The 54,300-nt window shown below is 70.3% G+C and carries 56 protein-coding genes (1 of these 56 cut by a window edge); 28 read left to right on the forward strand and 28 right to left on the reverse strand.

The window, feature by feature from the left end; all coding sequences use genetic code 11:
• Positions 1-1,285 carry the 3' portion of a peroxidase family protein gene (locus LG391_RS29690; RefSeq protein ID WP_225771871.1) on the forward strand. The gene continues 491 nt to the left of window position 1, outside the view, so only the last 1,285 of its 1,776 coding nucleotides appear in the window; its start codon lies beyond the left edge, outside the window; it ends in the stop codon at positions 1,283-1,285.
• 141 nt (positions 1,286-1,426) lie between these two features.
• Positions 1,427-1,846: a hypothetical protein gene (locus tag LG391_RS29695; protein WP_225771873.1), complete on the forward strand. Its 420-nt coding sequence runs from the start codon at positions 1,427-1,429 to the stop codon at positions 1,844-1,846.
• Here the strand turns inward: LG391_RS29695 and LG391_RS29700 are convergent.
• Together LG391_RS29700 and LG391_RS29705 are read right to left on the reverse strand one after the other, a co-directional pair.
• Positions 1,834-3,816, reverse strand: a complete 1,983-nt coding sequence (locus tag LG391_RS29700) for a BTAD domain-containing putative transcriptional regulator (protein WP_225771875.1) — start codon at positions 3,814-3,816, stop codon at positions 1,834-1,836. The genes LG391_RS29695 and LG391_RS29700 overlap by 13 nt on opposite strands.
• A 134-nt stretch (positions 3,817-3,950) precedes the next feature.
• Complete coding sequence (locus LG391_RS29705) at positions 3,951-5,273, reverse strand: YcaO-like family protein (protein WP_225771877.1); 1,323 nt, start codon at positions 5,271-5,273, stop codon at positions 3,951-3,953.
• Between the two features lie 75 nt (positions 5,274-5,348).
• Here LG391_RS29705 and LG391_RS29710 point away from each other — a divergent pair, with 75 nt between their 5' ends.
• From LG391_RS29710 to LG391_RS29745, 8 genes are all read left to right on the forward strand, one after another.
• Positions 5,349-6,218 (forward strand): fructosamine kinase family protein, encoded by an 870-nt coding sequence (locus LG391_RS29710; RefSeq protein WP_225771878.1) that lies wholly within the window; start codon positions 5,349-5,351, stop codon positions 6,216-6,218.
• Positions 6,219-6,406: 188 nt separating this feature from the next.
• Positions 6,407-7,327, forward strand: coding sequence for a branched-chain amino acid ABC transporter permease LivH (locus LG391_RS29715; protein WP_225771880.1), 921 nt, complete (start codon positions 6,407-6,409; stop codon positions 7,325-7,327).
• A 4-nt stretch (positions 7,328-7,331) separates the two neighbouring features.
• Complete coding sequence (livM, locus tag LG391_RS29720) at positions 7,332-8,852, forward strand: high-affinity branched-chain amino acid ABC transporter permease LivM (RefSeq protein ID WP_225771882.1); 1,521 nt, start codon at positions 7,332-7,334, stop codon at positions 8,850-8,852.
• A 29-nt stretch (positions 8,853-8,881) separates the two neighbouring features.
• A complete protein-coding gene (locus tag LG391_RS29725) occupies positions 8,882-9,703 on the forward strand; it encodes an ABC transporter ATP-binding protein (RefSeq protein WP_225772070.1) in 822 nt (273 codons plus the stop codon).
• Positions 9,703-10,413 carry an ABC transporter ATP-binding protein gene (locus LG391_RS29730; protein ID WP_225772071.1) on the forward strand — a complete coding sequence of 237 codons (711 nt, stop codon included), beginning with the start codon at positions 9,703-9,705 and terminating at the stop codon, positions 10,411-10,413. Before LG391_RS29725 ends, LG391_RS29730 begins: the two co-directional genes overlap by 1 nt.
• 10 nt (positions 10,414-10,423) lie before the next feature.
• Positions 10,424-10,777: a DUF6867 family protein gene (locus LG391_RS29735; protein WP_225771884.1), complete on the forward strand. Its 354-nt coding sequence runs from the start codon at positions 10,424-10,426 to the stop codon at positions 10,775-10,777.
• Positions 10,778-10,860: 83 nt separating this feature from the next.
• Positions 10,861-11,997 carry a branched-chain amino acid ABC transporter substrate-binding protein gene (locus tag LG391_RS29740; protein WP_225771885.1) on the forward strand — a complete coding sequence of 379 codons (1,137 nt, stop codon included), beginning with the start codon at positions 10,861-10,863 and terminating at the stop codon, positions 11,995-11,997.
• 154 nt (positions 11,998-12,151) lie between these two features.
• Entirely contained in the window at positions 12,152-14,632 is a 2,481-nt protein-coding gene (locus LG391_RS29745; protein WP_225771888.1) for a glycogen/starch/alpha-glucan phosphorylase, read from the forward strand.
• Between the two features lie 236 nt (positions 14,633-14,868).
• Here the strand turns inward: LG391_RS29745 and LG391_RS29750 are convergent, their stop codons facing one another.
• Genes LG391_RS29750 through LG391_RS29760 form a run of 3 tightly spaced genes read right to left on the reverse strand, consistent with a single transcriptional unit; the run spans position 14,869 to position 18,414 of the window.
• Positions 14,869-15,771, reverse strand: coding sequence for a carbohydrate ABC transporter permease (locus LG391_RS29750; RefSeq protein ID WP_225771890.1), 903 nt, complete (start codon positions 15,769-15,771; stop codon positions 14,869-14,871).
• Positions 15,758-16,705 carry a carbohydrate ABC transporter permease gene (locus tag LG391_RS29755; RefSeq protein ID WP_225771892.1) on the reverse strand — a complete coding sequence of 316 codons (948 nt, stop codon included), beginning with the start codon at positions 16,703-16,705 and terminating at the stop codon, positions 15,758-15,760. Before LG391_RS29755 ends, LG391_RS29750 begins: the two co-directional genes overlap by 14 nt.
• A gap of 53 nt (positions 16,706-16,758) precedes the next feature.
• Entirely contained in the window at positions 16,759-18,414 is a 1,656-nt protein-coding gene (locus tag LG391_RS29760) for an extracellular solute-binding protein (RefSeq protein ID WP_225771894.1), read from the reverse strand.
• Between the two features lie 212 nt (positions 18,415-18,626).
• Here LG391_RS29760 and LG391_RS29765 point away from each other — a divergent pair, with 212 nt between their 5' ends.
• Positions 18,627-20,450, forward strand: coding sequence for an extracellular solute-binding protein (locus LG391_RS29765; protein ID WP_225771896.1), 1,824 nt, complete (start codon positions 18,627-18,629; stop codon positions 20,448-20,450).
• 134 nt (positions 20,451-20,584) lie between these two features.
• A complete protein-coding gene (locus LG391_RS29770; protein WP_225771898.1) occupies positions 20,585-20,896 on the forward strand; it encodes a hypothetical protein in 312 nt (103 codons plus the stop codon).
• A gap of 54 nt (positions 20,897-20,950) precedes the next feature.
• Here LG391_RS29770 and LG391_RS29775 read toward each other — a convergent pair whose 3' ends face one another.
• Both LG391_RS29775 and fumC read right to left on the reverse strand, forming a co-directional pair.
• On the reverse strand, positions 20,951-21,172 hold the full coding sequence (locus LG391_RS29775; RefSeq protein WP_225771899.1) for a ribbon-helix-helix domain-containing protein: 222 nt from the start codon (positions 21,170-21,172) through the stop codon (positions 20,951-20,953).
• Between the two features lie 10 nt (positions 21,173-21,182).
• Positions 21,183-22,586 carry a class II fumarate hydratase gene (gene fumC / locus LG391_RS29780; protein ID WP_225771901.1) on the reverse strand — a complete coding sequence of 468 codons (1,404 nt, stop codon included), beginning with the start codon at positions 22,584-22,586 and terminating at the stop codon, positions 21,183-21,185.
• Positions 22,587-22,698: 112 nt separating this feature from the next.
• Here fumC and nthA point away from each other — a divergent pair, with 112 nt between their 5' ends.
• From nthA to LG391_RS29795, 3 genes are read left to right on the forward strand one after another with little or no spacing between them, the layout of a single operon-like run.
• Positions 22,699-23,334, forward strand: coding sequence for a nitrile hydratase subunit alpha (gene nthA / locus LG391_RS29785; protein ID WP_225771903.1), 636 nt, complete (start codon positions 22,699-22,701; stop codon positions 23,332-23,334).
• A complete protein-coding gene (gene nthB, locus LG391_RS29790) occupies positions 23,331-23,990 on the forward strand; it encodes a nitrile hydratase subunit beta (protein WP_225771906.1) in 660 nt (219 codons plus the stop codon). Before nthA ends, nthB begins: the two co-directional genes overlap by 4 nt.
• Entirely contained in the window at positions 23,977-24,363 is a 387-nt protein-coding gene (locus LG391_RS29795) for a nitrile hydratase accessory protein (RefSeq protein WP_225771908.1), read from the forward strand. The genes nthB and LG391_RS29795 overlap by 14 nt, the downstream gene beginning before the upstream one ends.
• Positions 24,364-24,388: 25 nt before the next feature.
• Here the strand turns inward: LG391_RS29795 and LG391_RS29800 are convergent, their stop codons facing one another.
• On the reverse strand, positions 24,389-24,697 hold the full coding sequence (locus LG391_RS29800; RefSeq protein ID WP_225771910.1) for a hypothetical protein: 309 nt from the start codon (positions 24,695-24,697) through the stop codon (positions 24,389-24,391).
• Positions 24,698-24,718: 21 nt separating this feature from the next.
• On the opposite strand from LG391_RS29800, the gene LG391_RS29805 reads away from it, so the two are divergent.
• Positions 24,719-25,105 carry a RidA family protein gene (locus LG391_RS29805; RefSeq protein WP_225771912.1) on the forward strand — a complete coding sequence of 129 codons (387 nt, stop codon included), beginning with the start codon at positions 24,719-24,721 and terminating at the stop codon, positions 25,103-25,105.
• Positions 25,106-25,115: 10 nt separating this feature from the next.
• Here the strand turns inward: LG391_RS29805 and LG391_RS29810 are convergent, their stop codons facing one another.
• Genes LG391_RS29810 through LG391_RS29820 form a run of 3 tightly spaced genes read right to left on the reverse strand, consistent with a single transcriptional unit; the run spans position 25,116 to position 26,937 of the window.
• Entirely contained in the window at positions 25,116-26,204 is a 1,089-nt protein-coding gene (locus LG391_RS29810) for a 5-(carboxyamino)imidazole ribonucleotide synthase (RefSeq protein WP_225771914.1), read from the reverse strand.
• Positions 26,201-26,701 carry a 5-(carboxyamino)imidazole ribonucleotide mutase gene (gene purE / locus LG391_RS29815; RefSeq protein ID WP_225771916.1) on the reverse strand — a complete coding sequence of 167 codons (501 nt, stop codon included), beginning with the start codon at positions 26,699-26,701 and terminating at the stop codon, positions 26,201-26,203. Before purE ends, LG391_RS29810 begins: the two co-directional genes overlap by 4 nt.
• A gap of 35 nt (positions 26,702-26,736) precedes the next feature.
• Positions 26,737-26,937 carry a YdcH family protein gene (locus LG391_RS29820; RefSeq protein ID WP_225771918.1) on the reverse strand — a complete coding sequence of 67 codons (201 nt, stop codon included), beginning with the start codon at positions 26,935-26,937 and terminating at the stop codon, positions 26,737-26,739.
• Positions 26,938-27,111: 174 nt separating this feature from the next.
• Between LG391_RS29820 and LG391_RS29825 the strand changes: the two genes are divergently transcribed.
• Positions 27,112-28,194 (forward strand): ATP-dependent 6-phosphofructokinase, encoded by a 1,083-nt coding sequence (locus tag LG391_RS29825; protein WP_225771920.1) that lies wholly within the window; start codon positions 27,112-27,114, stop codon positions 28,192-28,194.
• 405 nt (positions 28,195-28,599) lie between these two features.
• On the opposite strand, the gene LG391_RS29830 is transcribed toward LG391_RS29825, so the two are convergent.
• From LG391_RS29830 to LG391_RS29840, 3 genes are all read right to left on the reverse strand, one after another.
• Positions 28,600-29,322 (reverse strand): MOSC domain-containing protein, encoded by a 723-nt coding sequence (locus LG391_RS29830; RefSeq protein WP_225771922.1) that lies wholly within the window; start codon positions 29,320-29,322, stop codon positions 28,600-28,602.
• A 69-nt stretch (positions 29,323-29,391) separates the two neighbouring features.
• The gene (locus LG391_RS29835; protein WP_225771924.1) at positions 29,392-30,573 is read right to left on the reverse strand and encodes a patatin-like phospholipase family protein; all 1,182 of its coding nucleotides are present in this window, start codon (positions 30,571-30,573) and stop codon (positions 29,392-29,394) included.
• A 22-nt stretch (positions 30,574-30,595) separates the two neighbouring features.
• Positions 30,596-31,333 (reverse strand): acetoacetate decarboxylase, encoded by a 738-nt coding sequence (locus LG391_RS29840; protein ID WP_225771926.1) that lies wholly within the window; start codon positions 31,331-31,333, stop codon positions 30,596-30,598.
• A 245-nt stretch (positions 31,334-31,578) separates the two neighbouring features.
• Here LG391_RS29840 and LG391_RS29845 point away from each other — a divergent pair, with 245 nt between their 5' ends.
• On the forward strand, positions 31,579-31,746 hold the full coding sequence (locus LG391_RS29845) for a YdcH family protein (protein WP_225771928.1): 168 nt from the start codon (positions 31,579-31,581) through the stop codon (positions 31,744-31,746).
• Positions 31,747-31,827: 81 nt separating this feature from the next.
• Here the strand turns inward: LG391_RS29845 and LG391_RS29850 are convergent, their stop codons facing one another.
• Together LG391_RS29850 and LG391_RS29855 are read right to left on the reverse strand one after the other, a co-directional pair.
• On the reverse strand, positions 31,828-32,421 hold the full coding sequence (locus tag LG391_RS29850) for a DUF1013 domain-containing protein (RefSeq protein WP_225771930.1): 594 nt from the start codon (positions 32,419-32,421) through the stop codon (positions 31,828-31,830).
• A gap of 147 nt (positions 32,422-32,568) precedes the next feature.
• The gene (locus LG391_RS29855) at positions 32,569-33,570 is read right to left on the reverse strand and encodes an NAD(P)H-quinone oxidoreductase (RefSeq protein WP_225771932.1); all 1,002 of its coding nucleotides are present in this window, start codon (positions 33,568-33,570) and stop codon (positions 32,569-32,571) included.
• Between the two features lie 164 nt (positions 33,571-33,734).
• Here LG391_RS29855 and LG391_RS29860 point away from each other — a divergent pair, with 164 nt between their 5' ends.
• The 3 genes from LG391_RS29860 to LG391_RS29870 all read left to right on the forward strand — a co-directional run bounded on the left by LG391_RS29860 (position 33,735) and on the right by LG391_RS29870 (position 35,380).
• Positions 33,735-33,917 (forward strand): DUF1192 domain-containing protein, encoded by a 183-nt coding sequence (locus tag LG391_RS29860; RefSeq protein WP_225771934.1) that lies wholly within the window; start codon positions 33,735-33,737, stop codon positions 33,915-33,917.
• 55 nt (positions 33,918-33,972) lie between these two features.
• Entirely contained in the window at positions 33,973-34,755 is a 783-nt protein-coding gene (locus tag LG391_RS29865; RefSeq protein WP_225771936.1) for a 3-hydroxybutyrate dehydrogenase, read from the forward strand.
• 163 nt (positions 34,756-34,918) lie between these two features.
• Entirely contained in the window at positions 34,919-35,380 is a 462-nt protein-coding gene (locus LG391_RS29870; protein WP_225771938.1) for an Hsp20 family protein, read from the forward strand.
• Between the two features lie 320 nt (positions 35,381-35,700).
• Here LG391_RS29870 and LG391_RS29875 read toward each other — a convergent pair whose 3' ends face one another.
• Positions 35,701-37,596: a propionyl-CoA synthetase gene (locus tag LG391_RS29875; protein WP_225771940.1), complete on the reverse strand. Its 1,896-nt coding sequence runs from the start codon at positions 37,594-37,596 to the stop codon at positions 35,701-35,703.
• 169 nt (positions 37,597-37,765) lie between these two features.
• On the opposite strand from LG391_RS29875, the gene LG391_RS29880 reads away from it, so the two are divergent.
• Together LG391_RS29880 and LG391_RS29885 are read left to right on the forward strand one after the other, a co-directional pair.
• Entirely contained in the window at positions 37,766-39,385 is a 1,620-nt protein-coding gene (locus tag LG391_RS29880) for an acyl-CoA synthetase (protein WP_225771942.1), read from the forward strand.
• Positions 39,385-39,783: a hypothetical protein gene (locus LG391_RS29885; RefSeq protein WP_225771944.1), complete on the forward strand. Its 399-nt coding sequence runs from the start codon at positions 39,385-39,387 to the stop codon at positions 39,781-39,783. Before LG391_RS29880 ends, LG391_RS29885 begins: the two co-directional genes overlap by 1 nt.
• A 16-nt stretch (positions 39,784-39,799) precedes the next feature.
• Here the strand turns inward: LG391_RS29885 and LG391_RS29890 are convergent, their stop codons facing one another.
• Positions 39,800-41,155 carry an MFS transporter gene (locus tag LG391_RS29890; protein ID WP_225771946.1) on the reverse strand — a complete coding sequence of 452 codons (1,356 nt, stop codon included), beginning with the start codon at positions 41,153-41,155 and terminating at the stop codon, positions 39,800-39,802.
• Positions 41,156-41,343: 188 nt separating this feature from the next.
• Between LG391_RS29890 and LG391_RS29895 the strand changes: the two genes are divergently transcribed.
• On the forward strand, positions 41,344-41,835 hold the full coding sequence (locus LG391_RS29895; RefSeq protein ID WP_225771947.1) for a MarR family winged helix-turn-helix transcriptional regulator: 492 nt from the start codon (positions 41,344-41,346) through the stop codon (positions 41,833-41,835).
• Between the two features lie 6 nt (positions 41,836-41,841).
• Here the strand turns inward: LG391_RS29895 and LG391_RS29900 are convergent, their stop codons facing one another.
• The gene (locus LG391_RS29900; RefSeq protein ID WP_225771950.1) at positions 41,842-42,252 is read right to left on the reverse strand and encodes a DUF2000 domain-containing protein; all 411 of its coding nucleotides are present in this window, start codon (positions 42,250-42,252) and stop codon (positions 41,842-41,844) included.
• Between the two features lie 102 nt (positions 42,253-42,354).
• Here LG391_RS29900 and LG391_RS29905 point away from each other — a divergent pair, with 102 nt between their 5' ends.
• Entirely contained in the window at positions 42,355-43,182 is an 828-nt protein-coding gene (locus tag LG391_RS29905) for an AraC family transcriptional regulator (RefSeq protein WP_225771952.1), read from the forward strand.
• Between the two features lie 138 nt (positions 43,183-43,320).
• Here LG391_RS29905 and LG391_RS29910 read toward each other — a convergent pair whose 3' ends face one another.
• Genes LG391_RS29910 through alkB form a run of 4 tightly spaced genes read right to left on the reverse strand, consistent with a single transcriptional unit; the run spans position 43,321 to position 47,122 of the window.
• A complete protein-coding gene (locus tag LG391_RS29910) occupies positions 43,321-44,454 on the reverse strand; it encodes an NAD(P)/FAD-dependent oxidoreductase (protein WP_225771954.1) in 1,134 nt (377 codons plus the stop codon).
• Positions 44,451-45,638: a mannonate dehydratase gene (gene uxuA, locus LG391_RS29915; RefSeq protein ID WP_225771955.1), complete on the reverse strand. Its 1,188-nt coding sequence runs from the start codon at positions 45,636-45,638 to the stop codon at positions 44,451-44,453. The genes LG391_RS29910 and uxuA overlap by 4 nt, the downstream gene beginning before the upstream one ends.
• Before the next feature lie 13 nt (positions 45,639-45,651).
• Positions 45,652-46,422: an SDR family oxidoreductase gene (locus LG391_RS29920; RefSeq protein ID WP_225771957.1), complete on the reverse strand. Its 771-nt coding sequence runs from the start codon at positions 46,420-46,422 to the stop codon at positions 45,652-45,654.
• Between the two features lie 46 nt (positions 46,423-46,468).
• Positions 46,469-47,122, reverse strand: a complete 654-nt coding sequence (gene alkB / locus LG391_RS29925) for a DNA oxidative demethylase AlkB (protein ID WP_225771959.1) — start codon at positions 47,120-47,122, stop codon at positions 46,469-46,471.
• A gap of 150 nt (positions 47,123-47,272) precedes the next feature.
• On the opposite strand from alkB, the gene LG391_RS29930 reads away from it, so the two are divergent.
• Positions 47,273-47,950 (forward strand): glutathione S-transferase family protein, encoded by a 678-nt coding sequence (locus tag LG391_RS29930; RefSeq protein ID WP_225771961.1) that lies wholly within the window; start codon positions 47,273-47,275, stop codon positions 47,948-47,950.
• Positions 47,951-48,064: 114 nt separating this feature from the next.
• Here the strand turns inward: LG391_RS29930 and LG391_RS29935 are convergent, their stop codons facing one another.
• Positions 48,065-49,903, reverse strand: coding sequence for a chloride channel protein (locus LG391_RS29935; RefSeq protein ID WP_225771962.1), 1,839 nt, complete (start codon positions 49,901-49,903; stop codon positions 48,065-48,067).
• 130 nt (positions 49,904-50,033) lie between these two features.
• Between LG391_RS29935 and LG391_RS29940 the strand changes: the two genes are divergently transcribed.
• Both LG391_RS29940 and LG391_RS29945 read left to right on the forward strand, forming a co-directional pair.
• Positions 50,034-50,207, forward strand: a complete 174-nt coding sequence (locus LG391_RS29940; RefSeq protein WP_225771964.1) for a hypothetical protein — start codon at positions 50,034-50,036, stop codon at positions 50,205-50,207.
• A 75-nt stretch (positions 50,208-50,282) separates the two neighbouring features.
• Entirely contained in the window at positions 50,283-50,441 is a 159-nt protein-coding gene (locus LG391_RS29945; RefSeq protein WP_225771967.1) for a DUF3309 family protein, read from the forward strand.
• On the opposite strand, the gene LG391_RS29950 is transcribed toward LG391_RS29945, so the two are convergent.
• The 4 genes from LG391_RS29950 to LG391_RS29965 form a co-directional block, all read right to left on the reverse strand.
• A complete protein-coding gene (locus LG391_RS29950; RefSeq protein ID WP_225771969.1) occupies positions 50,401-51,042 on the reverse strand; it encodes a demethoxyubiquinone hydroxylase family protein in 642 nt (213 codons plus the stop codon). The genes LG391_RS29945 and LG391_RS29950 overlap by 41 nt on opposite strands.
• 5 nt (positions 51,043-51,047) lie before the next feature.
• Positions 51,048-53,498, reverse strand: a complete 2,451-nt coding sequence (gene hrpB, locus LG391_RS29955; RefSeq protein WP_225771971.1) for an ATP-dependent helicase HrpB — start codon at positions 53,496-53,498, stop codon at positions 51,048-51,050.
• 62 nt (positions 53,499-53,560) lie between these two features.
• Positions 53,561-53,896, reverse strand: coding sequence for a hypothetical protein (locus LG391_RS29960; protein ID WP_225771973.1), 336 nt, complete (start codon positions 53,894-53,896; stop codon positions 53,561-53,563).
• Positions 53,893-54,267, reverse strand: a complete 375-nt coding sequence (locus LG391_RS29965; RefSeq protein ID WP_225771975.1) for a hypothetical protein — start codon at positions 54,265-54,267, stop codon at positions 53,893-53,895. Before LG391_RS29965 ends, LG391_RS29960 begins: the two co-directional genes overlap by 4 nt.
• Positions 54,268-54,300: the final 33 nt, after the last annotated feature.

Genomic DNA, 54,300 nt, shown 5'->3' on the forward strand with positions numbered 1-54,300 from the left:
CAAGGAGGCGCCGGAGGTGCCCGGCGACCCGGTGACGGCCAAGGCGCCGCAGCCCCAGGACCTGGCGATGATCGCCTGCGTCGACGCCGCCACGAACGCGACCGACCTCCGCTCCCTGTCCCCATCGGCGCAGGACCTGCCGCGGCAATGCCCGGTCGAACCGCTGGTCGGCGACATCCGCAACGACAACAACCTGATCCTGTCGCAGATCACGGTCCTGTTCCATCGCTTCCACAACCGCATCGTCGACGCCATCCTGGCCTCGCCGCACCGCCCGTCGGACTACGAGATCTTCGAGATCGCCCGGGCCCTGGTGATCACGGCCTACCGGTCGGTGGTGCGCAACGACTATCTCGGCCATGTGCTCGACCCCGAGGTCTGGGGGAGCCTCGCTCAGCGCGACCGGCTGCAGGCCCTGGGCGGCTTCGGCCGGCGGCTCGCCGACGACGCGGACACGCCCCTGCCGGCCGAGTTCATCATGGCCGCCTTCCGCTTCGGCCACGCCATGGTGCGGCCGTCCTACACGCTGAACCGGGCCCTGGCGCTGACCGAGACCAGCCTCAAGGGGCTGATGACCTTCCGGCGCGGCATGCTGGCCGGGGACGGCGGCATCCCGGGCAGCCCGATCCCGAACGACTGGATCCTGGAATGGGATCTGTTCTTCCCAGAGAGGACGGGCGGCGACGAGAACCAGTCGCACCTGATCGGCCCCTGGGTCACCGCCCAGTTCTACACGATGTCGGCCATGGCGCATGACGACATGCGCCGCATGGTCGGCGGCGACCCGATCTACGACGGCTATGGCGGGCTGCCGTTCCGGGATCTGGCGCGGGCCTATCTGTCCAGCCTGCCGAACGGCCAGTATCTCGCCGACCGGCTCGGGGTCCGGAAGCTGACGCGGGAGGAGCTGCTGGGCGACGGCCATGGCGGCCTGGCCGGCATGAATGCGCGCACCCAGCGCAACCCGCTCGCCGAGGCGCCGGAAGGGGCGATCGAGGCCCTGGCCGAGGACACGCCGCTGTTCTACTACCTGATGCGCGAGGCCGAGGTCCGCCACCAGGGCCGGCGCCTCGGGCCGCTGGGGTCGGCGATCGTCGCCCAGGTCGTCCTGGCCGCGTCCATGGTCGATTCCACGACCGTCGAGGCCGGCGTGATCCGGCGCTGGAGCCGTGCCCTGTTCAAGGGCGGCGCGGTCCCGACCAGCATGCGGGAGATCATCAGCTTCGTCGAATCGCCGCCGGCGCCCGGAGCGGGGTCGCGGCCGATCACACAGGCCAGCGTCTGACGACGCCGGCTTCAGCCTGGTGGGGGGCCTCCGCCTCCGTCGCCCTTCGGGGCGCCGGGGGCGGAGGATTTAAGCGGCGGCCGGTCGGCCGGCGCCGTACAGGAAGGGCAACATCGCTTTGCGAACACGGAGGAGAGAGCCATGACGGACCACAACAAGCACGATCCGAAGCAGGTGCCGAAGCACGCGCCGGTCGAGATGACCATGTACGACCGCGAGGCCGCGGGGCGGCTGATCGTCGGCATGGCGATCGGCGAGATCCCGAGGCCGAAGACGACGGAAGAGGCGCTGCAGCTGCTCAAGGACCACGGCATCACCCTGTCGAACTTCGCCGAGTCCGGGAAGGAGATCCGGGTGGTCAGCCGCGACGAGGCGCTCTACGTCGTGCTGCCGCCGGCCGACCTGATGCGGCAGCGGATCGAGGAGTACTCGAAGTATCCCGGCCCCTACCCGCTGCCGGACGAATACGCCCTGCAGGTGCGGCGCGACAAGGACGCGCTCGACGCCCTCGACATGTTCTATTTCCGGGTCGGCGACTACAGCTTCGGTCAGTGCCGGTGAGGCCAGTAGAGCTGCTCCTCGCCGACATCGGCCGCGGGAAGGCCGGCCTGGATCAGGCCTTCCCGCAGCTCGCGCCAGCGCACGGCGTTGCGGATCGGGAAGCTGCTTAGGAACCACTCGACGATGGCGGCGTCCGTGCATTCCAGCTCGGCATGCCAGGACTCGCGGGCGTTGCGCAGGAAGAGGCGCGCCTCCTCCTGCGCCCGGCGGACGTCGCCGAGCCGGGCGAGGGCAGCCGCCTTCCAGGCGGGAATGTTGAAGATCGACTGGCCGGCCCGGTCGGCGGCCTCGACGCAGCCTGCGATGTCGCCGTGCAGGAAGCGGATGCCGGCGAGATAGGCCCAGTGATGGGGCGGGATCATCGGGTTGAGCTCGAAGGCATTGGCCACGAGGTCGAGCGCGACGTCGGTCCGGTCGACGAAGGCGAAGCCCTGCGCCGCCGACATCAGCACCGATGGGTTGCTCGGGTTCAGGTCGCGCGCCAGCTCCAGATGCAGGTCGGCCTGCGGATAGCGGGTGGTCATCATGTAGGACCAGGCGAGGGTCAGATGCCCGCGCGCGTCCAGCGGGTCCAGCTCCGCCGCCCGCCGCGCCAGCGTCAGCGCCTCCTCGGCCATGGCGCGGTCGCGGCGCACCCCCGGCAGGATGATGTGGCGGGAGTTGTAGATGTTGGCGAGGCCGCTATAGGCCGGGGCGAAGCTGGGCCACTCCCGGATCACCTCCTTGAACAGGGCCTCGGCCTCGAACTCCGCCTGGGGTTCCCAGAAGTTCAGGAGGTACTGGCCGCGCAGCCAGCGGACATAGGGCCCGTGCGCGAAATCGCGATCGCCGATCTGCCGCGACAGGGCGTTCGCCGAGATATGGATGTCGAGCGTCGCCGCCACGCGGCGGGCGATCTGGCGCTGCTGGTCCATCCAGGACGGCAGCGCCAGGGAGAAGGTCTCCGACCAGAGCGATCGGTTGCGGGTCAGCTCGATCAGCGAGACGACGATCAGCAGATCGTCGTCCTTGTGCCGGAACGCGGTGGACAGCCGGTAGTCGACCTGCTGCGGGGCCCCGGCCTCGGGCTGCGCGTCCGGCGGCTCGACCACGATCCATTCCCGGAACCGCACGAGATTGGCGATCAGCTCGCTGCGGAAGCCGTGGACGACGTAGTCGTCGATGCCTTCCGGGAGGCCGGGGGTCAGGCGGTCCACCTCGATGATGGGCAGCCGGGATTGCTCCGCGACCGGCGTCGCGGAAGGCTGCGCCGTGCTGTCGACCGATCCCTTCTTGATGTCGACGATCAGGCGCTGCGTCTCCTCCGACGGCTCCATGTCGTAGTCGTTCTGCAGCAGGTCCCACAACGTGCCGTACAGCTTCAGCGCCGCCGCGATGTTGCCGCGCAGCGCCTGCTGCAGGATCAGGACGCGGTATGCCTCCTCATGCGTCGGGTCGATGTCGAGCAGCGCATGGGCCGCCTCGGCGGCGATCTTCTCGCCCGAGGCCGGATCGCGCAGGATCCGTTCCAGGCCGCCGATGAAGGTCTTGCGCCATTGCTGCCGGCAGACCGTGAGCCAGGAGGCGAATTCCCGGTCGAGGTCCTCGAACCCCGCCATGATCCGGTCCGGATTGGCCAGGCCGAGCGCCAGGATCGACGACAGGACGCCCTTCGCCAGGTCGGCGGCGACCAGCTCGAGGTCGATCTCGATGGATTCGCGCCGGATGCGGATGTCCTGACGCCCGATCTCGACGATGCCCGGGCGGACGGTGTCGAGATTGTCGCGCAGCTGCTTTAGGCATTGCCGCAGCGAGCCGCGGGCATGATCGCCGTCACTTTCGCTCCAGAACACCCCGGCGACGCGCTCGCGGCTCTCGATCGCCGTGCCGCTCAGCGCGACGAAGGCGAAGATCGCCTGGGACTTGCGGCTGCCCAGCTCGATCCGTTCCCCGTTTTCCAGGCGGAGATCGAAACCATTGCCCAGAGACAACCGCAGACGCTCTACACCAGCTGTCTCCGGCGCGGGTATGTCTTCCCGATCCGGAGTCCTCGCGCTCCGTAGTGCCGGAACCGCCATCCGCGGTCTCCCTTCCCCCAACCAATTGAAACCGCAGCGGACTGGGCTCACAAACTATTAAATATCGCCGGGCGTTCGATCAAATCATTCAGCGGGCGCCCGAACTGTGAGGCCGTCTGGCGCAGACCCTCCGTCATCGCGGCGGCAGAGGAGGGCTGCAGGTCCGGCGATAGCAGCTTCACGACGGGAATCCCAGCCCTCCCGGTCAGATCGACCCGGAAAATCGCGATGCCCCGCCGGACGATGCCGGCCAGGAGGCCGGGCAGGGAGTCCGGCGCGCCGGTGCTGCCCTCCGCCGCGTCGTCCTGCGCCGTGGCCAGCAGCGTCTCGGGCCGGAGCCGGCGCTTCGCGGCCAACCGTGCCTGGTCCGCGGGCGCCGGCGCTGGCCCGGCCCGGCGCAGCCGGAGGAACAGGAGGTCGTTGGCGATCTCGGACTGGACCATCTCCAGGACCGCGGCCTCCAGCGCGGCGGCCCGGCCGGGACGCGCGGCGAAGCCCAGGGCGACCAGGCCATGGACGGGGCTGACGGAGGCCGCGGCGACGACGGCGAGCGGCAGGCCGTCGGCATCGAGCTCCAGGGCGAAGCCCTGGCGCGGCCAGGGCGTGCCGACCCCCGGGCGCAGCCGGCCGATCGCGGCGGCCATCAGCGCCTGCGGCAGCCGGCGGGCGGGACGGCCGCCATGCCACCAATGGGCCACCACATGCCGCTCCACCAGCTCGAACACGGCCGATCGGGTGGCGTCCTCCAGCGTCGGGCCCGCGGCGCAGCCCTCGCTGACCGGGACGGCGGCCCGCAATCCGTCCGACGGGCCGAAGACGAGCGGCCGCGGCACCAGGACGGGGCGGCCGGTCGCCAGCTCCGTGCCGCCCACGACCGGGGCGGCGTCAAGGGCTGCGGCCGAATCCATGCCGGTCCGCGCCTCGACCTGGCCGGCGAAGCGGGGGCCGATGGTCTCGATCCCGCCGTCGCGGGCGGCGTCGCCGATCCCGGGCGCGGCCAGCGCCATCGTCTCCGCGGCCTCGCCGATGCACTTCTGGAAGGCGCGCCACGGGCTCGGGTCGCATCCGATCACGCCGTCCGCGGCGATGGCTGCGCCGCCGCCGGCGGGCCGGCGCAGCCGGGCGCCGAGGACGGTCAGGCCGGGATAGTCCGTCGCCGGCACCGCGAAGCTGGCCTCGAGCGTCGCGGCCAGGCGGAACAGCCGGGCGGTGCGGCCGTCCTCGTCGCTGCCGTCCGGCGTCACCCCGAAGGCGGCCAGAAGCCGCCGGGCCTCTTCCGCCGCCCGGCCGGCTGCGTCAGAGTCGGCGGCGCCGGAGGCTCGCTCGAACAGCAGGGCACAGGCGTCGTAGACGGAGGGCGTTGCGAGCATGATGCTCCGGATGACGGGCGGGATCTCCGCCCATTTCACCATGGGAGCCGCGAAACGCGTGGTGCTTTTTCACGAATGCCGTCTCTGACCGCCCTCGATCCTGATCTCGCCGACCGCATCGCCGCGGCGCTCGGCGTGCGGCCGGCGGCGGCCGAGCCGCTGCCGGGCGGGTCGACCGTCGCGGTGCTGCGGGTCGACCTCGCCGATGGCGGCCGGGTGGTGGCCAAGGCCGGGCCGGGCCCGCTGCTGCTGGAGGCGTGGATGCTGGGCGAGCTGGCGCGGCATTCCGGCCTGCCGCTGCCGGCGGTGCTGCACGCGACCGAAGACCTGCTGCTGCTGGAGCATGTCGAGCACGAGCCCGGGCCGCCGCCGCCGGCGGCGCAGCTGCACGCCGCGGAGCTGTTGGCGGCGCTGCATGCGCCGGCCTGGCCGCGCTTCGGCTACGGCCGCGACACCACCATCGGCAAGCTGCCGCAGCCGAATCCACCCGCCGACCGCTGGGTCCCGTTCTTCCGCGACCACCGCCTGCTGCACATGGCCCGCGCCGGCCATGCCGAGGGCACGGTCGACGCGGCGCTCCTGCGCCGGCTGGAGGCGCTGGCCGGGCGGCTCGAGGGGCTGCTGTCGGAGCCGCGGCATCCCGCGCTGCTGCACGGCGACATCTGGACCGGCAACCTGCTGCACCGGGGCGGGCGAATCGCCGCCTTCATCGACCCCGCCATCTCCTGCGGCCATCCGGAGATGGAACTGACCTATCCGACGCTGTTCGGCACCTTCGACGAGATTTTTTTTCGCCGTTATGCCGAGCTGGCGCCGCTCGATTCCGGCTTCTGGAACGACCGCCGGCCGATCTATCTGCTGTATCCGCTGCTGGTCCACGTCCGGTACTGGGACCCGGCCTATGCCCAGCCGATCCGCCGGATTCTCGACCGCTACGGCGTCTGATCCATGGCCTAAGCCCCCGAAACGTCTTATGATTCATTGAGATTGTAACGGTGCATTTTCTTCGCCATAGTCGCGCCAATCCGACGATGACGCGGAGCTTGAACAGAGAAACGCCCTCGGTCTAAACGGCGAGCGAACAGAGAGGTCGACCATCCGCGGATGGTCTGTGGAGGCAATTCGGCGCGAGCATGGAATATTTCCTGCAGCAGCTCATCAATGGGCTGACGCTGGGCGCGATCTACGGTCTGATCGCGATCGGCTATACGATGGTGTACGGCATCATCGGCATGATCAATTTCGCCCATGGCGAGATCTATATGATCGGCGCGTTCATCGCGGTGATCGGCTTCGTCGTGCTCGGCGCCTTCGGCGTGCCCGGCGTGTCGGTGGCCCTGGCGCTGGCGATCGTGCTGATCGTCTCGGTGGTGGTGACCGCGGCCTATGGCTGGACGGTCGAGCGGCTGGCCTACAGGCCCCTGCGCAACTCCACCCGGCTGGCGCCGCTGATCTCCGCGATCGGCATGTCGATCTTCCTGCAGAACTACATCCAGCTGCTGCAGGGCGCCCGGCGCAAGCCGGTGCCGCCGCAGATCCCGGGCGGCTTTCAGCTGACCTCCGGCGGCGGCTTCGACGTCAACCTGTCGTATCTGCAGATCATCATCGTGCTGCTCACCATCACTCTGATGATCGGCCTGACCTGGGTGATCAACCGCACCTCTCTGGGGCGGCAGCAGCGCGCCTGCGCGCAGGACCGCACGATGGCGGCGCTGATCGGCGTCGATGTCGGCCGCACCATCTCGATGACCTTCGTCATCGGCGCGGCGCTGGCCGCCGTGGCCGGCGTGATGGTGACCCTCTACTACGGCGTGATCGACTTCTACATCGGCTTCCTGGCCGGCATCAAAGCCTTCACCGCCGCGGTGCTGGGCGGCATCGGCTCGCTGCCCGGGGCGATGCTCGGCGGCATCCTGATCGGGCTGATCGAGGCCTTCTGGTCCGGCTACTTCTCGTCGGAATACAAGGACGTCGCCGCCTTCACCATCCTGGTGCTGGTGCTGATCTTCCGCCCGTCCGGCCTGCTCGGCCGCCCCGACATCGAGAAGGTCTGACGCCATGGCGACGATCGCGCAATCCGACGCGGCCGCCGGGCGCCGCCTCGACCTCGCGGCCATGGCGAAGGAGGCGGGGGTCACCGCCCTCATCGCCCTGGTCCTCACCGCCCCGCTGGTCGGCATCCGCACCATCGAGCAGAGCGGCGCGCTCCACTACCAGACCGACTTCACCGCCGTCGCCATCGCGGGGGCGCTGGTCTTCCTCGGCCGCATCGGCATCATCCTGAACCGCGAGGGCGTGCCGCGGCCGGTGTTCTGGGCCAGCCTGCTGTTCCTCGTCGTCTTCGCCCTGCCGCCGGTCTACGAATACCTGCGGCCGGCGATCTCCGACGCGCTGCCGGCCCTGCCGGTGCAGGAGCTGCATTCCGTGCCGCTGCTGCTGGTCGGGGCGCTCGGCGCCGCCTGGCTGCTGATCCAGTCGGTCCTGGTGCAGCGCCGCAGCCGCGCCAGCCTGTCGCGGCAGGAGCGGGACCGGGCGATGGACCGCATCGGCGCCCGGGTGCAGCGCCTCAGCATCTATGTCGGCCCGATCCTGGTGGTGCTGGCGGTCGTCTTCCCCTTCACCGACCTCGCCAGCCGCAGCACGCTGGGCGTCGCCACCATCGTGCTGATCTACATCATGCTCGGCTGGGGGCTGAACATCATCGTCGGCCTCGCCGGGCTCTTGGACCTCGGCTACGTCGCCTTCTACGCCGTCGGCGCCTACTCCTACGCCCTGCTGGCGACCACCTTCGGCTTCAGCTTCTGGCTCTGCCTGCCGCTGGCCGGCGTGCTGGCCGCCGGCTTCGGCCTGATCCTCGGCTATCCGGTGCTGCGGCTGCGCGGCGACTACTTCGCCATCGTCACCCTCGGCTTCGGCGAGATCATCCGCATCATCCTGATCAACTGGGCGCCGGTGACCGGCGGGCCGAACGGCATCAACAACATCCCGCGGCCCAGCTTCTTCGGCTTCCCCTTCGACCGCAGCCCGCCCGAAGGCACGACCGCCTTCCACCAGCTGTTCGGCCTGGAATACGACCCGACGCACCGGATCATCTTCCTCTACCTGCTGATCCTGGCCCTGGCCCTCCTGGTCAACCTGATCAGCACCCGGCTGCGCCGGCTGCCGGTCGGCCGCGGCTGGGAAGCGCTGCGCGAGGACGACATCGCCTGCCAGTCGCTCGGCATCAACCGCACCAACCTGAAGCTGGCGGCCTTCGCCACCTCGGCCATGTGCGGCGGCTTCGCCGGCAGCTTCTTCGCCACGTATCAGGGCTTCATCAGCCCGGAGAGCTTCTCCTTCATTGAATCCGCGATCGTGCTGGCGATCGTCGTGCTCGGCGGCATGGGCAGCCAGCTCGGCATCGTCGTCGCGGCCTGCCTGATCATCGGCCTGCCGGAGGCGTTCCGCGGCCTCGACCTCTACCGCATGCTGGTGTTCGGCCTGTGCATGGTCGGCATCATGGTGTGGCGCCCGCGCGGCCTGCTGGCCCATCGCGACCCCACCATCCTGCTGCACGGCAAGAAGGGAGCCTCGTCTTGACCGCCCTTCTGACCATCGAGCACGTCTCGATGCGCTTCGGCGGCCTCGTCGCCATCGACGACGTCTCCTTCGACATCCGGGCCGGCGACATCACCGCCGTGATCGGCCCGAACGGCGCCGGCAAGACCACGCTGTTCAACTGCATCACCGGCTTCTACCGGCCGACCTCCGGCCGCATGACGCTGCGGGCCGAGACCGGCGAGTTCCTGCTGGAGCAGATCCCGGGTTACCGCATCGCCCAGGAGGCGCGGGTCGCCCGCACCTTCCAGAACATCCGGCTGTTCGCCGGGATGAGCGTGCTGGAGAACCTGATGGTGGCCCAGCACAACAAGCTGATGAAGGCGTCGGGCTTCTCGATCGCCGGGCTGCTGGGCCTGCCCGGCTACCGGCGGGCGGAGCGCGAGGCGGTGGAGAAGGCGAAGTTCTGGCTCGACCGGGTCGGGCTGACCGCCCAGGCCGACGATTCCGCCGGCAGCCTGCCCTATGGCGGCCAGCGCCGGCTGGAGATCGCGCGGGCGATGTGCATCGACCCCGTCATCCTGTGCCTGGACGAACCGGCCGCCGGCCTGAACCCCCGCGAATCGCAGGAGCTGAACCAGCTGCTGCGCGCCATCCGCGACGAGCACCGGACCAGCGTCCTCCTGATCGAGCACGACATGAGCGTCGTCATGCAGATTTCCGACCATGTCGTGGTGCTCGACCACGGCAAGAAGATCGCCGACGGCACGCCGGAGCAGATCCGCAGCGACGAGGCGGTGATCCGCGCCTATCTCGGCGAGCCCGAGGAGGAGGACCTGCCGCCGGAGATCGCGGCCGATGTCGCCGCCGTGACCGGGGAGGCCCGTCCGTGATGCTGTCGCTGCAGGGCGTGCACACCTTCTACGGCGCCATCGAGGCGCTGCGCGGCGTCGATGTCGAGGTCAAGGAAGGCGAGATCGTCACCCTGATCGGCGCCAACGGCGCCGGCAAGTCGACCCTCCTGATGACGATCTGCGGCAACCCGCAGGCGCGCAAGGGGGCGGTGGTGTTCGACGGCAAGGAGATCACCCGGCAGCCGACCTTCGAGATCGTGCGCCGCGGCGTCGCCATCTCGCCGGAAGGCCGCCGCATCTTCCCGCGCATGACGGTGATGGAGAACCTGCAGATGGGGGCGCTGACCGCCGATCCGGCGGCGTTCGGGCGCGACCTCGAGCAGATCTTCACCCTGTTTCCGCGGCTGAAGGAGCGGCAGGCCCAGCGCGGCGGCACCCTGTCGGGCGGCGAGCAGCAGATGCTGGCGATCGGCCGGGCGCTGATGAGCCGGCCGCGCCTCCTGCTGCTGGACGAGCCGTCGCTCGGCCTGGCGCCCCTGGTGGTGAAGCAGATCTTCGAGGCGATCAAGGTGATCAACCGGGAGCAGCGGATGACCGTGTTCCTGGTCGAGCAGAACGCCTTCCACGCGCTGAAGCTGGCGCATCGCGGCTACGTCCTGGTCAACGGCCGGGTGACGATGAGCGGCAGCGGGCGGGAGCTCCTGGCGAATCCGGAGGTCCGGGCCGCCTATCTCGAAGGCGGGCATTGAGGGGCGGGCGATGGAACAGATCCTCGGAACCTCGGTCGGCGACTTCATCTTCGTCAGCCTGATCCTGGGCGGCGGCGCCGGCCTCTTGACCGGCCAGGGCCAAGCCCAGGGCTGGGCGCCGATGCGCAAGGTGGCGCCCTTCGTGGTGCTGCTGGCCTGTGCGACGCGATTCCTGCATTACGCGCTGTTCGGCGGTACGCTCTTGTCGCCGACCGGCTTCGTCATCGATCTTATCTGGATCGGCCTGTGCGCCACGGTCGCCTACCGGATGACGCGGGCGGCGAAGATGGTGCGGCAGTATCCGTGGCTGTACGAGCGCGCCGGCCTGTTCGGCTGGCGCGACCGGCGGCCGGCCGCACGGTAAGACGCCGGTCCTTCCGGGCCGGCGGAAAGCAAGCAGAGCCGGCGGGGTCGTCCCGCCGGTCGATGAACTGGGAGAGCGATCTGATGACGAGATTCAACCGAGTGCTCCTGGCCGGCGTGGCCCTGGCCGCGATGGCGTCGGCCCCGGCCTGGGCCGATGTGAAGATCGGCCTCGGCGCGCCGCTGACTGGCCCGAACGCCGCCTTCGGCGAGCAGATGAAGCGCGGCACCGACGCCGCGGTGAAGGCGCTGAACGACGCCGGCGGCGTCAACGGCGAGAAGATCGTCGTGGTCTACGGCGACGACGCCTCGGACCCGCGCCAGGGCGTCGCGGCCGCGAACGAGCTGGTCGGCGAGGGTGTCGTGGCGGTGATCGGCCACTTCAACTCCTCGGTCTCGATCCCGGCCTCCGCCGTCTATGCCGAGGAGGGCGTCGTCCAGATCACCCCGGCCTCGACCAACCCGCAGCTGACCGAGCAGGGTCAGAAGACCGTCTTCCGCACCTGCGGCCGCGACGACCAGCAGGGCGACGTCGCCGGGGCCTTCATCGCCGAGAAGTTCAAGGGCCGCAACGTCGCCGTCATCCACGACCAGACCACCTACGGCAAGGGCCTGGCCGACGCCACCAAGGCGGCGATGAACAAGGCCGGCCTGACCGAGAAGATGTACGAGGGCATCACCGTCGGCGAGCGCGACTTCTCGGCCGTCGTGTCGAAGATGAAGCAGGCCGGCATCGACGTGATCTATTTCGGCGGCCTGCACAACGAGGCCGGGCTGATCCTGCGCCAGGCGCGCGAGCAGGGGATGAACGCCCAGTTCATCTCCGGCGACGGCATCGTCACCCAGGAGTTCTGGGGCATCACCGGCGACGCCGGCCAGGGCGTGCTGATGACCTTCGGCGCCGACCAGCGCAACAGCGACGCGGCCAAGGACGTGGTGGCCAAGTTCAAGGCCGAGAACTACGACCCCGAGGGCTACACGCTGTACAGCTACGCCGCGGTCCAGGCCTGGGCCCAGGCGGCGACCAAGGCGAAGAGCTTCGACGGCCCGAAGGTGGCCGAGGCGCTGCATGACGGCAGCGAGTACAAGACCGTGATGGGCCCCCTGGCCTTCGACGCCAAGGGCGACCGGAAGACGACGGACTACGTCTTCTACATCTGGAACAGCGGCAAGTTCGCCGAGGCGACCCAGGGCGAGCTGGCCAAGGTCGGCGCCAAGTAGCACCAAAGGCCAGTGGCGGGCGCCGCCCGGCCACGGACATTGTCGACCCGGCGGGGGAACCTCCGCCGGGTCTTTTTTGTCGCATGATTGATCGCAGGGCCGATCCGTGGTGTAACGGGCGGTCTATATCGCAGTGCAGCATGGGGGTCAGCCGATGGAGCTGCCAGCCTCCCCGATCACCATCGAGCCGCGTGCGCTCGACCGGGAGACGCTCAAGCGCGACATCCTGGAATGGCTGGTCTATGCCGTCGGGCGCGAGGTCCATCGCGCCACCCGGCACGACTGGTTCGCCGCCACCGCGCTGGCCGTGCGCGACCGCCTGGTCGACCGCTGGATGGCCTCGCAGCACCGCGAGGAGGCGACGGACGGCAAGCGGGTCTACTATCTCAGCCTGGAGTTCCTGGTCGGCCGGCTGATGTCGAACGCGTTGACCAATCTCGGCATCTACGACACCTGCCGCGAGGCGCTGGCCGATTTCGGCGTCGACCTCGGCGCCGTGCTGGAGGTCGAGCCCGACGCGGCGCTCGGCAATGGCGGCCTCGGCCGCCTCGCCGCCTGCTTCCTCGACAGCATGGCCACGCTCGGCATCGCCGGCACCGGCTACGGCATCCGCTACGAATACGGGCTGTTCGAGCAGCAGTTCGACCGCGGCTGGCAGGTCGAGTATCCCGAGGACTGGCTGAAATTCGGCAACCCCTGGGAATTCGAGCGGCCGGAGGTGGCCTATCCGATCGACTTCTACGGCAAGGTCGAGCCGGGCGAGCCCGGGCCGGACGGCCGGCCGAAGCCGGTCTGGCGCGGCAGCCAGCGGGTGCTGGCCGTCGCCTACGACACGCCGGTGGTCGGCTGGGGCGGCGCCACGGTCAACACGCTGCGCCTGTGGTCGGCCAAGCCGGTGCGGGAGTTCGACCTCGCCCCCTTCAACTCCGGCGACTATATGAAGTCGGTCGAGGACAAGATCCTGTCCGAGACTTTGTCGCGCGTGCTGTACCCGAACGACAACACCCCGGCGGGGCAGGAGCTGCGGCTCAAGCAGGAATATTTCTTCACCTCGGCCTCGCTGCAGGACGTGCTGCGCCGGCACCGGATGCATCACGACGGCTATGACGACCTGCCGGCCAAGGCGGCGCTGCAGCTGAACGACACCCATCCGGCGATCGCGGTGCCGGAGCTGATGCGCCTCCTGATCGACCGGCACCGGCTGGACTGGGACCGCGCCTGGACCATCACCCGGGGCTGCATCAGCTACACCAACCACACGCTGATGCCCGAGGCGCTGGAGCCCTGGCCGGTGGCCCTGCTCGAGCGGGTGCTGCCGCGCCATCTGCAGATCGTCTACGAGATCAACGACCGCTTCCTGAAGTCGTCGCGCGTGGTGGCGAAGGACCCCAGCCGCCTCTCCACCCTGTCGCTGATCCAGGAGGGCTGGGACCGGCGGGTGCGCATGGGGCCGCTGGCCTTCCTCGGCAGCCACCGGGTCAACGGCGTCTCGGCGCTGCACACCCAGCTGATGCGCGAGACGGTGTTCCGCGACCTGAACGAGGAGTTCCCGGACCGGATCACCAACAAGACCAACGGCATCACCCCGCGCCGCTGGCTGGTGCAGGCCAACCCGAACCTGGCGCAGCTGATCCACAACATGATCGGCACCGGCTGGGAGGACGATCTGGAGCGGCTGTCGGTCCTGGCCGGCAAGACCGAGGACAGCGCCTTCCGCGAGGCGTTCTGGGCGGTGAAGCGCCGCAACAAGGCCCTGCTGGCGCATCATATCGGCGAGATCGCGGACCTCCGCGTCTCCGGCGACGCGCTGTTCGACGTCCAGGTCAAGCGCATCCACGAATACAAGCGCCAGCTGCTGAACATCCTGCATGCCGTGGCGCTGTGGCAGGAGATGCGGGACCAGCCGGACGCGGCCTGGACGCCGCGGGTCAAGATCTTCGCCGGCAAGGCCGCCCCGGGCTATGCCATGGCCAAGCTGATCATCAAGCTGGCCAACGACGTGGCCAAGGTGATCAACGCCGACGCAGAGATCCGCGACCAGCTGAAGATGGTGTTCCTGCCGAACTACAACGTCACGCTGGCGGAGCGCATCATCCCGGCCGCCGACCTGTCGGAGCAGATCTCGACCGCCGGCATGGAGGCCTCGGGCACCGGCAACATGAAGTTCGCGCTGAACGGCGCGATCACCATCGGTACGCTGGACGGCGCCAATGTCGAGATCGCCGAGCGGGTCGGCGCGGACAACATCCTGATCTTCGGCCTGACCGCGGCCGAGGTGGCGGCGAAGCGGGCCCAGGGCTACGACCCGGCGGCGGTGATCGCGGCCGACCCGCGCCTGGCCCGCGCCGTCGCGGCGATCGAGGACGGCACCTTCTCGCCCGACGATCCGGGCCGGTTCCGCCCGATCACCGATGCGCTGCGGCACAGCGACTGGTTCCTGGTGGCGGCCGATTTCGCCGCCTACTGGAACGCCCAGGCCCGCGCCGCCGCGCTCTACCGCGACCGCGCCGCCTGGACCCGGATGGCGATCCGGAACACGGCGCATGTCGGCTGGTTCTCCTCCGACCGCACCGTGCGCGACTATGCCGAGGAGATCTGGGATGTCTGGCCGCCCCTGGCCCGTGCGGCGGAGTAGCCCGGTTCGTGGCACATGGGAATTGCATCACCGCGCTCGGACCGGTTCCATAGGGCGCCGAGCATTCTCGCGTCGCCTCTCCCGCCGGACGCGGGAGAGGTCGACAGCGCGCAGCGCTGGCGGGTGAGGGCTGGTCCCGGCCTCGACGAAATCCCCTCACCCGTAGCCGCTTCGCGTCTCCGACCTCTCCCGCAAGCGGGAGAGGCAACAACACACCGGCTCCACCGGCGACGGCTTTACCCCTTCACGGCGCCCAGCGTCAGGCCGCGCACGATGTAGCGCTGGGCGAACAGGGCCAGCAGCACCGGCGGGATCATCGCGATCAGCGCCCGGGTGGCCATGAACCAGAACTGCACGCCGCGGGTGTCGACCGCGCCGGCCATGTGGGCGGGCATCATCTTGGTCTCGGTGATGCCGAGCGAGGACGAGAACAGGAACTCGTTCCAGGCGAAGGCGAAGATGATCATGGCGGTAGCGGCCACCGCCGGCGCCGCCAGCGGCAGGGCCACGCGCAGGAAGGCGCCCCAATGCGATGCCCCGTCGACCAGCGCCGCCTCCTCCAGCTCCACCGGCAGGTCGAGGAAGGTCTGGCGCAGGATGACGACGACGAAAGGCAGGATGAAGGTGGCGTTGCACAGGATCAGCGCCGTCTTGCTGTCCAGCATGTCGAGCGACCGGAACACGATGTAGAAGGGCAGCAGCGTCGCCACCGGCGGCAGCACGCGCTGCGACAGGAACCAGATGGTGATGTCGCTGTTGCTCCAGAACCGGAATCGCGCCAGGGCGTAGGCCGCCGGCAGGCCGAGGGCGAGGGCCAGGGCGACGGCGCTGAGCGACACGATCAGGCTGGTCTGCAGCGCGCGCCAGCCCTCCGGCGTGCTCAGCTCCACCGCGAAGTTGTTCAGGGTCGGCTGGAAGTCGAGCCAGGGGATGCCGAGCCCGGCCACGGTGAAGGTGTCGGCCGGGTTGCGCAGCGCCGTCGAGATCGCCCAGTACAGCGGGAAGAAGAACAGGACCGCGGCGGCGATCGCGACCAGCGACCACAGCGAATCGGCCATGCTGCTGCGCCGGCCCAGCGGCTTCACCCGGTCGACGGGGGCCTCGTGGATCGGCGGCGCGGTGACCTCAGGCGTAGACATTGCGCACCCGCTTGAAGAACAGGGTGACGATCGCCATCACCACGGCCAGCAGGGTCAGCGCCAGGGCCGAGGCGTAGCCGACGTCGAAGAAGCGCAGGCCGGTGCGGAAGGCGAGGTAGGAGACCGACTGGGTGGCGTTGCCGGGCCCGCCCACGGTCAGCGAGGCGACGACGTCGAACACCTTGATCGCCTCGGCCAGGCGCAGCAGCAGCACGACGACGATCACCGGCGCCATCAGCGGCAGCACCACCCCGGTCCAGATCCGGAAGCTGGAGCTGGTGTCCAGCCGCGCCGCCTCGATCAGGTCGTCCGGGATGCCCTGCAGCCCGGCCAGCAGGACCAGGAAGCAGAAGGGCGTCCATTGCCAGATATCGACGATCATGACGGAGACCAGGGCCCAGCCCGGGTTGGACAGCCAGGGGATCCCGGTCCAGCCCAGGGGCCCGCCGGCCTCGTAGAAGATGGTGAAGAACAGGTAGCCGGCCGCGACCGGGGTGGCGAAGATCGGCAGGATCATGATCGTGCGCAGCACGCCGCGGCCCGGGATGCTGCGGTTGAACAGGAAGGCCAGCAGAAGGCCGAGCCCCATCTCGATGCCGACCGAGACGACGACGAAGATCGCCGTCACCTGCGCGGCCTCGCGCACCTGGGGGTCGGTGAAGACGCGGCCGAAATTGGCGAGGCCGGCGAAGGTCCAGCTGTTGACGGTCTCGCGCTTCACCTCGGTCCGGGTGCGCGGGGTGCCGTCCGGCTTCAGCACCGGGTTGCCGCTGGCGTCCAGCCGCGGCACCTCGGCCCGGGTCATCACCGTCTCGGTCTTCACCGTGTGAAAGGCGGCATAGACGGTGTAGAGCGTCGGGAAGATGGTGAACACCAGCACCCAGGCCACCGCCGGGGTCAGGAACAGCAGGCGGATCCGTCCGGTCCAGCGCATCGTGCCGCCTCGGCCCCCTTCCCGTTACGCCTCCGTCACCCCGTCCGTGCCCGCTATTCGCCCTTCCAGCCGATCGCGGCCTGGTAGTTCTTCAGCTGCTGGTCGCGGCCGAGGCGGTCGGTGATCTGCTCCCAGGCCGCCGCGGTGTCGTCCAGCGCCTGCTGCGGCGTCTTCGACCCGCTCATCGCCGCCGACAGGTTGCTGTCCAGGGCGTCGTAATACTCCTGTGTTCCCGTGATCCGCAGATACGGCAGCGTGGTCTTGGCGTTGTAGGTGTCGTAATAGGCCTGCAGGTACTCCTTCACGTCCTGCTCGTCCCATTTCAGGCTGGATTCGGTGTAGTCGGTCAGCTTCGCCTCGCCGGTCGGCTCCAGCCATTGGTAGCTGTAGCCGGGGTCGACGCCGTCCCAGCCGATCGTGGCCAGGAACTTCTGCGACGGCTTGATCGCCATCAGCGCCAAGAGGCTGTAGGCCGCCTCGGGATGCTGGCCCAGCGACGACACCACGCCGTGCCACGACCCGCCGGTGTTGTTGCCGACCTGCCGCGGCCCCTCGGCCTTGACGAAGTCCTTCTTCTCCATGTCCCAGTAGGTGTCGGACGCCGGCAGGACGGTGGAGCCGAGCTTGCCGCGGAGCTTCGACCGCTCCGGGTCCTGCGCCAGCGCGCCGACGTCGCCGTAGGAGAAGTTGAACACCGCCTTGCCGCGCAGGAAATAGTCCCAGGCCTCGCCCAGGCTCCAGCTCACCTGGGCCGACGGGCCGTAGGAGGCCAGCTCCTTCAGGAACTCCAGCGCCCTGACATGGCCCGGGCTGTTGATCAGCGGCTTCATGTCGACCGGGTCGAACCAATAGACGTTGTGGGTCCGGTCCAGCGTCTCGCCCGGCGTCATGGCGAAGGAGGTGGCGAGGGTGGTGAAGTGGTACAGTCCCTGCTCGCGCACCTTCAGGTGCAGCACGATGCCCGAATCCGGGTCGGGGTCGTTGCTGTCGAAGCTCTTGCCGTTGAAGTATTTGGCGATGTCGCGCACCTGCTGCGCCGTCTGCGGCGGCGCCGGCAGGTCGTAGCCGTACTCCGCCTTGAACGCCGCCTGGTGCTGCGGGTCGGTCAAGAGGTCGCGGCGGTAGTACAGGATCTGGCCGTCGACATCGCTGGGCACGCCGTAGCCGGTGCCTTCCCAGGTGTAGATGGCATGCACCGACGGCGGCATCACGCCGTAATCCCATTTCGGATACTCGCCGCTCTTGTTCCACTCGTCGACCGGCAGGATGTATTTGCCGGCGATCAGGTCGCCGTAGAAGAAGGCGCCGACGATCATGGCGTCGTATTCGCCGGTGCCGTTGCGCAGGTCGAGGAAGGTCTTGGTGTAGAGCTCCGAGATCGGGGTCAGCGCGATGTTCAGCTTGGCGCCGGTCAGCTCCTCCCAGATCGGGCGGAACATGTAGAGCGGGCCGGAGATGCCGCCCTTGGGCCCGGAATCGAGGGTGAGGATCGTCACCGTCTCGCCCTCGAAGGGCTTCTGGCCGGGACCGAAGAGCGTGCCCAGCTCCTCCTTCGTCGTCTTGATCTCCATCCCGTATTCGGGATCGGATTTCAGGGTCACCGTGCCGTCGTCGTGCCAGGTGACGTGCGGCGTGTTCTGCGCGACGGCGGCGGCACCGCCCAGGACGATCAGCGCCGCCGACAGCAGCAGAGCCCTGCTGATGGCCATGGCTTTCCTCCCCCTGTGACATCGCCGGACTAGGTCCGGTCAGCTTCGATCCTTGGATTCGCGCTCGACGCAATTCGCGTTCGTTATGTCGGGCGAAATCGTGCGATGCTTGCGCAAGGCTTGTCAAGGGAGCCCTCCGGCGTATCGGCCTTGCGTCGTCGCCCATCGGCGGGAAGACTGCGCCCCATCGATTCCCCCGCCCGGACAACCTCATGCGCGCCGCCCGCCTCCTGCTCCGACTCGCCCTCGCCGTCCTGCTGCCCGGCGCCCTGCCGGCGGTTGCCCAGACGCAGGTGCCGGCAGCAGCGGGAGGCGGCATCGCCATGCACGGCGAACCGAAATACCCGGCGGATTTCGACCATTTCGCCTATGCCGATCCGGCCGCGCCGAAAGGGGGCGAGCTGCGCCAGGCGGTGATCGGCAGCTTCGACACGCTGAACCCCTTCATCATCGGCGGGCAGACCGACCAGGTCCGGCTGATCGTGCCGCCCTATGTCTTCGCCAGCCTGATGACGCGGGGTTGGGACGAGCCGTTCACGCTCTACCCCTATGTGGCCGACCGGGCGGAGATGTCGGAGAACCGGCGCCAGATCACCTTCCACCTCAATCCCAAGGCGGTGTTCCATGACGGCACGCCGATCACCGCGGACGACGTGATCTTCACCTGGCAGGCCCAGGGCACCAAGGGCCTGCCCAACACTCGCGCGATCTACGGGACGATGGAGGGGATCGACCGCATCGACGACCGCACGGTGCGCTTCCGCTTCAAGGCCGAAGCGGCGCGCGAGAACCCGCTCGTCGTCGCGATGCAGCCGATCCTGAGCAAGGCCTGGTACTCCGGCCATCCGTTCGACCAGCCGAGCCTGGACCCGCCGCTGGGGGCCGGCCCCTACAGGATCGGCGCGGTCGATCCGGGGCGCAGCATCACGCTGGCGCGGGTCAAGGACTGGTGGGCGGCGGACCTGCCGGCGATGCGCGGGCTCTACAATTTCGACACGCTGCGGTTCGACTTCTATCTCGACGCCGATACGGCGCTGGAGGCGTTCAAGGCCGGGGCCTACAACCTGCGGCGCGAACGCGACGCCGAGAAATGGGTCGGCGGCGCCTACGATTTCCCGGCGGTCCAGGACGGCCGCGTCACCATGCTGACCCTGCCGCACTACCGGCCGGTCGGGATGATGGGCTTCGCCATGAACACGCGGCGGCCGATGTTCGCCGATCCGCGGGTGCGCCGGGCCATGATCCTGGCCTTCGACTTCGAATGGGTGAACAAGACCCTGCTGGGCGGCCAGTACAAGCGCGACGACAGCTACTTCGCCAACTCGGCCCTGGCCGCGACCGACACGCCGAAAGGGGCGGAGCTGCAGCTGCTGGAGCCGTTTCGCGACCAGCTGCCGCCGCAGCTCTTCACCGAGCCCTACGTCCTGCCGCCGAGCGACGGCAGCGGCCGCAACCGGGAGAACCTGCGGGCGGCGCAGGGCCTGCTGGCCGAAGCCGGCTGGACGATCCGGGATAATGTGCTGGTGGACGGCAGCGGCGCCCCGTTCCGCTTCGAGATCCTGCTGCAGAACAAGGGCTATCAGCGGATCGCCCTGGCCTATGCCGACCAGCTGCGCCGGCTCGGCATCCAGGCCTCGGTCCGGCTGGTCGAAAGCGCCCAGTACACCAACCGCGTCGAGACCTATGATTTCGACGTGATCCTCAACACCTGGATCTCCACGCTCTCGCCCGGGGTGGAGCAGGCGCGCTACTGGGGCAGCGGCTCGGCCGACGTGCCCGGAACCCGCAACTATCCGGGGGTGAAGAGCCCGGTGGTCGACGCCATGATCAAGGCCGTCACCGCCGCCAGCAGCCAGGAAGAGCTGCAGGCCGCGGTGCATGCCCTCGACCGGGTGCTGCTGTGGGGCAACTACGTGGTGCCGCTCTATTACCTCGACCGCGACTACATCGCCTATTGGGGCAATCTCGGCCGGGTCACCACCGTCAACCCGACCTACGGCACGGTGCTGGAGGCCTGGTGGTCTAACGACAAGTAGCGGCGTCCCCGCCGGCACCGCGGGTCCGTGCAATTATTCACAATTGCTGGGAACCCGGTCCGTGACCATGGGTTTTCCGGACACCGCTTCGGCTCGCTCCGAAGCGGATTGTCAGGAAGCCCAAGGAGCTTTTCGTGAAGCGCATTCTGTTCGCCGCCGCCATTGCCAGCCTGGCGGCCTCGCCGGCATTTGCCGCCTGCACCGACGACGTCCAGGCCCAGTCGCAGAAGGTCATGACCCTCAGCCAGACCCTGGCCGGCAAGGCCCAGGCCTCGAAGGACGAGCAGTGCTCGGCGATGAAGGACGTCATGGCAGAGACCAAGAAGCTCAACGAGCTGTACAAGACCTGCAAGTCCGAGCTGAACCTGACCGACGCGCAGATCCAGCAGGTCGACCAGCAGGTGACCACCGGCGACCAGGCCTATTCCGCGCAGTGCGGCGGCTGATCTCCACAGCCCGATGACGAAAGGCCCCGGCCGACCGGCCGGGGCCTTTTCATGTCAGATCTCCCGCTCCAGCGCCGCCTGGAGGACCGCGGTCCTGAGCGCGCTGGACAGGTTGCCGTCCGGGTCGCGGGCGGCGTCGACCGCCTCGACCAGCCGGTTGACCGGCAGGCCGCGCGCCGCGGCCAGGCGGGTGAGGGCGTCCCAGAAGGCCGGCTCCAGCGACACGCTGGTGGCGTGGCCGGCGATGCTGACCGACCGCTTGCGGACGCCGCTCACCGCTGGTGGATCAAGCAGACGGGCCGACCATGGTCTCCGGCCGCACCCACTGGTCGAACTGCTCGGCGGTGAGGAGGCCCAGCGCGATCGCCGCCTGCTTCAGCGTGGTGTTCTCGGCATGCGCCTTCTTCGCCACCTTGGCGGCGTTGTCGTAGCCGATATGCGGGTTCAGCGCCGTCACCAGCATCAGCGACTCGTGCAGCAGCTGCTCGATCCGCTCGGTCCGGGCCTCGATGCCGACGACGCAATTGTCGGTGAAGCTGCGGCAGGCATCGGCCAGCAGGCGGATCGACTGCAGCAGGTTGTAGATGATCACCGGCTTGAACACGTTCAGCTCGAAATGGCCGGTGGCGCCCGAGATGGTGATGGCGACGTGGTTGCCCATCACCTGGGCGCAGACCATGGTCATCGCCTCGGACTGGGTCGGGTTGACCTTGCCCGGCATGATCGACGAGCCGGGCTCGTTCTCCGGCAGGTGGATCTCGCCGATGCCGCAGCGCGGACCGGAGCCGAGCAGGCGGATGTCGTTGGCGATCTTCATCAGCGAGGCGGCCAGCGTGTTCATCACGCCCGAGGCCTCGACGCAGGCGTCGTGCGCGGCCAGCGCCTCGAACTTGTTCGGCGCGGTCTTGAACGGGAAGCCGGTGATGCTGGCGACATGCGCCGCGAAGGCTTCGGCGAAGCCCTCCTTGGCGTTCAGCCCGGTGCCGACGGCGGTGCCGCCCTGGGCGAGGTCGAGGAGGTGCGGCAGGCAGCCCTTGACCCGGGCGATGCCCAGCTCGATCTGCCGGGCGTAGCCGGAGAATTCCTGGCCCAGCGTCAGCGGCGTCGCGTCCTGCAGATGGGTGCGGCCGATCTTGACGATGTCCTTGAACTCGGCCGACTTGGCGGCCAGGGCGCGGTGCAGGTGCTCCAGGCTCGGCAGCAGCTCGTGGCCGATCTGCTCGACCGCGGCGATGTGCATCACCGTCGGGAAGCTGTCGTTCGAGGACTGGCCGCGATTGACGTGGTCGTTCGGATGCACCGGCTTCTTCGAGCCGATCTCGCCGCCCAGGATCTCGATCGCGCGGTTCGAGATCACCTCGTTGGCGTTCATGTTGGTCTGGGTGCCGGACCCGGTCTGCCACACCACCAGCGGGAAATGATCGGCCAGGGTGCCGTCGATCACCTCCTCGGCGGCGGCGACGATGGCGTTGCCGACGGTCGGGTCGAGCTCGCCGAGCGCGATATTGGCCTGGGCCGCGGCCTTCTTCTGGATGCCCAGGGCCCGCACCAGCGGGGCCGGCATGCGCTCGCCGCCGATCTTGAAGTTCTGCAGGCTGCGCTGGGTCTGCGCGCCCCAGTAGCGGTCGGCCGGCACCTCGACGGCGCCCAGGCTGTCGGTCTCGGTGCGGAATGCGGTTTCGGCGGCCATCGAAAGGCTCCGGTTGCTGTCAGTTTTCGGCTGGCCGGTGTGCTAGCACGAATGCGGGTGTGGGGGTAGGCTGGGTGATCCCATCCGGATTCCGATGCGCGGAGCGAGGTCCATGACCGCCCACGATCATCACGACCATGACCACGATCACGAGGGCAGCGCGCTGCCGCAGATCGCGCTGCGGGTGAAGGCGCTGGAATCGATCCTGGTCGAGAAGGGCTATGTCGACCCGGCCGCGCTCGACGTGCTGATCGAGACCTACGAGACCAGGATCGGCCCGCGCAACGGCGCCCGGGTGGTGGCGAAGGCCTGGGCCGACCCGGCCTATCGCGAGCGCCTCAGGGCCGATGCCAGTGCCGCGATCGCCGAGCTCGGCTTCATCGGCCGCCAGGGCGAACACATGGTCGCGGTCGAGAACACGCCGGACACCCACAACCTCGTCGTCTGCACCTTATGCTCCTGCTACCCCTGGCCGGTGCTGGGGCTGCCGCCGGTCTGGTACAAATCGGCTCCCTACCGTTCGCGCGCGGTGATCGACCCGCGCGGCGTGCTGGCCGATTTCGGCGTCGCCCTGCCGGCCGAGACCAGGATCCGGGTCTGGGATTCGACCGCCGAGACCCGCTATCTGGTGATCCCGATGCGCCCGGCCGGCACCGAGGGCTGGGACGAGGAGGCGCTGGCCGGCCTCGTCACCCGCGACAGCATGATCGGCGCAGGGATCGCGCGTCAGCCGGAGGCCGCACGATGAACGGCGCCCAGGATCTCGGCGGCATGATGGGCTTCGGGCCGGTGGTGCCGGAGCCGGAGGATGTCCGCTTCCATGCGGAGTGGGAGAAGCGGGCCCTGGCTGTCACCCTGGCCACGGGCGCCCTCGGGCATTGGAATATCGACGCCAGCCGGCATGCGCGCGAGACGCTGCACCCGGCGGACTACCTGTCCTCCAGCTATTACGAGATCTGGACCAAGGGGCTGGAGAAGCTGCTGCAGGGCGCCGGCTTGGTCTCGGCGGAAGAGCTGAAGGCCGGGCGCGCGATCGACCCGCCGGTGCCGGGCCAGAAGGTGCTGCGCGCGGATCAGGTCGCCCCGGTGCTGGCGCGCGGCACCAACTACCAGCGGCCGGAAACGGCCCCGGCGCGCTTCGCCGCCGGTGACGCGGTGCGCACCCGCAACGAGCATCCCACCGGCCACACCCGGCTGCCGCGCTACGCCCGCGGCAAGGCGGGCACGGTCGAGCGCGTGCACGGCGTCTTCGTGCTGCCCGACAGCAACGCCCATGGCCGCGGCGAGAGCCCGCAATGGCTCTACACCGTGCGCTTCGATGGGCGCGAGCTGTGGGGCGAGGCGGCGGACCCGACCCTGACCGTCTCGATCGACGCCTGGGAAGGCTATCTTGAGCCGGCATGAGGCGGTGATCGCGGCGCTGGACGGCACGGCGCCGCTGCCGCGCGACGCCGACGGGCCGGTCTTCGCCGAGCCCTGGCAGGCCCAGGCCTTCGCCATGGCGGTGGCGCTGCACCAGCGCGGCGTCTTCACCTGGCCGGAATGGGCGGCGGCGCTGGCGGCGGAGATCGCCCGCGCCCGGGCGGAAGGCGACCCGGATGACGGCAGCCGCTACTACGAGCACTGGCTGGCGGCGCTGGAGCGGCTGGTGCTGGCCAAGGGCGTCGCCGACGCCGAGGCGCTGGGCCGGCGCAAGGACGCCTGGGACCGCGCCGCCCGGGCCACGCCGCACGGCGCGCCGATCCTGCTGGAGAACGATCCGTTGCGCAGGATGTGAACGTCGGTCCGAACGAGGGAGCGACCTATACCTGGACGAGATCCAGCCGCTTCTCGATGCGATCCAACCGGGTCTCGATCCGGTCGATTCGGGCGGACTGGCCGGCGAAATCGGCGAGAAGCCCGGCCACGGCGGCATGAAGCCCGGCCACCTGGGTTCCGAGCGACGTCATCCGGCGCTTGAGATCGGCGACGTCCTCGGTCAGACGATTGACGTTCTCGTCGATCTGCCGGAGATAGCGCAGGATGAGGCTATCGGGTTCGTCGCTCATCCCGTCAATGTGGCGATGGCGGCGTGGAAAGTCCACATCCGGGCCGGTCGCCTGCAGGCCCACCCAGCGACATCGGGGAACACCATGACCATCCAGCTGCACAACCCAGCCGGCGTCGCCGCGCCGTTCTCCCGCTACAGCCACGGCGCCTCGGCCCCGGCCGGCGCCCGCTGGCTGCACATCTCCGGCCAGGTCGGCGCCACGCCGGACGGCACTATCCCCGACGATGCGGAACGCCAGATGGAGCTGGCCTGGGACAACCTGCTCGCCGTGCTGGCCGATGCCGGCATGACCGTGACCGACCTGGTCAAGGTCGACGGCTTCATCACCCGGCCGGACCTGGTGCCCCTCTATCGCACGGTGCGCGAGCGGCGCCTGGCCGGGCACGCCACCGCCTCGACCCTGGTGGTCGTCGCCGGCTTGGTGGCGCCCAGCCTGCTGGTCGAGATCCAGGCGGTCGCGGCGCGTTAGGTAGTCTCTCTCAGTCCTTCGGCAGCAGCCGGTTGACGTGGCCCATCTTGCGGCCCGGGCGCGGGGCGCCCTTGCCGTAGAGATGCAGCCTGGCGCCAGGCTCGGCCAGGAAGTCCGGCCAGCGCAGCACGTCGTCGCCGATCAGGTTCTGCATCACTGCGTCGGAATGGCGGTCGGTCGACCCCAGCTTCAGGCCGCAGACGGCGCGGACCAGCTGCTCGAACTGGTCGCAGGCGCAGGCGTCCTGGGTCCAGTGGCCGGAATTGTGCGGCCGCGGCGCCAGCTCGTTGACCAGGAGGCCGCCGTCGCGCGCCTCGAACAGCTCGACGGCCAGCAGGCCGACCATGTCCAGCGCCGTGATCAGCGTCCGGGCGATCTCCTCCGCCTCCGCGGCGCGTTCCGGCGCCAGGTCGGGGGCGGGGGCGATCGTCTCCGACAGGATGTGGTCGCGGTGCCGGTTCTCGACCGCGGGGTAGCACACCACCGATCCGTCGACGCCGCGGGCGGCGATCACCGACAGCTCGCGGGCGAAGTCGACGAAGCCCTCGAGGATGGCCGGCCGGCCGCCCAGCCTGTCCCAGGCCGCAGCGGCGTCGCCGGGATCGCGGATCACCGCCTGGCCCTTGCCGTCATAGCCCTCGCGACGGGTCTTCAGCACCGACGGCGTGCCGATCGCGGCCACCGCCGCCGCCAGCTCCTCGGCCGAGCCCACGGCCCGCCAGGGCGCGGTGCCGATGCCGTGCCGGTTGCAGAAATCCTTCTCCGCCACCCGGTCCTGGCACACCGCCAACCCGTCCGGCCCCGGCCGCACCGGCACGCGGGCGGCCAGGTGCAGCACGGTCTCGTAGGGGATGTTCTCGAACTCGTAGGTGACGACGTCGACCTGGGCGGCGAAGGCGTCCAGCGCCGCGTGGTCGGTGTAGGAGGACAGGGTCGACCGGTCGGTCACCTGGGCGCAGGGGCTGTCCGGGTCCGGGCACAGCACATGGGTGCGGTAGCCGAGGCGGGCGGCGGCGAGCGCGGTCATGCGGCCCAGCTGGCCGCCGCCGAGCATGCCGATGACGCTGCCCGGAGGGAGGGGAGAAACGGTGCTGCTCATTCGTCCTTCGGGTGCTCGGCCACGGCCTCGGTCTGGCGCTGGCGCCAGGCGTCCAGGGCATCGGCGACAGCCGGGTCGCCCAGCGCCAGGATCGCGGCGGCCAGCAGCGCCGCGTTGATCGCCCCGGCCCGGCCGATCGCCAGCGTGCCGACCGGGACGCCGCCCGGCATCTGCACGATCGACAGCAGGCTGTCCATGCCCTTCAGCGCCTTGCTCTCGACCGGCACGCCCAGCACCGGCAGCGGCGTCATCGCCGCCGCCATGCCCGGCAGATGGGCGGCGCCGCCGGCGCCGGCGATGATCACCTTGACCCCGCGGCCCCGCGCCTCGCGGGCGAAGTCGTACAGCCGCTCCGGCGTGCGGTGGGCCGAGACGATGCGCGCCTCATGGCCGATGCCGAGCAGCGATAGCGTCTCCGCGGCGTGGCGCATGGTCTCCCAGTCGGACTGGCTGCCCATGATGATCGCCACGGGCGGCGCGGCGGCGGGTTCGGCCATCGGTCGGAAGATCCTCGGGGTTGCGGGCACGCCCGTCAGGCGATGATGTCGGGCAGCAACTTGCTCTCGATCATCGAGATCTGATCCTTGAGCAGCAGCTTGCGCTTCTTCAGGCGCTGGATCTGAAGCTGGTTGACGGGGCCATCCGCGGTCAGCCGGTCGATGATCTCGTCGAGGTCGCGGTGCTCGACCCGCAATGCGGCCAGCTTCTCCTGCATCGACTCGATGTCGATCATTCCCTCAAACGGCCTTTCCTGCGGGTCCCGGCTTCAACGGCGCCCGATCATAGCAAAGGGAGCGGCCCGACCGGAACGCGTTTGACGCGGGGGAGGGGCGCATCCGGCTCTTACAGCACCGGGCGCTTCCCGGTACAAGGGGGAACTGCAACGGAAGCGGGAACGAAGCACGGCATGGCGGGAGAGAAGCGCATCGGGATTCTGACCAGCGGCGGCGACTGCGCCGGCCTCAACGCGGTGATCCGCGCGGCGGTGTGCCGGGCCGACGGCCTGGGCTGGACCGTGATCGGGATCAAGGAGGGCACCTCCGGCCTGCTGGCCCGGCCGCTGCGCTACGAGGTGCTGACGCCGGACAAGATGACGACCGCGGTGATGCGCCAGGGCGGCACCATCCTCGGCACCACCAACAAGGGCGACCCCTTCGCCTTCCCGATGTCCGACGGCACGCTGAAGGACCGGTCGGTCGAGATCGTCGGCGGCTATCACGAGCTCGGCCTCGACGCGCTGATCGGCGTCGGCGGCGACGGCAGCCATTCGATCCTGCGGCGCCTGGCCCAGCAGGGCGGGTTCAACTATGTCGGCATCCCGAAGACGATCGACAATGATGTCGGGCTGACCGAGGTCTCGGTCGGCTTCGACACCGCGGTGGCGGTGGCGACCGAGGCGCTGGACCGGCTGCAGCCGACCGCCGCCAGCCACGCCCGGGTGATGGTGCTGGAGGTGATGGGCCGCGACGCCGGCCACATCGCGCTGGCGGCGGGCATCGCCGGCGGCGCCGACGTCATCCTGATCCCGGAGATCCCGTTCTCGATCGATTCCGTGGCGCAGAAGATCCGCGAGGTGCGCAAGACCGGCCGCAACTTCGCGCTGGTGGTGGTGTCCGAGGCGGTGAAGACGGCCGACGGCACCAAGGTGCACAAGGAGTATCACGGCGGCGAGAAGCGCTTCGGCGGCATCGGCGACTACGTCGCCTTCAAGATCGCCGACACCACGGGGGCGGAGACGCGGGTGACGGTGCTGGGCCATGTCCAGCGCGGCTCGATGCCCAGCTGGCGCGACCGGCTGATCGCCTCGGCCTTCGGCGCCCATGCCGTCGACCTGATCGCCGAGGGCAAGTTCGACCGCATGGTCGCCTGGTCCGACCGGCGGGTGATCGACGTGCCGCTGCAGGAGGCGATCGCGGAGTACCAGGACGTCAAGCGGGACGACCCGTTGGTCCGGACGGCCCGGGCGCTGGGGATCTGCCTGGGGGATTGAGGCGAGGCCGATCGATCCCCGATGGGGCCTTCCAACAATAACTGAATCAGAAACTGTCATGCCCGGGCTTGACCCGGGCATCCAGAGAACGTCGACATCTTCTGGATTGCCGGGTCAAGCCCGGCAATGACAATAAAGAAATTATATTTGCTGGATCCCTTATTCTCAGGCGTAAGTCTTCAGGCGCCCCACGGCCTATTGCAGCGGCTCGATCCCGTCATTATTGGCGATCCGCTGCCGGGCCGCCGCGATCGTGTCCAGGATGCCCGAATGGCGTCCCACCGCCTTCTGGGCCGCAGAAACCTCGCTCTCAAGCTGAGCGGACCACTGATGGCCAGGCCCCTGCGGGGCTCGCCATGACGAAGAAAGGCCGGAGAGTCGATTTCAAGGGCCACTGGATTGAGCCTAATCCAGCACCCGCGCCGCGTCGCCGACCCGGATCTCGCCCGGGGTCTCGACCGTGCACAGCACGCCGAAATGGGTGGCGTTGCGCTTGGTCACCGCCATCAGCACCGCGGGGTCGAGCGGCAGGTCGCCCTGGGCGATGGTGGTGAAGGCGCAGCGCACGCAGGGCTCGACGATGCGGAGGCGCACGTCGCCGACCAACACCGCCCGGCCGATCCAGCCGGTCTCGGCGAAACCCTCCGCCCCCGGCAGGTCGAGCACCAGGTTCGGCCGGAACCGGCGCTCGTCGATGGCGCTGTCCGGCAGGATCTCCCGCAGCGCGTCGAGCGACGCGGTGGTGACCAGATGGATCGGATGGCGCTCGTAGCGCGGCTTGAGCGGCCCGGACGTCGCGCCCTCGGCCGCGTCGGCGCCGTGCGGGCGCAGCATCACCGCGAAGCCGAAATGCGCGGCCAGGGCGTCGCCGGCAGCCTCGGCCGGCAGGCTGCTGCCGTCCGGGAAGTCGAGCCGCAGCCCGTCTTTGGCGCTGCGGGCCTGGATCTGCGGCGCCGGGCGCCAGCGGCGCTTGGTCTCGGGAAAGGCGGTCTCACCGCTGCCCCGGTCGGCCAGGCCCCAGGCCCGGTCGCCGGCCAAGCCGGTCGCATCGACGCTGCAGGCCTCCAGGCGCTCGCCGCCGAGCGAGCTGACCGGATAGCGCCACAGCGCCGCGACCCGTCCGTCCATCGCATCCCCCTGCCGTCCGCCCCGGCATTATCGCGAATGCCGAGATGTCCGCAATCGGGTGCGCAGCCGCTACCGATCCTGCCGGTGCACGTCGTGGGTAACGACGCCGACCTCGGGCGCCGGCCGGTCCAGCCGGCGCGGATCGGCCAAAGTGCGGCGGATGTCGTCGAGCCCGCTCTGCCAATGCTCGCGCATCGCGTCCAGGCCGAACTCGTAGTCCTTGGAATGGCCTTCATAGGCCTTCGACTGATAGATCAGGTGGACGATGTTGTAGGCGCGGTGGCAGGCCAGTTCGGCGATCGCCTGCATCTCCGGGTCCTTTTTGGCCTCTTCCGGCAGCCTCTCCATCACCCGCTGCAGCGCCTGCCGCATCCGCTGCATCTGCAGCATGTAGGCGGTGATGGCGCGGGTGCGGCTGGAATACTGGATGTCCTTCTGCCGGCTGTTCACCTCCATCAGGTCGTCCGGCAGCCGGCCCTTGGCCGACCACAGATCGACCTGGAAGGCCAGGGTGTCGCGCCGCGGCTCGGTCGACAGCACATAGGACAGGGGCGTGTTCGAGACCACGCCGCCGTCCCAGTAGAACTCGCCGTCAATCTCGATCGCCGGGAAGCCGGGCGGCAGGGCGCCGGAGGCCATGAAATGCTCCGGCCCCAGCCTCCGCTCGGTCGTGTCGAAATAGACGAAGTTGCCGCTGCGGACATTGACCGCGCCGACGCTGACCCGGATTTCGCCGGAGTTCAGCCGGTCGAAATCGACCAGTTCCCGCAGGGTGTCGCGCAGCGGGCTGGTGTCGTAGAAGCTGGTGGCGGCATCGCCGGCGAAGGGCGACAGGAAGGGGGGCGGGAAGCGCGGCTTGAAGAAGCCGGGCTGGCCCTGGAACAGCGCCCGCATCGCCGCGGCGGCATTGTGCACCGAGCGCGTGTCGAAGGCGAAGGGCAGCGCCTCCGCCAGGCCCTCGCTCGCCGGCCATTCCACCGGGGCGGCGCAGATCGTCTCCCAGAACTCGCGCAGGCGGTCGACCCGCTGGGATTCGGGCGATCCCGCGATCACCGCGGTGTTGAGCGCGCCGATCGAGATGCCGGCCAGCCAGGTCGGGCGGATCCCGGCCTCGTGCAGCCCCTCATAGACCCCGGCCTGGTAGGCGCCGAGCGCGCCGCCGCCCTGCAGCACCAGGGCGACGACATCGTAGGGCGGGACCTCGATCTGTCCCGGGGCGCTGCGCGCCTGCTTCCGTTTCACGCCACGCATTCAGGGTTCTCCTCCCGCCGGGTCAGGCGAGGTAGTCGTGAACGACGGTGCCGAGGCCGAGCGTCAGGTCGGCGACCAGATGCTTGGCCGACAGCACCTCCAGCACCGGCAGCTCGGCGACGGGGGCCAAGGCGTGCGGGTACAGGTCCAGCGCCGCCGGGCCGGTCCAGGCGCCCTTCACGGTCACGTCCTCGAGATAGTAGCGCACCAGCTCGCAGATCCGCGGGCTGCCGTCGACATGCGGGATGATCTTGAGCAGGAAGTTCGGCGCGCCCAGCCCCCTGGCCTCGGCGGCGAGGTCCAGGGTGCGGTGCTTGTAGCCCATGGTGCCGATGGCGATGCGGATCGAGCCGTAATTCAGCGTGCCGACCAGCGTGTCGGTCTCGACCGCGAGCGTCGGCTGCGCCAGCTTCTTCGGGAAGCCCCACAGCTCGCGCCCGCCGGCGATCGGCGGGTGGTCGTTCAGGAACATCTGGTGGGTGTAGCCGCCGGTCTGCCCCTGCCAGCGCACCGGGATCACTTGGCCGCTCTCGGTGTAGTCGCCGAAGCCGGTCGAATCCGGCATGCGGATGAACTCGTAATTCACCACCGGCTCGATGATCTCCAGCGGCTCCGGCACCACCCGGCGCAGCGCCTCCGGATCGGTGCGGTAGCGGATGATGAAGTACTGGCGGTCGACGAAGCGGTAGGGCCCGGGCGGGAAGGCCGGGCTGGTCAGCGGCATGGCGAAGGCGGTCCGCCGCACGGTCTCGCGATCCATTTGCGCTGCATCCTCGCTGTTGTGCGCTGCACAAGACTAGCCGAGCGAAGCGGCAGAAGGAGTCGGAAACCGTCGCGTTAAGGAAATTCACGTCCGCAATGCGGCCGATCGGGGCGGGGCGACCGATTGTCCTGCGTCCGCGACAGGAATAGAAGCCTCGTTGACTTGCAACCGCCATCGGCGCGTAACATATGGGAAAAAGGAGGGGCTGAACCACTGTCCAGCTTTCAACAGAGGAGCGAGAGATGGCCGTTGCAGAGCGTATTGAAGCGCTTCGGACCAAGCACGCCGCCCTGGATCGCACATTGGAAGAGGTGATCCACCGCCCCCACCCCGACGAGCTCGAGATCGTACGGCTGAAAAAGGAAAAGCTGAGACTCAAGGACGAGATGGCGCGATTGGATCACGCCTGACGGAGAGATTCACGGATCTCCGAATCATAAGGGCGGTGCCGGGGGGCGCCGCCCTTGCCGTTTCAGGCCCCGAGTCGCGCCTCAGTCCTCCTGGGTTTCCTCGGCATCCTCGTCGAAGCTGACGGTCGGGGCCGGGATGGCGCCCGGCGGCAGGTTGGCGCGGGCCTTGGTCAGGGCCGCATCCAGCTCCATATAGGAACAAAGGCCCAGCATCACCGGGCTGCGCGGCTTCAGGTTCGGCGAATTCCAATGGCTCTTGTCGCGGATCGCCTGGATGGTCGGCTTGGTGGTGCCGATCAGCTTGCAGATCTGGGCGTCCGACAGCTCCGGATGCTCCTTCAGCAGATAGGCGATGGCGTCCGGCTTGTCGCCGCGCTTGGTCACCGGCGTGTAGCGCGGGCCCTTGGAGCGCGCGACCGGCTGTGGCATGTCCGACACCGCCATGCGCAGGCGCGCATTCGGGTCGGCCTGGCAGCGCTCGATCTCGGCCTGGGTCAGCTGGCCGTTGACGATCGGGTCCAGCCCGACCATTCCGATCGCGACCTCGCCGTCGGCGATGGCCCGGATCTCCAGCTCATGCAGGCCGCAGAAGGCGGCGATCTGGTCGAAGCTCAGCGAGGTGTTCTCGACGAGCCAGACGGCGGTCGCCTTCGGCATCAGGGGCTGTTTGTTCATTCTTCACGTACTCCTCTGCGCAAAGCGATCCCGCCGCGACCGGCCGGGGCGGCCGACCTGTCCTCTCGCACTCGCGCGTAAGGGAGGGGAGCGGGGTCGGCGCGGCGCCGCCCACGGTGCTCGACCTAGGGATGTCACGCGCCCGAGTCAAGCGAGGAGTATGATTTTCCCGACATGGGCGCTCGATTCCATCAGCGCATGCGCCTCCGCCGCCCGGGCCAGCGGGAAGCTGGCGTGGATCACCGGCTTGATCCGCCCGGCCTCGATCAGCGGCCAGACCTCGGCCTCGAGCGCGGCGGCGATGGCGCCCTTCTCGGCGACGCTGCGCGGCCGCAGGGTCGACCCGGTCAGGGTCAGCCGCTTGGCCATCACCTTCTGCAGGTCGACCTCGACCTTCGCGCCCTTGAGGAAGGCGATGCTGACCTGCCGGCCGTCCACCGCCAGCGCGTCGATGTTGCGGGCGACATAGTCGCCGCCGACCATGTCGAGGATCACGTCCACGCCGCGGCCGCCGGTCTTCTCCCGGATCACCGCGGCGAAGTCCTGCTCGCGGTAGTCGATGGCGACATCGGCGCCCAGGTCGAGGCAGGCGCGGCACTTCTCGGCGCTGCCGGCGGTGGCGAAGACGGTGGCGCCCCGGGCCTTGGCAAGCTGGATCGCCGTGGTGCCGATGCCGCTCGACCCGCCATGCACCAGGAAGCGCTCGCCGGGCTGCAGCCGGCCGCGCTCGACCACATTGGTCCAGACGGTGAACAGGGTCTCGGGCAGGCCCGCCGCCTCGGCCGGGGACAGGCCTTTCGGGATCGGCAGGCATTGCGGCGCCGGGGCGACGCAATACTCGGCGTAGCCGCCGCCGGCCACCAGGGCGCAGGCCGGATCGCCGACGGACCAGCCCTCGACATCGGGGCCGATGGCGGCGACGGTGCCGGCGACCTCCAGTCCCGGCAGCGGGCTGGCGCCCGGCGGCGGGTTGTACATGCCGCGGCGCTGCAGCACGTCGGGCCGGTTCACCCCGGCCGCGGCCACCCGGATCAGGATTTCGCAGGCCCCGGGCGACGGCACCGGCAGGGTCGCCGGCTTGAGCACCTCGGGCCCACCGGGGGCCTCGATCACGATCGCGGTCATGGTCTCGGGAAGGATGCTCGTCATCGGCTCACGCTTCCGGTTCGGGAATGGGGCGGATGATGACCGAAATGTCATGCGGCCTTCATCCGGCGGTCGGATGGAGCGGCCTAAGGTCGCTTGCGGTCCGGGCTTGCCGATCCTCGCGCCGCCCGCGAGGATTGTCCATCCGCTGCCGAAGGAGATGGCCGATGGATCCGGAAGATCTCGAACCGCGCCAGCGCAAGGCGCCGCCCAAGCCGCTCGACGGCCTCTCGGTCGCCGAGCTGGAGGAGTACATCGCGAGCCTGGAGGCGGAGATCGTCCGCGCCCGCGGCGTGATCGCCGGCAAGCAGAGCCACAGATCGGCCGCGGACGCGCTGTTCAAGCGCTAGAGACCAGGAACGCCCTCGAAGACCCCTCTTTCCCGTCATCGTAAGGAACGGACCCATGTTGAAGGGCAAGGTTGCGATCGTCACCGGATCGACCAGCGGCATCGGGCTCGGCATCGCGAAGGTGCTGACCGGCCAGGGCGCGGACATCGTGCTGAACGGCTTCGGCGACGCCGGCGAGATCGAGGCGATCCGCAGCGGCATCGAGCGCGAGCACGGGGTGCGCGCGGTCTATGACGGCGCCGACATGTCGAAGGGCGATGCGGTGCGCGGCCTGGTGGCGGCGACGGTCGAGCGGCTCGGCCGGGTCGACATCCTGGTGAACAACGCCGGCATCCAGTTCACCGCGCCGGTGGAGGAGTTCCCGGCCGAGAAGTGGGACGCGATCCTGGCGATCAACCTGTCGGCGGCGTTCCACGGCATCGCCGCGGCGGTGCCGGTGATGAAGAAGCAGGGCTGGGGCCGGATCGTCAACATCGCCTCGGCGCACGGGCTGGTCGCCTCGGCCCACAAGGCGGCCTATGTCGCGGCCAAGCACGGCCTCGTCGGGCTGACCAAGGTGGTGGGGCTGGAGACGGCGGGCACCGGCGTCACCTGCAACGCCGTCTGCCCCGGCTGGGTCCGGACGCCGCTGGTGGAGAAGCAGATCTCCGACATCGCGGCGAAGAAGGGCATCAGCCAGGAAGAGGCCGCGAGGGAGCTCCTGGGCGAGAAGCAGCCCTCGATGACCTTCGTGTCGCCGGAGCAGCTGGGCGGCACCGTCGCCTTCCTGTGCTCCCCGGCCGCCGACCAGATCACCGGCACCAGCATCTCGGTCGACGGCGGCTGGACCGCGCAGTAGCCGGTCGTTTCCGGGGACGGGGACGATCAACGCCCCTCTTGAACCCGGAATTCACCCTCCCCAGATCGATGGCGTGGCGGTGCCCAGCAGGGGCCGCCACGTCGCAAACCCCGCGGCGCGACCATCGGTGCGCCGCACAGGTATCGCTCACTGGAGGATATCCATGCGTACTCTCGACCTTTCCCCGCTGTTCCGCTCGACCATCGGCATCGACCGCATGTCGCGGCTGCTCGATTCCGCGCTGCAGTTCGACACCGCGGCGCCGTCCTATCCGCCCTACAACATCGAGAAGACCGGCGAGGATGCCTACCGCATCACCATGGCGGTGGCGGGCTTCGGCGAGGACGACCTCGAGGTCGTGACCTCCGAGAACACCCTGACCGTCCGCGCCAAGGCGACTTCCGACGAGGAGGAGAAGAACCGCGTCTTCCTGCATCGCGGCATTGCCGGCCGGGCCTTCGAGCGGCGCTTCCAGCTCGCCGACTACATCAAGGTCAGCGGCGCGTCGCTGGTGAACGGCCTGCTCAACATCGACCTGGTCCGCGAGGTGCCGGAGGCGCAGAAGCCCCGCACCGTGAAGATCAGCGTCGGCCAGGCCGAGGCGCCGAAGCAGATCGCCGCCTGACGGCCGGAACGGGGGCGCCGCCGGACGGCAGCGCCCCATCTCCCGAATCGCAGAGACAAAAAAGAGGGCCGCTTCCCTGCGGCCCTCATTTTTTGAAGCCTCGCCTGCTCAACTCGAGCATTGCGCGACGATAAGAGCCATTTTGCCGCTGCGTCAAGCACTCGTTTGGGTCAGAAAAACCCTTTGTTTTGAAGGGTTTTCAGCTGTTCGCCGGCTTTTGCCGGGCATCGGCTGAATCACAAGAGCGCTAAATGATCTTAAAAATGTAATATTTATGTGGGGTTGTCCCTCGGGGCTTAGACCGGGTGGAAACGGGAACGTTACCCGCGACTGTAGCCCGATCGCCGCAGCGTCGCGCGAATTTCATCGAGAATCGCCGGATCGTCGATCGTCGCCGGCACGGCGAAGGGAACCGAATCGGCGATTCGGGCCATCGTGCCGCGCAGGATCTTGCCCGACCGGGTCTTCGGCAGGCGGTCGACGATCATCGCCGTCTTGAACGCCGCGACCGGGCCGATGCCGTCGCGCACCCGCTGCACCGCCTCGGCCAGGATCGCCTCGTGCGGTCGCGTCACGCCCGCCTTCAGCACCAGGAAACCCAGCGGCACCTGGCCCTTGAGGTCGTCCGCGACCCCGATCACCGCGCATTCCGCGACATCGGGATGGCCGGCCAGCACCTCTTCGATCTGGCCGGTCGACAGCCGGTGGCCGGCGACGTTGATGACGTCGTCCACCCGGCTCATGACGAAGACGTAGCCGTCCTCGTCGACCAGCCCGGCATCGCCGGTCTTGTAGAAGCCCGGATAGTCCTCGAGATAGGCGCTGCGGAAGCGGGCATCGGCCCGCCACAGCGTCGGCGCGGCGCCGGGCGGCATCGGCAGCTTGCAGGCCAGCGCCCCGATCTCGCCGCGCGGCATCTCCCGCCCGTCGGCGGCCAGCACCCTCACGTCCCAGCCCGGCATCGGCTTGGTCGGCGACCCCGGCTTGACCGGCATCGGCTCCAGCCCCAGCGGGTCGGCGCAGATCGGCCAGCCGGTCTCGGTTTGCCACCAATGGTCGATCACCGGCACCTGCAGCAGCCGCTCGGCCCAGCCCAGCGTGTCGGGGTCGCAGCGCTCCCCGGCCAGGAACAGGGCGCGGAACTTCGACAGGTCGCGGCCAGCCAGCAGGCGGCCTTCCGGGTCCTCGCGCTTGATGGCGCGGAAGGCGGTCGGTGCGGTGAACAGCACCGACACGCCGTGCTGCTCGGCCACCCGCCAATAGGCGCCTGCATCGGGCGTGCCGACCGGCTTGCCCTCGTACATCACGCTGGTGCAGCCGGCCAGAAGCGGCCCGTAGACGATGTAGGAATGGCCCACCACCCAGCCGACGTCGGAGGCGGTCCACATCCCCTCGCCGGGCCTGAGCCCGTAGATCGCCGGGATGCTCCAGGCCAGGGCCACGGCATGCCCGCCATTGTCGCGGACGATGCCCTTGGGCTGGCCGGTGGTGCCGGAGGTGTAGAGGATGTAGAGCGGATCGGTCGCCAGCACCGGCACGCAGCCGGCGGGTTCGGCCGCGGCCTCCAGCGCCGCCCAGTCGTGGTCGCGTCCCGGACTCATCGCCGCCTCGCATTGCGGCCGCTGCAGCACCACGGTCGTCGGCACCTTGTGCCTGGCCAGGCCGAGGGCGGCGTCGAGCAGCGGCTTGTAGGCGACGATCCGGGACACCTCGATGCCGCAGGAGGCGGAAACCACCAGCTTCGGCTCGCAATCGTCGATCCGCGCCGCCAGCTCGGGCGCCGCGAAGCCGCCGAACACGACGGAGTGCACCGCGCCCAGCCGGGCGCAGGCCAGCATGGCGATCGCGGCCTCCGGCACCATCGGCATATAGATCACCACCCGGTCTCCGGCACCGACGCCCAGGGCCCGCATCGCCCCGGCGAAGCGGGCGACGCGGCCGGTCAGCTCGGCATAGGTGAAGCGCCGCACCGTGCCGGTGACCGGGCTGTCGTGGATCAGCGCCAGCCGGTCGCCATGGCCGGCGGCGACATGGCGGTCCAGCGCGTTGAAACAGGTGTTGAGCCGGCCGCCGGCGAACCAGCGAGTGAACGGGGCGTTGCTGTCGTCCAGCACACGGTCCCAGCGCCGGTCCCAGTCGATCGCGGCGGCGGCCTCGCCCCAGAACCCCTCGGGGTCGGCAAGCGCGCGGCGATAGGCCTCGGCATAGGCTCCCATGGCGTCCTCCCGGACTCTTGTTGTCCCGAGCCTAGCGCCGCGCGGCCGCCAGGGCGAGGGCCGGTGTCGCGTTCCGGCCACGGCCGGACGCGGCCGGCGGAGCCCGATCCCGGCATTCCGCCCGAGGCTGGGCGGTGCCAGAATGTCTCCGCACCCGGGAGGCCCGCCGATGCCGCACGCTTACGACACCGATCTCGACCGCAATCCGGCCAATCACGTGCCGCTGACGCCGGTCTCCTTCCTCGGCCGCACCGCCCTGGCCCATCCGGACCGGACGGCGGTGGTCTACGGCGACGTGAAGCGCAGCTGGCGCGAGACCGCGGAGCGGTGCCGCCGCCTGGCCTCGGCCCTGTCGCGCCGTGGCATCGGCAGGAACGACACGGTGGCGGTGATGGCGCCGAACGTGCCGGAAGCCTTCGAGGCGACCTTCGGCGTGCCGATGGCGGGCGCGGTGCTGTGCGCCCTCAACATCCGGCTCGACGCCGCGGCCATCGCCTTCCAGCTGCGCCATTCCGAGACCCGGATGCTGCTGGCCGACCGCGAATACGCCGCGGTGGTGAAGGCCGCGCTGGCGCAGCTGGAGGCGCCGCCGCCGGTGATCGACATCGTCGACCCGGCGGTGGCGGGGGAGCCGATCGGCGATCTCACTTACGAGGACCTGCTGGCCGAAGGCGACCCGGCCTGGCCGGGCGTGAGGCCCGGCGACGAGTGGGATGCGATCGCGCTCGGCTACACCTCCGGCACCACGGGCGACCCGAAGGGCGTGGTCACCCATCACCGCGGCGCCTATCTCAACGCGCTCGGCAACGTCGTCACCTGGGGGATGCCGCACCACCCGGTCTATCTCTGGACCCTGCCGATGTTCCACTGCAACGGCTGGTGCTTTCCCTGGACGATCACGGCGATGGCCGGCACCCATGTCTGCCTGCGCCGGGTGGCCGCGCGGGATATTTACGCCGCCATCGCCGATCACGGCGTCACCCATCTCTGCGGCGCGCCGATCGTCATGGGCATGCTGCTGAACGCCCCGGCGGACGAACGCCGCGACTTCCCGCAGGCGGTGCAGATGATGACCGCGGCCTCGCCCCCGCCGGCGGCGGTGCTGGAGGGCATGGCCCGGCTCGGCATCAAGGTCACCCATGTCTACGGCCTGACCGAGGTCTACGGCCCGGCCGTGGTCTGCGACTGGAAGCCGGAATGGAACGCCCTGCCGGCCGCGGAGCAGGCGCGGCTGCAGTCGCGCCAGGGCCTGCCCTATGTGGTGCAGGAGGGGCTGATGGTGGCCGACCCCGAGACCCTCGTCCCGGTGCCGGCCGACGGCGAGACGCTGGGCGAGGTGTTCATGCGCGGCAACATCACCATGAAGGGGTATCTGAAGAATCCCTCGGCCACCGCGAAGGCCTTCGCCGGCGGCTGGTTCCACACCGGCGACCTCGGCGTCATGCATCCGGACGGCTATATCGAGCTGAAGGACCGATCGAAGGACATCATCATCTCCGGCGGCGAGAACATCTCGACCATCGAGGTCGAAGGCGTGCTGTACCGCCATCCGGCGGTGCTGGAGGCGGCGGTGGTGGCGCGGCCCGACGAGAAATGGGGCGAGACCCCCTGCGCCTTCGTCACCCTGCGGCCGGGCGCCGAGGCGACGGCGGAGGAGATCATCGCCTTCAGCCGCCGGCACCTGGCGGGCTTCAAATGCCCGAAGACGGTGGTGTTCGGCGACCTGCCCAAGACCTCGACCGGCAAGATCCAGAAATTCGTGCTGCGCGACCGGGCGCGGGCGCTGTGATGGGCGAGCGCATCCATACTGTCTGGGATTTCTGGGACGCCCCGCGTGAAGGCGTCGCCGACTTTCAGGGCAGGCCGCACATCTACAAATGCCAATTCAGCGAGGCGGAGGACGATTGGACGAACCTGTTCTGGCTGATGGAGATCGACCAGGAACTTTTGGCGCTGGACCTGGAAAGAAGCGCGATCTCCGCCCGTTGGCTCGAAGAACTCAAACGAGGGCGCGTGTCCCCTGAAAGCGGTCCGGCGCTGCCCATCGACCGGCCGCGCTTTCAGGAGCTGCAGAGCGTCATCGGAGACCGTCTGCAACTTCGCCCAGAACGTTCCGTGATCAGGCGCGGGCGGTTCGTGGCAAGTCCGGGAGCCAACTCCACGATGGTCGAATGGACAGAACCTTAGTGCAGCCGGAGACCGGCTAACGCTGCTGCTCTGCCGTATGGGAAAGTTCGCGAGCTTCGACTGTCCTATCGGCCTGCGCCTCCACCGCCGCCAGGTCCGCCCCGCGGGTCTCGCGCGACAGCAGCACGCACAGGATGCCCGGCACCGCCATCAGCGCGGCATAGGCCGCGACGGATTGCGGCGTGCCGGTCCAGCCCAGGAGGGCCGTGCCGATCAGGGGCGCCACCGACCCGCCGACCACCGAGGCGACCTGGTAGCTGACCGACATGGCGGTGTAGCGCACGCGGGTCGGGAACAGCTCGGTGAAGTACGCCGACATGCTGCCGACGATGACGCCGTGGCAGGTCAGGGTCAGCAGCGTGACCTGCAGCACCGTTTCCGGCGCCGTTCCCGGCGGCAGGGTGAACAGTAGCGCCGCGGCGCCGATGCCGCCGACCAGGCCCAGCAGCATCACCGGCCGGCGGCCGACGACGTCGGAGACCCAGGCCGCGGCCATGATCACCGCGACCTCCAGGATCGAGCCCCAGAACAGCGCGTCCGACCCGACGCCGCGGGCGAGGCCCAGGAACTGGACTACCAGCACCAGGAAGAAGGTGGTGAACAGGTAGAACAGCGTGTTCTCCGCCGCCTTCACCAGGAACACCTGGCCCATCGGCCGCCAATGGCTGCGCAGGGCCTCGGCCAGCGGCGCCGCCGGCACCTCGCGGCGCTTCGCCGCCAGCTCGGCGAAGACCGGCGATTCCTCGACCCGCCGCCGCACCCAGAGGCCCAGCAGCACCAGCACGATCGAGAACAGGAAGGGCAGGCGCCAGGCCCATTCGGCGAAGCCGGCCTCGCCGTAATGCGCGGTCAGGGCGCCGATGGTGGCGGCGGCCAGGACATTGGCGGCCGGGCCGCCGATCATCGGGAAGCTGGTCCAGAAGCCGCGCCGCCGGCCGGGCATGGATTCGGCGACGATCAGCAGGGCGCCGGTGGCCTCGCCGCCGACGGCGATGCCCTGCAGCACCCGCAGCGTGACCAGCAGGATCGGCGCCAGCACCCCGGCCGAGGCATAGGTCGGCAGCAGGCCCATGGCGAAGGTGGCGGCGCCCATCATCAGCAGGCTGACCACCAGCGCGTTCTTGCGGCCGATCCGGTCGCCCAGCGCGCCGAACAGGATGCCGCCCAGCGGCCGGGCCAGGAAACCGATGGCGAAGGTGCCCAGCACCGCCATCGTCCCTGCCAGCCGGTCCTCGCTGGGGAAGAACGCCTTGTCGAAGACCAGCACGGCGCAGAAGGCGAAGATGAAGAAGTCGTACCACTCGATGATGGTGCCGACGGCGCTGGCGAACAGCAGGCGCACGCGCTCCGCGATCGTGGTCGTCTGGGCCATGGATCCTCCCCTCATTCTTTGGTCGCTTGATCCGCCAGCCGCGGGGCGCCGGGCTTGCCGCGGCCGCGCCCTCGCGTATGGTCGGACATTCCGTCGGGCTCCGCCCTCCAGGAGGGGCGGCCTGCCTTGAAACGGAAACCAATCTCGTTTCATATGAAACGAATGTCAAGCGGGCGGGGAGGCCGGCGATGCGGGACCAGGCGGTGCGAAAGGCGGCGGAGTTCGATCTCGAGGCGTTCCTGCCCTATGAGCTGTCGGTGGTCAGCAACCGGGTCAGCCGCACCTTCGCCCGGCGCTACGCCGACGCCTTCGGGCTCAGCATCCCGGAATGGCGGGTGATGGCGATGGTCGGCCGCTACGCGCCCCTGTCCTCGAACCAGATCTGCGAGCGCACGGCGATGGACAAGGCCAAGGTCAGCCGGGCGGTCAGCCGGCTGATCGCGGCCGGCTATCTCAGCCGCGGCACCCATCCGGCCGACCAGCGGCTGATCCAGCTCGACTTCACCGCCGCCGGCCGCCGGGTCTACGACGCCATCGTGCCGCTGGCGCAGGAGATCGAGGCCGAGCTGATGGCCGCCTTCGAGCCGGGCGAGCGCGAGCTGCTGCGGCGCCTGCTGCGCAAGCTCGACGCCCGCGTCTCCAGCCTCGGCACGCCGCCCGATGCGGCGGGGGAGGACTGACGCCCGTCACGGGTGCAGCGACAGGCCCTTCAGCACGCGGTCGACGTCCTTGCGGTCCTCATGCATGGCGAAGCCGACCAGGTCCAGCGCCTCGCCCGGCACGGCCTTGACCGCGGCGCGGTTGGCCTCGTCATAGCCGGTGGCGAACAGCTCGGCGGTGTAGATCGCGATCCGCAGGTTGCGGGCCAGCGCCCTGGCATGCGCCGCCTTCAGCGCCTCGGCCGTTCCGGCGAAGACCAGCACCGGCTGGCGGAACATCGGCAGGTACAGGTTGCCCGACCCGTCCTCATAGGGCGCACCCACCAGCTCCGGCCGGGTGGCGGCCAGGCCGCTGACGGTGAAGGCGGCGACGTTCAGCTTCTGCCACACCGGCAGGTCCTCGCGCAGGGCGACGGCGATCTTGGGGTCGAACCGCATGCATCCTCCTTGGAGTCTGCAGGCAGGCTATGAACCATCGTATCGCCCGGCTTGTACGATCGTGCTGTGGCGGAGGCCCTTCGCGCAGCCTAACATGCGGCCATGGACAACGGCGAATGGGTCACGGTGGGGCTGGACCGGCGCTTCGGCGTCGAGCGGTTCCGCGCCCATTTCACTGCCCATTGCTACGAGCGGCACGCGCACGAGACCTATGCCATCGGCCTGACCGAGGAAGGGTCGCAGAGCTTCTTCTGCCGCGGCGGCACGCACCGCACCCGGCCGGGATCGGTCATCACCTTCAACCCGACCGAGATCCACGACGGGCATGCGACCAATGCCGAGGGCTTCCTGTACCGGATGCTCTACATCGCGCCGGAGACGGTGGCGGCGGTGCTCGACGACGCCGGCATCCGCCCGCCCTGGGCCCTGGCCTTCCCCAACACCCTGTCCGAGGATCCGGTCCTCGCCGCGCTGATAGCCTGCGCCGTCGACGCCTTCGCCGAGCCCGGGGCGACGCTGGCGCGGTCGGAGGCGCTGGCGGCGATGGTGGTGGGACTGGCCCGCCGCCAGGCCGGGGCGCCAGCGCCCGGCCTGTCCCGGCCGGCCGACGCGGCGCTGGCCCGGGTGCGCGACCATCTGCACGCCCATCTCGGCGAGGACGTCACCGCCGACGACCTCGCCGCCGTGGCGGGGCTGAGCCGCTTCCACATGTCCCGCGCCTTCACCCGCCGCTACGGCGCGGCGCCGGCCACCTATCTGCGCTGGATCAGGCTGGAGCGGGCCAAGCGCCTGCTGGCGGCGGGCGAGGCGCCGGCCCAGGTGGCGGCCGCGACCGGCTTCACCGACCAGGCCCATCTGACCCGCCGCTTCAAGGGCGCCTACGGCGTCACCCCGGCGCGCTTCCAGAAGGCAGCGCGGGCGGCGGCGTAGGCTCTCCCCCTCACCCTCCCGCCGCCAACGCGGCGGGCCCCTCCCTCTCCCCGAGGAGAGGGGAGCAGATCCGTCCCGCTTCACCTCTCCTTGGGGAGAGGTCGAAATCGCGCAGCGATTTCGGGTGAGGGGGTGGGCCTATCCGTTACGCGCCAGCCCCAACCGTTCCACCACCTCGTCGGCGATCGACAGGCTCGAGGTCAGGCCGGGGCTCTCGATGCCGAACAGGTTGACCAGGCCCGGCACGCCATGCCCCTCCGGCCCCTGGATCACGAAATCCGCGGCGGTGGCGCCGGGCGGGGGGATCTTCGGGCGGATGCCGGAATAGTCCGGCTGCAAGGCGCCGTCCGGCAGCGCCGGCCAGTAGCGGCGGATGGCGGCGTAGAAGCTCTCCGCCCGCGCCGGGGCGACCCGATAGTCCAGCTCCTCGACCCATTCGACCTCCGGGCCGAAGCGCACCCGCCCGCCCAGGTCGATCGTGGCGTGGGTGCCCAGGCCGCCGGGCACCGGCACCGGATAGATCAGGTGGCGGAAGGGCGGCCGGCCGGACAGGCCGAAATAGTTGCCCTTGGCCAGGTAGGGCTGCGGCACAGACGCCTCGGGCACACCGGCGATGCGGCGGGCCACGGCCGGGGCGGACAGGCCGGCCGAGTTCACCACCCGGCGGGCCAGCAGCTCCATGCCGCCCTCCTCGGTGGCGACCTGCAGATGCAGCCCGTCGGGGGTGACCGCCGCGGACTCGAGCCGGCTGTGATAGGCGATCATCGCGCCGCGAGCCTCGGCATCGCCCAGCAGCGCCAGCATCAGCCCGTGGCTGTCGATGATGCCGGTGGAGGGCGAGAACAGCGCCGCGGTGCAGGCGACCTCCGGCTCCAGCGCATGCGCCTCCTCCGCGGTCAGCGGCCGCAGCGCGTCGTCCTCGCCGGTCAGGCCGTTGGCCCGGGCCGCCGCCTCGATCCGCACCAGCGTCGCGGCCTCCTGCTCGTCGGTGGCGACGATCAGCTTGCCGCAGCGCCTCGCGGTGACACCGTGCTCCTCACAATAGCGGTACAGCGCCCGCCGGCCGGCGACGCAGTGCCGGGCCTTCAGGCTGCCCTGCGGGTAGTAGATGCCGGCGTGGATCACCTCGCTGTTGCGGGCCGAGGTCTCGGTGCCGAAGGCGTCCGCCGCCTCCAGGATGATCACCTCCTGCCCGGCCAGGGCCAGCGCCCGGGCGACGGCCAGGCCGACCACCCCGGCGCCGACCACGACGGCATCAACAGTGTCGGTCATGCCGCGCCGCGCAACTGGCCGATCGCCCGCGCCACCCCGCGCAGCTCGGCCAGCCCCTTCAGCCGGCCGATCAGCGAATAGCCGGGATTGGTCTTCTTGTGCACGTCGTCGGCCAGCAGATGGCCGTGGTCCGGCCGCATCGGAATCTCCCAATCCGCCCGGCCGGCGGCCTTGCGCGCCCGCTCCTCCGCCATCAGCGCGTCGATGATCGCCACCATGTCGGCACCGCCCTCCAGGTGCTCGTCCTCGAAGAACGATCCGTCGGGCTCGACCGTGACGTTGCGCAGATGGGCGAAATGGATGCGCGGCGCGAACTCCCGCGCCATCGCCGCCAGGTCGTTGTCCGGCCGCGAGCCGTAGGAGCCGACGCAGAGCGTCAGCCCGTTCGCCGGGCGGTCGACCATCGCCAGGATGGCGCGGGCGTCAGCGGGGGTGGAGACGATGCGCGGCAGGCCGAACAGCGGGAAGGGCGGGTCGTCCGGATGCACCGCCAGGCGGGCGCCCACCTCCTCCGCCACCGGCACGACCGCGGCCAGGAAGGCCTTGTAGTTGGCGCGGAAGTCGTCGGCGGTGATGCCGTCATAGAGGGCGAGGCGGCGCTCGAACCCGGCCCGGTCGTTGACCGCGCCGGCCACGCCCGGCAGGCCGGCGATGATGGTCTTCTCCAGCTCGGCCGTCTCGCTCTCGCTCATCGCCGCGACGCGGTCGCGGGCGCGGGCCAGCACCTCGGGCCGGTGGTCGGCCTCGGCGCCGCGGCGCTTCAGGATGAAGGCGTCATAGGCGGCCATGTCGACAGCATCGAAGCGCAGGGCGTAGCCGGTCGTCGGCAGCCGCCACATCAGGTTGGTGCGGGTCCAGTCGACCACCGGCATGAAGTTGTAGCAGACGGTCGTCACCCCGGCCGCGGCGACGTTGCGCAGCGACTGGGCGAAGGCGGCGATCGCCTCGGCCGCGCCGGCGCCGCCGGTCTTGATCACGTCCGGCAGGGGGATGCTCTCGACCACCGACCAGGCCAGGCCCGCGCCCTCGATCACCGCCTTGCGCTCGGCGATCTCCTCGGCCGGCCACACGCTGCCGTCCTGCCGGTGGTGCAGGGCGGTGACGATGCCGCTGGCCCCCGCCTGCTTGACATGGTCCAGCGTCACCGGGTCGTTCGGGCCGAACCAGCGCCAGGTCTCCTTCATCGTCTCCAGCCCCTCATCGCGTGTTGATCTTGTTGCGGCCGACCAGCGGGTACTGCTCGACCTCGTACACCTGCCCCGTGACCGGCGCCGACCGGTCGGACAGCCAGAACACCGCATGCTGCGCCACCTCCTCGGGCCGCAGGATTCGGCCGGTCGGGGCGAAGGCCGGCGGGATGTGCTCGGCCCAGTCGTCGGGCTGCCCTTCGCGGCGTTGGATGGCGCGCTCGGTCTCGGTCAGGGTCCAGCCGACATTCAGCTGGTTGACCCGGATGCGCTCGGCCGACAGCGCGTCGCCCAGGTTGCGCGTCATCGTCATCAGCGCCGCCTTGGACATGGAATAGACCAGCAGGTTGTCCTGGCCGCACAGCGCGTTGACCGAGCCGATATTGACGATGGCGCCGCCGTTGCCTTGGGCGCGGAAGGCGCGCACCGCCTCGCGGCACAGCAGCAGCGGCGCGCGGGCGTTGACGGCGAAGATCTGATCGAAGGCGGCCGCGTCGGCCTGCTCCAGCGTGGTGCGGGCCAGGGACGCGGCGTTGTTCACCAGCCCGTCGATCCGGCCATGGCTGCGCAGCACGGCGTCGATCACGGTCGCCGCCGCGTCGGGCGCGGTCACGTCGGCCAGCACCGAGGCGACGCCGAGATCCGCGGCGGCTTGGGCCAGCGCTTCCGCCTCGATCCCATGCAGCACCACAACGGCGCCCTCGTCCCGCGCCGCCCGGGCGATCGCCAGGCCGATGCCGGACGACGATCCGGTGACCAGAATGACCTTGCCCTGAAGCATCCTGCGGCGTGCTCCCGTCCCAACCGACCCGGCTTTCATAGCGGCATCAGAGGGCCTTCCGAAAGGTCAGGTTTATTCTCTGCCGGCCCAGAATCGCATGGCTGCCGTCCGGCAGCGGGGCGACGCCGTGGAAGGCCAGCCGCGCCGGGCCGCCCCAGACCGTGACGTCGCCATGCTCCACCCGCACCCGGCGGGTCGGGTCGCTGCGCTGCAGCCCGCCGAACAGGAAGGTCGCGGGCAGGCCCAGCGAGACCGAGACGATCGGGGCGCCGGTGTCGCGCTCGTCCCGGTCCTGGTGCAGCGACAGGCGCGAGCCGGGCTCGTAGCGGTTGATCAGGCAGGCGTCGGGTGCGAAGGGGCCGAAGCCGGCCTTGATCGAGGCGGCATCGGCCAGTTCGGCGAAGACCTCCGGCATCTCCGGCCAGGGCCGGCCGGCGATCGGGTCGTCGGGGTCGTAGCGATAGCCGCTGCGATCGCTGACCCAGCCGACCCGGCCGCAATTGGTCATCGCCACCGACATGCGGTAGCCGCCGGGCGTGACCAGGTGACGGAACGGCGCCTGAGCCTCCACCGCCCGCACCGCGGCGATCAGCGCCTCGGCACGGTCGCGGGCAAAGCCGCGCAGCAGCACCGCGCCCTCGGCCAGGGTCTCCTGATCCGGCCCCGGTCCGGGCAGGCTGTCGAACAGATCGGCCGTCATGCTCCGGTTCCCGTCATGCGATGGCGCCATCCTCTCTCGTCCTGCCGCGGCGGCCGATCCGTCCCTTGCGGCCGAATTCGGCGCAAGAAGCGGAGTGGCCGGGCTACGGCGCGGTGCGATCCTCTGGGCCTCACCCGCCCGAGGATGCCCATGATCACCCTCTACGACTACCTGCCGTCGCAGAACGCCTACAAGGTCCGGCTGCTGCTGGCCCAGCTGCGGCGTCCGTACCGCACCGAGATCATCAGCATCTTCGAGGGCGAAGGCCAGCGGCCGGAATACCTGGCGATCAACCCGACCGGCGCGGTGCCGGCGATCCGGCTGGACGATGGCCGGGTGATCGCCGAGTCCAATGCCATCCTGTTCTTCCTGGCCGAGGGCACGCCTTACCTGCCGGACGACCGCTTCGCCCGGGCCAAGGTGCTGCAGTGGCTGTCCTTCGAGGGCGATTATGTCCAGTCCACCATCGCGACGCTGCGGCACTGGGTCATGACCGGCAAGCTGGCCCGCCGCCCGGCCGCGCTGGTCGAGACCAAGCGCGAGGGCTCGCTGAAGACGCTGGCGATCCTGGACCGCGAGCTGGCGCAGCGCCCCTGGCTGGCCGGGCCAGCCTACAGCATCGCCGACATCGCCGTCTTCGCCTATGTCCATCGGGCGGAGGAGGCGGATCTGCCGCTCGCCGACTTCCCGAACGTAGTGGCCTGGATCGACCGGGTCCGGTCGCAGCCGCGCTTCCTGGCCGAGACCCTTCCCCTATTCGATCGATCCGCATTCGGCGAAGGAGCTGCCGTGAGGCCTCAGAGACCGTCTGGAAATGCGCTGGTGTGAGTCGGCTGGCGGTGGTTTCGAGAACCGGAGCGCAGCGCACGTTTGGTGCGTGAGCACCGGAAGCGCAGAAACCGCCGTCAGCCGGCCGCACCAGTAGCGTTTACAAACGGTCTCTCACTCGGTCGAGCGGAACCAGCGCTCGCCGGCATCCTCGGCCCGGCGGCGCTCCAGCTCCTCGCTGTAGCGGCGCAGCGCGTAGGCTTCGCTGACATAGCCGATGATCCGCCGCTCCTGCGCGTCGCTGACCACCGGCAGGGTCTCGGTCTCCGCCGCCTGGAACAGCTCCAGCGCCGTGCGGATGGTCTGGCCGGGCAGCAGGATATAGGCGGCGGCGTGGCGCAGCGCGCCGATCTCGGTGGTCTCGGCCTCGGCGTCGTGGTCGGCATTGTGCGCGTCGGACACCTGCACCACCCCGGCGGCGCGGCCGGCGGCATCGGTGACGAAGACGCGCTGGGTGGACCCGACCGGGAACTGCCGGCGGAAATCCGCCACCGTCGTCGTCTCCGGCACACTGCGGGCGTCGCGGCGCATCAGCCGGGCGACCGTCAGGTCGCGGATCCAGCCGACATCCTGGGCGCCGCGGATCGCCTCGCCGCGCAGGTGGAAGCGCCAGGTGGCGAAGGAATAGCCGAACAGGTGCCGTACCACCGCGGCCGCGACCACCACGCCCACCATCACGCCGATGGTGACGGAGAAGTCGCCGCTCAGCTCCAGCGCCAGGAAGGTCATGGTCAGCGGCCCGCCGATCACCGCGGCGGCCATCGAGGCCATGCCGACCAGGGAATAGGCCAGGTGCTCGACCGGATGGCCGGGCAGGGCCAGCGCCGTCAGCTGGGCCAGGATGCCGCCGAACAGCGCGCCGGTCAGGAGAGAGGTGAAGAACAGGCCGCCGCGGAAGCCGGCGCCGAGCGAGATCGCCGCCGCCGCGGTCTTGGCGACCAGCAGCAGGGCCAGGGCGGTCAGGGGCGGCGCCAGGGTCAGGTCGGCGTAGAGCGCGCCGTGGCCGGAGCTCAGCACCTCCGGGAAGCGCAGCGCCATCACCCCGACGATCAGCCCGCCGACGGCGGGGCGCAGCACCTGCGGCAGGGCCAGCCGGCGCATCGCCCGCTCGGTCCAGGTGACGCCCTGCATCATCAGGATGCCCAGGCCGGCGCAGGCCAAGCCGATCAGGACGAAGATCGCGTAGTCGCTGGCGTGCAGGCCGGTGGTCCAGGTCACCGTCAGGAAGGGGCCCTCGTCCAGCAGCACCCGCTCCACCGCCGTGGCCGCCAGCGCCGCCGCCACCACCGGCGCCAGCGTCGCCGCGGTGTACGCGCCCATGATCAGCTCGAAGGCGTAGAAGGTCCCGGCCAGCGGCGCGTCGAAGGCGGCGGCGATGGCGGCGGCGGTGCCGCAGCCGACGATGGTGCGCAGATCGGCCCGGCGCAGCCGGAAGATCTGGCCGATGCGCGAGGCGAAGCCGCCGCCGAGCTGGGTGTAGCCGGCCTCCATGCCGACCGAGGCGCCGACGCCGCTGGACATCAGCGTGGCGCCGGCGACGACGAAGCCGTCGCGCAGCGACATCCGGCCGCCATAGAGGGCGTTGGCCTCGATCGGGTCGACCGGCGGGCGGGGGCGCCAGCGGCTGATCGCCCACATCGCGCCGCCGAAGGCCAGGCCGCCCAGCACCGGCACCAGCACGGTCAGCATCGGGCTGGTGTCGATGCTGGCGCTCAGGCGCTGGCCGCTCGGCAGGCCGAACAGCAGCTCGTGCACGATCTGCAGCGCCCAGCGCAGGGCGACGACGGCGAGACCGACGATGACGCCGATCGCCACCGCCAGCAGCGGCAGGGCGATGTCGTTGGCGCGCACGGCGCTGCGCAGCCGGGTCCACAGATGCAGGCGCAGCAGCTGCCGGCGCAGGCCGCGCGGGGACGGGGAGGATATCGCGTCTTCGGCCTGGGGCGTGGCCATGATCGCCGCCGTGTCGGGAGGTTCAGCCCTTGTGGCCGAGCCCCGCGGGCGGCGCAAGGGGACGAGGGCTCGACGAATGGTCGCAACTCCGCTCTAACCGGATCGGGGGGCGAAAGACGAAGGTGACGCGATGGTTCTGATCGGCTGCTTCCTGTCCTTCATCCTGGCGCTGGCCGGCGCCGTGGCCGGCCACCTGCTCGGCAGCGGCGGCATCGGCCTCTGGGGCATGGGCATCGGCTTCGTCGCCGGCCTGGTCCTGGCGGCGGCGATCGGCGCGCTGGCGATGCGCGCCAAGGGCGATTAGGCGGCCCGGTCGGCAGGAACTTACATTTCCCGGCTCCTATTGAGGGAATCAGCGCGAACAACGCGAGGTGCCGTCATGGGCATCGGAACCATTCTGCTGATCATCCTGATCATCCTCCTGATCGGCGCCTTCCCGTCCTGGCCGTACAGCAGCGGCTGGGGCTACGGTCCGAGCGGCCTGCTCGGGGTGATCGTCATCGTCCTGCTGGTCCTGGTGCTGATGGGGCGGATATAGCCCGGGCCATGCGGGCGGAATCGCCCCAGGTCGACAGCCAGATCAGCAGGTCGGTGATCGCGGCGATCACGGCGTAGAGCCGCCCCCGGGCATGGCCGGGCCCCAGCTGGGCCTCGGCCGTGCGCAGATGGGCGATCTCCTCGAAGTTGATGTCGCGGATGATGGCGCCGACGCCGTCGTCCTTGCCCGCCAGGAACCGCAGCTGGTCGCCGAGATGGCGGTGCACCGCGGCCTCGACCGCGGCGGTGCAGATCCAGATCGTCCGGCGCCCGGCCAGGGCGGTGGCGAAGCCCAGGACGAAGCCGCCCAGGCTCCACAGCTGCATCACCCGGCAGGGGCGGGAGTTGCGGGTCGGCATGGCGCCGCGGAACAGGCGGCAATGCCGGATCTCGTCGCTCCGCATCTCCTCGAGGCGCGGCACCAGATCCGGCCACAGCCGGCGGGCGACGGCGATCTGCGCGCCGTAGATGCGGATCGCGCCGTATTCCCCGGCATGGTTGACGCGCAGGATCCGGGCGATGGTTAGCCGGTGGCGACCCGAGATGCCGTCGGCCGGGCTGGCGGCGACGGCGGCATCGAGCGACGGGTCCGCGGCGGCCATGGGCCTCAGGTCCCCCGCGGCTTGGCCCGGGCGGTGGCCGGGGCGGCCAGCGGGTCGTCGGGCCAGGGGTGGCGGGGATAGCGGCCGCGCATGTCGCGCCGCACCTCGGCATAGCTGCCGGCCCAGAAGCCGGCGAGGTCGCGGGTCACCTGCAGCGGCCGCCCGGCCGGGGACAGCAGGTGGATCGCGACCGGCACCCGGCCGCCCCCGACGCGCGGCGTCTCGGCTTGGCCGAACATCTCCTGCAGCTTCACCGCCAGCACCGGCTGGGCCGGGTCGGCATAGTCCAGCGCGGCGCGCCGGCCGCTGGGGATCGGGATCGCGGCGGGCGCCAGCGTGTCCAGCGCGCGCTGCCGCTCCCAGCCCAGCGATGCCGCGAGGATCTGCGCCAGGTCCAGCCGGTCGAGGTCGCCGCGCCGCCGCATCCCGCCGAGATACGGCCCCAGCCACTCCTCCAGCGTTTCGACCAGGGCGGCGTCCGACCAGTCGGGCCAGGCCTCGCCCTCCAGCGCCCGGGCGAAGTCGACCCGTTGGCGCAGCGCCACCGCACCGTCGCGCCAGGGCAGGGCGGCGAGGCCGAGCCGCCGCACCCCCTCCAGCAGCGCCGCGGCGACGGACGCCGGATCGGGGTTCGGCAGCGCCGCGTCGGCCAGCACCAGCGCGCCCAGCCGGCGCTGGCGGCGGGCGGCCACGGCCTGCTCGGCCGCATCCCAGGAGACCGTCTCGACCCAGGCGATGCGGTCGCCCAGCACCGCTTCCAGCGTCGCCTCGTCCAGCGGCGCCGCCGTCAGGATGCGGGCCTCGCGCCCGGCGTCGTCGGTCTCGGCGACCGCGAGGTATTCGGCGCCGGCAAGCGGATCGCCCTCCCGCAGCGCGGCGCCACGGCCATTGGCCAGGAGGAAGCTGCCGCGCCCGCCCGGGCGGCGCCTGGCCACGCGGTCGGGATAGGCCAGGGCCAAGAGGGCGCCGGCATCCTCCGGCCCGCCGCCGGAGCCGAGGCCGAAGCGCCGGGCGATGTCGCGCGCCGCCTCGCGCAGCCGGGCGACCGCCGGGTCGCCGCGATCGCGACGCAGGGCTTCGAGCGAGGCGCGCAGATCGGTCTCGGATGACGGCCGGCGGCCCTCCAGGATGGCCGCCAGCTCCGCCGCCGTGCCGCCGACGCCCTCGGCCTTGGCGCGCAGCACCATGTGGGCGAGGCGGGGATGCAGCGGCAGCCGGGCCATCGCCTTGCCGTGCGCCGTCGGCCGTCCGTCCGCATGGATGGCCCCCAGCTCGGCCAGAAGCTCGCGCGCCTGGGCCAGCGCCGCGGCCGGCGGCGGGTCCAGCCAGGCCAGGCCGCCGCCGCCCCAGAGGGCCAGCTCCAGCGCCAGCGGCGCCAGGTCGGCGACCAGGATCTCGGGCGGGTCGAAGGGCGCCATGGCGCCTTCGCCGGCCTTGGCCCACAGCCGCCAGCACACGCCGGGCCCGGTGCGGCCGGCGCGGCCGCGGCGCTGGTCGGCGGCGGCGCGGGCGATGGTCACCGTCTCCAGCCGGCTCATGCCGGTGCGCGGGTCGAAGCGCGGCGCCCGGGCCAGGCCGCTGTCGATCACCACCCGCACGCCCTCTATGGTCAGGCTGGTCTCGGCGATGTTGGTCGCCAACACCACCTTGCGCGTCCCGGCCGGCGCCGGGCGGATCGCCTGGTCCTGCGCCGCGGCCGGCAGGTCGCCATAGAGCGGCGCTACGATGACGCCGTCGCCGAGGCCGGCCAGCCTGGCCTGCACCCGCCGGATCTCGCGCGCGCCGGGCAGGAACACCAGCAGGCTGCCCGTCTCCTCCGCCAGCGCGTCGCGCACCGCCCGGGCGACGGCATCCTCGATCGCCTCGCCGGGCCGCGGCGGCACATGGCGGGTCTCCACGGGGTAGGCCCGACCCTCGGAGGTGACGACCGGCGCGTCGCCCAGCAGGCGCGCCACCGGCCCGCCATCCAGCGTCGCCGACATCACCAGCAGGCGCAGGTCGCCGCGCAGCTCGGCCGTCTCCAGCGCCAGGGCCAGGCCGAGATCGGCGTTCAGGCTGCGCTCGTGGAACTCGTCGAAGATCACGGCGCCGACGCCCTCCAGCGCCGGGTCGTCCTGCAGCATCCGGGTCAGGATGCCCTCGGTCACCACCTCGATCCGGGTGTCCGGCCCGATCCTGCGGTCCATGCGGATGCGGTAGCCGACCGTGCCGCCGACCGTCCCGCCCAGCAGCGAGGCCATGTGGCCGGCGGCGGCGCGGGCCGCGATCCGCCGCGGCTCCAGCATGATGATCCTGCCGCCGCCCAGCCAGGGCTCGCCCAGCAGCGCCAGCGGCACCCGCGTGGTCTTGCCGGCGCCGGGCGGCGCCTGCAGCACGGCGCGGCCGCGCTCGGCCAAAGCGGCGCGCAGCGGCGGCAGCGCCGCATCGATCGGGAGAGGGGGCAGGGCCGGGGTCACGGTGCTCTTGGGAAAGCCTCGGGAGGCCTATTCCTGCACCAGGTGCGACGCCCGCTCCAAGGCTAATAGCCGAGCGTCACCATCGAGTAGATGTCGCTGCCCATCTCGACCGCGTTCAGCACCGGGGTCCGGCGGCCGCCCGAGACGGTGCCGCGCACCACGATCGGCCGGCCGGGAGCCAGGCGGCTGCGGTCGGGGTCCATCGCCAGGGCGAAGGCCGGGGAGAAGCGGATCACGGTCTTGTCCTTCAGGATCACGCCGTCGGGCCGGCCGGAGGCGTCGGACAGCACGAAGTCGATCAGGCCGCTTTTCTCGGTCAGCATCGGCCGGGCCGGGACATAGACGGTGGTCGCCGGTGGCGCCGCGATCACGGTGACGGGCGCCGGTGCCGGCGTCACCTGCGCCGGCGGTGCGGGGTGGGCGGCGCGCGGAGGGCCGCGGCGACCGTCACCGGCGGGGCGGCTCCGGCCACGCGCGGCGGCGCCGTCACGACGGGGGTGGGCGGGGAGGCCGGGACGGTCCGCGGCGGCGCATAGGTCACTGTGGGCGGCGGGGACACGGGGGCGGGCGCGGTCGCGATCACCCGCGGCGCGGTGTAGGCCGGCGGCGCGGCCGCCGGCCGTGGCAGGGGCTCGACCCGGACCGACGCGGCATGCTGCGCGGTCTCGGGCTCGGTCGGATAGGCCCAGGGCGTTGTGTCGGAGCAAGCGGCCAGGCCGGCTGCGGCCAGGGTGGCCGCAACGACCATGCGGGAAACGCTGTCTCTCATCTCGAACGCCCTCACTGCTCGCAGCCGCCGGTC

This window comes from Inquilinus sp. Marseille-Q2685 (assembly GCF_916619195.1).
GTDB lineage: Bacteria > Pseudomonadota > Alphaproteobacteria > DSM-16000 > Inquilinaceae > Inquilinus.

Excerpts from the sequence above, each read along its gene's own strand:
- LG391_RS29695 (WP_225771873.1), top strand. The coding sequence starts at position 1,427 with ATGACGGACCACAACAAGCACGATCCGAAGCAGGTGCCGAAGCACGCG.
- LG391_RS29705 (WP_225771877.1), bottom strand. The coding sequence starts at position 5,273 with ATGCTCGCAACGCCCTCCGTCTACGACGCCTGTGCCCTGCTGTTCGAG.
- LG391_RS29710 (WP_225771878.1), top strand. The coding sequence starts at position 5,349 with ATGCCGTCTCTGACCGCCCTCGATCCTGATCTCGCCGACCGCATCGCC.
- LG391_RS29715 (WP_225771880.1), top strand. The coding sequence starts at position 6,407 with ATGGAATATTTCCTGCAGCAGCTCATCAATGGGCTGACGCTGGGCGCG.
- livM (WP_225771882.1), top strand. The coding sequence starts at position 7,332 with ATGGCGACGATCGCGCAATCCGACGCGGCCGCCGGGCGCCGCCTCGAC.
- LG391_RS29725 (WP_225772070.1), top strand. The coding sequence starts at position 8,882 with ATGCGCTTCGGCGGCCTCGTCGCCATCGACGACGTCTCCTTCGACATC.
- LG391_RS29730 (WP_225772071.1), top strand. The coding sequence starts at position 9,703 with ATGCTGTCGCTGCAGGGCGTGCACACCTTCTACGGCGCCATCGAGGCG.
- LG391_RS29735 (WP_225771884.1), top strand. The coding sequence starts at position 10,424 with ATGGAACAGATCCTCGGAACCTCGGTCGGCGACTTCATCTTCGTCAGC.
- LG391_RS29740 (WP_225771885.1), top strand. The coding sequence starts at position 10,861 with ATGACGAGATTCAACCGAGTGCTCCTGGCCGGCGTGGCCCTGGCCGCG.
- LG391_RS29745 (WP_225771888.1), top strand. The coding sequence starts at position 12,152 with ATGGAGCTGCCAGCCTCCCCGATCACCATCGAGCCGCGTGCGCTCGAC.
- LG391_RS29750 (WP_225771890.1), bottom strand. The coding sequence starts at position 15,771 with ATGTCTACGCCTGAGGTCACCGCGCCGCCGATCCACGAGGCCCCCGTC.
- LG391_RS29755 (WP_225771892.1), bottom strand. The coding sequence starts at position 16,705 with ATGCGCTGGACCGGACGGATCCGCCTGCTGTTCCTGACCCCGGCGGTG.
- LG391_RS29760 (WP_225771894.1), bottom strand. The coding sequence starts at position 18,414 with ATGGCCATCAGCAGGGCTCTGCTGCTGTCGGCGGCGCTGATCGTCCTG.
- LG391_RS29765 (WP_225771896.1), top strand. The coding sequence starts at position 18,627 with ATGCGCGCCGCCCGCCTCCTGCTCCGACTCGCCCTCGCCGTCCTGCTG.
- fumC (WP_225771901.1), bottom strand. The coding sequence starts at position 22,586 with ATGGCCGCCGAAACCGCATTCCGCACCGAGACCGACAGCCTGGGCGCC.
- nthA (WP_225771903.1), top strand. The coding sequence starts at position 22,699 with ATGACCGCCCACGATCATCACGACCATGACCACGATCACGAGGGCAGC.
- nthB (WP_225771906.1), top strand. The coding sequence starts at position 23,331 with ATGAACGGCGCCCAGGATCTCGGCGGCATGATGGGCTTCGGGCCGGTG.
- LG391_RS29805 (WP_225771912.1), top strand. The coding sequence starts at position 24,719 with ATGACCATCCAGCTGCACAACCCAGCCGGCGTCGCCGCGCCGTTCTCC.
- LG391_RS29810 (WP_225771914.1), bottom strand. The coding sequence starts at position 26,204 with ATGAGCAGCACCGTTTCTCCCCTCCCTCCGGGCAGCGTCATCGGCATG.
- purE (WP_225771916.1), bottom strand. The coding sequence starts at position 26,701 with ATGGCCGAACCCGCCGCCGCGCCGCCCGTGGCGATCATCATGGGCAGC.
- LG391_RS29820 (WP_225771918.1), bottom strand. The coding sequence starts at position 26,937 with ATGATCGACATCGAGTCGATGCAGGAGAAGCTGGCCGCATTGCGGGTC.
- LG391_RS29825 (WP_225771920.1), top strand. The coding sequence starts at position 27,112 with ATGGCGGGAGAGAAGCGCATCGGGATTCTGACCAGCGGCGGCGACTGC.
- LG391_RS29830 (WP_225771922.1), bottom strand. The coding sequence starts at position 29,322 with ATGGACGGACGGGTCGCGGCGCTGTGGCGCTATCCGGTCAGCTCGCTC.
- LG391_RS29835 (WP_225771924.1), bottom strand. The coding sequence starts at position 30,573 with ATGCGTGGCGTGAAACGGAAGCAGGCGCGCAGCGCCCCGGGACAGATC.
- LG391_RS29840 (WP_225771926.1), bottom strand. The coding sequence starts at position 31,333 with ATGGATCGCGAGACCGTGCGGCGGACCGCCTTCGCCATGCCGCTGACC.
- LG391_RS29845 (WP_225771928.1), top strand. The coding sequence starts at position 31,579 with ATGGCCGTTGCAGAGCGTATTGAAGCGCTTCGGACCAAGCACGCCGCC.
- LG391_RS29850 (WP_225771930.1), bottom strand. The coding sequence starts at position 32,421 with ATGAACAAACAGCCCCTGATGCCGAAGGCGACCGCCGTCTGGCTCGTC.
- LG391_RS29855 (WP_225771932.1), bottom strand. The coding sequence starts at position 33,570 with ATGACGAGCATCCTTCCCGAGACCATGACCGCGATCGTGATCGAGGCC.
- LG391_RS29860 (WP_225771934.1), top strand. The coding sequence starts at position 33,735 with ATGGATCCGGAAGATCTCGAACCGCGCCAGCGCAAGGCGCCGCCCAAG.
- LG391_RS29865 (WP_225771936.1), top strand. The coding sequence starts at position 33,973 with ATGTTGAAGGGCAAGGTTGCGATCGTCACCGGATCGACCAGCGGCATC.
- LG391_RS29870 (WP_225771938.1), top strand. The coding sequence starts at position 34,919 with ATGCGTACTCTCGACCTTTCCCCGCTGTTCCGCTCGACCATCGGCATC.
- LG391_RS29875 (WP_225771940.1), bottom strand. The coding sequence starts at position 37,596 with ATGGGAGCCTATGCCGAGGCCTATCGCCGCGCGCTTGCCGACCCCGAG.
- LG391_RS29880 (WP_225771942.1), top strand. The coding sequence starts at position 37,766 with ATGCCGCACGCTTACGACACCGATCTCGACCGCAATCCGGCCAATCAC.
- LG391_RS29885 (WP_225771944.1), top strand. The coding sequence starts at position 39,385 with ATGGGCGAGCGCATCCATACTGTCTGGGATTTCTGGGACGCCCCGCGT.
- LG391_RS29890 (WP_225771946.1), bottom strand. The coding sequence starts at position 41,155 with ATGGCCCAGACGACCACGATCGCGGAGCGCGTGCGCCTGCTGTTCGCC.
- LG391_RS29895 (WP_225771947.1), top strand. The coding sequence starts at position 41,344 with ATGCGGGACCAGGCGGTGCGAAAGGCGGCGGAGTTCGATCTCGAGGCG.
- LG391_RS29900 (WP_225771950.1), bottom strand. The coding sequence starts at position 42,252 with ATGCGGTTCGACCCCAAGATCGCCGTCGCCCTGCGCGAGGACCTGCCG.
- LG391_RS29905 (WP_225771952.1), top strand. The coding sequence starts at position 42,355 with ATGGACAACGGCGAATGGGTCACGGTGGGGCTGGACCGGCGCTTCGGC.
- LG391_RS29910 (WP_225771954.1), bottom strand. The coding sequence starts at position 44,454 with ATGACCGACACTGTTGATGCCGTCGTGGTCGGCGCCGGGGTGGTCGGC.
- uxuA (WP_225771955.1), bottom strand. The coding sequence starts at position 45,638 with ATGAAGGAGACCTGGCGCTGGTTCGGCCCGAACGACCCGGTGACGCTG.
- LG391_RS29920 (WP_225771957.1), bottom strand. The coding sequence starts at position 46,422 with ATGCTTCAGGGCAAGGTCATTCTGGTCACCGGATCGTCGTCCGGCATC.
- alkB (WP_225771959.1), bottom strand. The coding sequence starts at position 47,122 with ATGACGGCCGATCTGTTCGACAGCCTGCCCGGACCGGGGCCGGATCAG.
- LG391_RS29930 (WP_225771961.1), top strand. The coding sequence starts at position 47,273 with ATGATCACCCTCTACGACTACCTGCCGTCGCAGAACGCCTACAAGGTC.
- LG391_RS29935 (WP_225771962.1), bottom strand. The coding sequence starts at position 49,903 with ATGGCCACGCCCCAGGCCGAAGACGCGATATCCTCCCCGTCCCCGCGC.
- LG391_RS29940 (WP_225771964.1), top strand. The coding sequence starts at position 50,034 with ATGGTTCTGATCGGCTGCTTCCTGTCCTTCATCCTGGCGCTGGCCGGC.
- LG391_RS29945 (WP_225771967.1), top strand. The coding sequence starts at position 50,283 with ATGGGCATCGGAACCATTCTGCTGATCATCCTGATCATCCTCCTGATC.
- LG391_RS29950 (WP_225771969.1), bottom strand. The coding sequence starts at position 51,042 with ATGGCCGCCGCGGACCCGTCGCTCGATGCCGCCGTCGCCGCCAGCCCG.
- LG391_RS29965 (WP_225771975.1), bottom strand. The coding sequence starts at position 54,267 with ATGAGAGACAGCGTTTCCCGCATGGTCGTTGCGGCCACCCTGGCCGCA.